Source organism: Kocuria rosea (assembly GCF_006094695.1).
GTDB classification, from domain to species: Bacteria; Actinomycetota; Actinomycetes; order Actinomycetales; family Micrococcaceae; genus Kocuria; species Kocuria rosea.
The window spans coordinates 846421-901357 of record NZ_CP035103.1 but is presented as its reverse complement, the minus strand read 5'-3'; the positions used below and the strand labels follow the sequence as shown (position 1 = coordinate 901357).

The window sequence follows — 54937 nt, the reverse complement described above, 5'->3', positions numbered from 1 at the left end:
CACGTTCCGCCGCACCGCCGACGGGTGGCGGATCGAGCGGCGCACCGTGGCGCCCCGCAACGACTCCGCCTCCGCGGCGCTCGCCGAGGGCGGCTACGCGCCGGCCCCGTACGCCTACGCGATGTTCGACGACGCCGTGCTCGCGGCCGCCGACCGGGCCCGCCGGTGAGCCCCGCACCGGGCGCGGGGTGGGACCGGGTGCCCGCCGCCGACGCGCTCGAGATCGGCACCGTCCTGAGCCGGTGCGCCCGGGTGGTGGACGCCCGCGCCTGGCCGGACCTGGACCGGGTGTTCACCGGGGACGCCGTCGTCGTCTCCCCGGGCGGGACCGCGCGCGGGCCCGCGGAGATCGTCGAGCGGACCCTGGCCGAGACCCGGGACCCCCACCTGGTCACCGACACGGTGCTGCGCCGGTTCACCCCGGACCGGGTGCGGGCCTGGAGCAAGTGGCTGGTGGTGTGCGCCGACGGGACCGCGCTGGGCGGGGACCAGCTGGACCTGTTCGTGCGCACCCCGGACGGCTGGCGGATCGCCGAGCGCCGCATCGCCGCCCTGGACGCGCCCGGACCCGGCACGACCGGGCCCGGCGCGACCGCACGCGTCCTGGGGACGGCCGACTTCCTGGCCTAGGAACCCTGCGCCGTTCCTGGTCAGGGGCCCTGCGGCGAGGGCGGCCGCCCGGGGTCCCGGTGCGCGGCGGCCGCCCCTCGTGCGGTGCGCTCAGGCGGTCACGGCTGCACCTCGAGCGCCTCGGTGATGAGCGTGTGGCCGTCGGAGAACTCGATGGTCTTCCCGATGGTCGAGGGGTCGTCCAGCACGGCCGCGACCACGAGCGCCACGTTGGCCCGCGAGGTCCGGTGCTCGCCGTCCCGCTCGCCCGCGGACACGTCGATCCTGCCGGTCGCCTCGTCCTCGGTGAGGGCGCCGGGGCCCACGATCGTCCAGTCGAGCGAGGAGGCGCGCAGGTGGTCGTCGGCGTCGGCCTTGGCCTGGGCGTAGGCGTGGAAGGGGTCGTCCTCGGGGACGCCGTGGTCCTGGCCGGCGCCGAAGTAGGAGACCATGACGAAGCGCTTGGCGCCGGCCATCACGGCCGCGTCCATCGCGCGGATCGCCGCGTCCCGGTCCACGGCGTAGGTGCGCTCGGGGCTGCCGCCGCCGGCGCCGGCGCTCCACACGACGGCGTCCTGGCCCTCGAGCAGGTCCGCGAGCTGGGCGACCGACAGCTGCTCCACGTCGGCCACCACGGGGGACGCGCCGGTGTTCTCGACGTCGTCCGTGTGGTCGGGGTTGCGGAAGATGCTCGTGACGTCGTTGCCGCCGGTCTTGAGCAGCTGGGCGAGAACGAGGGCGACCTTGCCGTGGCCGCCGATGATGGCTGTGCGGGACATGGATGTGCTCCTTGGGGTGGTGAGGGGACGTGGTGTTCTCCCCCGACGCTAGCCCCCTCCCGGCCGCAGGTACACGGCTCACGCGGAGGGCGAAACCGGGAATGCGCCCGGCCCCGGCGTCCGGCGCCGGCGTCCGGCGCCGCGGACGCCTCGGGTAGCCTCGACGGGACCCCTGTTCCCGACCGGAGGCTGCCCCGTGCTGATCTTCCAGCTCCTGCTGACCGCGATCGCCCTCGTCCTGCTGGTCGTCGCCCTGATCGACGGCGCATGGACGCTCGCGCTCATCGCCGCCATGATGCTGATGATCGCGGTGTCCGGCGTGTTCATCGCCTACCGCCGGGAGAAGCACCTGGGCCGGCGCTGAGCGCCCCCGCTCCTCCCCCGGGCCGCTGCGGGGCTACTCGGCGGCGTCCTCGATGCCGGTCACGGCGGTGAGGATGAACACCGAGTCCTCCAGGGCCACCACGGAGTGCCGCTCCGCGGGGATCACGTGCAGGTGTCCGGCCCCGAGCACCAGGTCCTCGCTCGAGGAGACCCGGATCCGCCCGTGCAGCACCTGCAGGCTCCCGGCGTAGGGGGCGTTGTGCTCCGCGAGCACCGCCCCCTCCTTGAGGGCCAGGAGGGTCTGGCGCAGCACCTTCTGGTGCAGGAGCTGCTCGGCGCTGCGCCCGTGCGGGGCGTGGCGTGCCTCGTTCAGGTGCTGCAGGGCGATCTCGTTCAGGTGCTGCATGGTTCTCCTCCTGGGTAGGTGATCCGGTCTCCGTCGACCACGGCGAAGTCCCGCAGCGTCGCGGGGGTCAGCTTGCCGGGGCCCATGATGTGCTGCACGTCGTGCCCGCGCACCAGCAGGGCCTCGGCCACGAGCGAGCGGTGGCAGCGCCACCAGACGGCCTCCGCGCACATGATCGCGACCACGCGGTCCTCGGCCAGGCGCTCGAGCCCGGCCAGCGCGGCCCGGAACTCGTCGGTCAGCATGTGGTCGGCGTAGCCGCGGAAGGACTCGTTGCGCCAGGCGGTGTTGACCGAGTCCTTCGAGGTGGGGCGCAGCCCGCCAAGGCCCTTGCAGTAGCTGTGCCCGATGCCGGCCTCCGCGAGCGTGCCCGGCAGCGCGTCGAGGTCGAACTGCGGGTTCTTCCGCGAGCGCGGCACCGTGCGGATGTCGACGAGCTGCTGCACCCCGGACTCCCGCAGCAGCGCCACGAACTCCTCGGCGGAGCGGGTGGAGTGGCCCACGGTGTAGACGGTGTGCGCGGTCATGTCCCCACCCTACTGACCGGGCACGGAGGCCTCCCCGTCCCGACACGGCCCGCTCCGCGGGAGCCGGCCCGGGCCGTCACGACCCGCCGGAGCCGGCCTCGGTCCAGCGGGCGGACCCGCCCGGGGTCCGGCGGCCGACGGCCGCCCGGGAGTTCCACGCCTCGTGGTCGGCCATGGTGAAGCGCCGGCCTGTCACGGCGGTCGGGACGATGCGGACGAACTGGTCCTTCATCCCCTCCTGCCACGGGAACAGGGGCAGCTGCAGGGCCTCCATCAGGGCGTGGCCCGGCCGGACGCTCTCGGCGCCGCCCTTGACGATCACGCTCCACGCCGTGGCGGTCGCCGGGTCGTGCCCGTCGATCTCGAGGGCCACCGCCAGGCCCCCGAGCGCGCCGCTCACCTTCGTGCCCAGGCCCGAGCGGAACACGATCGTCCCGCGGTCGACCACGTAGTTGATCGGGAAGATCTCCGGCGCCCCGTCCACCACGACGGCCAGCCGGGCGACGCCGTCCGCCCGCAGCCGGTCCCAGCAGTCCTCGGGGGCGAGCTCCTCCACGTCCTTGCGGTACCACTCCACCGTCGGCCCCTTCCGTGCTCCTCGGCCGCCCGGGGGTGCCCGGCCGCCACCTCCAACCTACGGTGCCGCCGCCGCCGGGGGAACAGGACCGGCCCGCGCTGCGGCGCCCGGTCCGGGACGTGGGAGAATCGGGGCCATGAGCGTGGTGATCGCGGGATGCGGAGACCTGGGCACGGAGATCGGGCTGCGGCTGGCCGGGCAGGGGCACGAGGTGCTGGGCCTGCGCCGCCGTGCGGAGCTGCTGCCGCCGCCCCTGACCGGGATCGCGGTGGACCTGAGCACCGAGGTGCCCGAGCTGCCGGGCGACGTCGAGCTGCTGGTCGTGGCCACCGCCGCGGACGGGCGGACGCCGGAGGCCTACCGGGCGGCCTACGTCGACGGCCTGCGCCACCTGTTCGACGGGCTGCGCGCCGCCGGGGCCCTGCCCCGGCGCGCCCTGCTGGTCTCCTCGACCGCCGTGTGCGGGGACGCCGACGGCGGGGAGGTCACCGAGGACACCCCGCCGGACCCCTCGACCCCGACCGCGCGGATCCTGCTGGAGGCCGAGGAGCTGTTCCACGAGCAGTTCCCGCACGGCACGGTCCTGCGGCTGTCCGGGATCTACGGGCCGGGCCGGACGCGGCTGATCGACAAGGTGCGCTCCGGGGACGGTGCCGCCGGGGCGGCCTGGACCAACCGCATCCACCGCGACGACGCGGCGGCGGCGGCCGTGCACCTGCTGACCATGGATGCGCAGCCGCTCACGCTGTACCTGGGCACGGACGACGAGCCCGTGCCCGAGCTCGAGGTCCTCGAGTTCCTGGCGCAGGAGCTCGGCGTCCCCCGGCCCGAGGACGTCCCGGAGGCGGACGCGCCGCACCGGGGCTCGAAGCGGCTGTCCAACCGGCGGCTGCGGGAGTCCGGCGTCGAGCTGCGCCACCCCACGTACCGGGAGGGCTACCGGGCGGTGCTCGCCGGGGAGGGCGTGCGCCACCCCTGACCGGCGCCGACCCGCAGGACGACGTCGCGCACCTCGTAGGCGGCGATCAGCTCGACCCACGAGACCCGCGGCGGGTGCGCGAACTCCAGGGGCAGCCGCAGCAGGCGCTGCAGGAAGACGTCGGTCTCCTGGATCGCGAGGAACCCGCCCGGGCACCGGTGGGCGCCGTCCCCGAAGGACATCGCCTCGGGCCGGATCCCGCGCGGCCGGGACCGTTCCGGGCACAGCTGCCGGGCGTCCTCCCCCAGGGCCTGCTCGTCGGTGTTCGCCTGGCGGACGTAGAGGTCGAGCAGCGCCCCGACGGGCACCTCGTGGCGCTCGTCCCCGTCCTCCAGGACCAGCTCCCGCGTGGTCCGGCGGTAGAGGTGGCCCACCACCGGTTCCAGGCGCAGGATCTCGTGCAGGATCCCGTGCCGGGCCGGCTCGTCGGCCGCGAGGTACTCCTCCCGCAGCCGGTCGTCCTCCAGCAGGTGCCAGGCGGCCACCGCGATGAACTCGCGGGTGGTGGCCATGCCGGCGGCCGCGTAGGTGAGGCACTCCACGAGGATCTCCCGGTCCGTGTAGTCCTCCGCGAGCAGGTGGGACACGACGTCCTCCTGCGGCTGCCGGCGCCGGGCCCGGATGGCCGGGCGCACGTCCCGGAGCTGGAAGGCGGTCATCGCCCACATCGGCCGCAGGGCCCCAGCGACGGCGCTCAGCCGAGCGGGGAGCCGGCGCCGTCGGGAACCGGCGGAGCCGGTCACGGGGCCGCTGAAGAAGCGCTCCAGGCGCCGGGACATCCCGTCGATGTCCGAGTTCGTCAGCCCCACCACCTGGGCGGCGACCTCCACGGAGTAGCGCAGCGTGATCGCGGACAGCTCGGCCCCGCCGTCCTGCCGGATCCGCTCGACCAGCTCGTCGGCGCGCTCCTCCATCAGGGCCCGGTAGCGGCGGCTCACCGCGGCCGGGGTGAAGAACCTCGCGGTGGCGGTGCGCTGGCGCCGGTGCTCCGGACCGTCCGCGTAGAGCACGGGCGGGTGGTCGCCGGTCAGGCCCTGCCGGGCGGTCTCCGCGCTGAAGCCGGCCTGGACCGTGCCGTCGGCCTCCCGCAGCACCTGGCGGACCATCGGCAGGGAGCGGACGTGCCAGACGCCGTCGAGCACCTCCACCCGCGGCACGCTGCGCTCGCCGGGCGGGGCGGTCCGGCGCCGGTCGCCGTGCGGGACGGGGCAGCGGGTCTCGGGGCGGGCGTCGTCGCTCATGGGCTCATGCTAGTCCCGCCTCCTGACGCCGGGGGGTCGCGTTCTACCGGGATCAGCCACTCGGTCCGACCGGACGCGACCCCCGGCGAGGCCCAGCGCAGAACGAGCCCCGTCGCGGCAGCCGGACCCGCGGCGCAGATCCTCGCCCAGGGGAGCGGTCCGCCCGTCAGCGCACCGGCTCCGCCACGAGGTCCGAGACCTCGAGCCGGTCCCCGGTGATGCCGTGCCGCTGCATCAGGTCTGCGGTCCGCTGCAGCCGCTCGGGGTCCAGCGCGCCCTGGAACACGGGCATCTCCACCTGCTCGGTGAGCTCGGCGCTCACCTGGGTGTAGCTCGGCACCAGCTCCACCAGCCGTTCCCGGTCGTCCTGCAGCTCCTCCCCGGAGGCGGTGATGGCGCGCTCGAAGGCGGCCACCGTCTCGGGGTTCTGCTCGGCGAACTCCTGCGTGGTGACCCAGCCGGCGACGGGCATCTCCTCCACCGGCCCGGAGAAGAGGTCGAAGATCTTCCGGTGCCCGGCCTGCTCGGCCATCGCCTGGAACGGCTCGACCTGCCAGACAGCGTCCACCTCGCCACGCTCCAGGGCGGCGCTCATGTCCGGGTACGGCATCTCGACCAGGTCGACCTCCCGGGGGTCGAGCCCGGCCTCCTCGAGGTGCTCGTAGAACGCGACGGTCCCGATGTTCTGCAGGTTGTTCACGGCCACGGTCTTCCCGGCGAGGTCGGCGGGTGCCTCCAGCCCGGAGTCCTCGGCGACGAACACGCCGTGGTCCGTGGCGCCGACGTCGTTGCCGGTCACCAGCCGGATGGGCAGCCCCTTCTCGGCGGCCAGGAGCGCGGAAGTGTAGTTGGTGTAGGTGATGTCGAAGTCCCCGGAGACCAGGGCAGGGATGCCCGCCGCGCCCCCCACGAGGAGTGGGCTCATAGGGGCACTTGGTCCGGGGACCATAGCCGGCACCGAGTGCCTGTCCCGACGGCTGGACTCAGCACCGGTTGTGGGCCGACTCGCCCACAGGTCTAACGACCCGGACCGGAGCTCGAGAAGTCGGTCCTCATACACTCTCAACTATCTGCTTTTGCACACACCTCGAGGAGCCGGACCGTGCCCGAAACCCTTCCGTCCGAAGCGATCCAGCGCGCCGCTCTGGCCATGGCTCGCACCCTCGGCCCCTGGGTCGCGGGCCACGCCCCTGAGCCGGGGGATCCGCAGTCGTGGGTTACTCAAATGCAGCGGGAGGACAAGCTCAACGGCCGTCCCTTCCGGAGGTACAGCCTCAGTGATCCGCGCTTCCTGCTGCGCCTCCTCATCCAGGAGTGGAAGCAGTTCGACCACCAGGTCACCCCCCTGCAGAGCAGCTACGCGCGCGAGCTGACACACTCCCTCAACGTCTGCGCCCACGAACCGCTGACGATCACGGCGGCGGACGCCGAGCGAGCCGTGGACACCATGCGTCTGCTGCTGGAGAGCCTCGGCCTCGCGGTACCCGCCGCGGCCGATGAGGTTGGTGGTTCCACCGCCGACAAGGCGCCCACGGATGCAGAAGAGCACGCGCCTGCCCGAGAGGCAGCGGATGAGGTCAGCGGTGCGGGCATCGAGGAGGAGTCCACGCAGGAGGCGCACAGGGGCGTCCCCGCGGACCGGGACGATCTGCCACCCGGCACGCGCGCGGCGTCCGTCGCAGCCGGGCCCCTGGCCGTCACAGTCCTGTTCCGCGAGGCCGTCAACTACGCCCTGGTCAACAATGGCGTCAGCCCATTGCTCGAGGTGCGTGTCCGCAACACCGATCCGGCCGCTCCGCACGTGCTGGAGCAGCTGGTCCTCGTCCTCGACGACTCTTCCGACGAGCTGATGGCCCCACGCCGCTTCGACCCCCTGACGGTCGGCCCGGGCGGCGAGGTCCTGCTCGACGGCACTGACGTCGCCTGGCCGCTGGATCACACCACCTTCGCCGCCCTCGACGAGGCGCGGTCCGTATCGCTGCGGATCAACGCCACGGTCGACGGCGCGGTGGCCACCGAAACCACGAACGTGCGACTGCTGGCCCGGGACGAGTGGTACGCCCGCTCGATCCCCGAACTGCTGGCGGCTTTCATCACCCCGAACGCGCCGGCGGTCCGGCAGATACTCGACCGCGCCGCCGATCTGCTGAAAGAGCGCACCGACGATCCCTCGCTGGACGGCTACCAGGGCGGGTCCGAACGAGCGGTGGAGATCGGCAGGGCGGTATACGACGCCCTCGCCTCCTTCGGAATCCGCTACACCGAACCCCCCGCGTCCTTCGAGTCCACGGGGCAGAAGATCCGCCCCGTGGATCGGATGCTCTCCGAGCGGTGGGGCACGTGTCTCGATCTGACCGTCGCCTACGCCGCGGCGCTGGAGCAAGCCGGTCTGAACCCTGTCGTCGTCCGGATCCCCGGCCACGCCTTCGCGGGGTTCCTCACGGCCGAAGCTCAGCTCCCGGAGCTGGCGCTCGCCGACCGCGGTCTTCTCCAGAACTTCGTCCGCGGCGGCCTCCTGCTGCCCGTCGAGACCACGGCCCTGGTCGAGGGCAAGGACATCGGCTTCGAGGACGCCAGTCAGGCCACCGCGCGGCACTGGGGTACCGACGGTGAAGTGCTGCACGTGCTCGACGTCGCCGCCGCGCACCGCCGCATCCGTCCGCTGCCGCGGGTGCGGGTGGAGGGCGGCACCATCGTCGTCGAGGTCGAGACGGCCCCCGCCGCACCCCTCCCGGGAACTGGCTCCGGACGCCGCTCGGCCGGCGGGACGGGCGCCGCCGTCGACCGCACCGTGTACCCCGCCCGAGTGGCTCGGTGGCGCTCCGCGCTGCTGGACCTGAGCATGCGCAACCCGCTGCTGAAGTTGAAGAAGACCGGCTCGGTGTCCCTCATCGTGCCCGAGCGGGCCCTCCCCGACTTCGAGGACACCCTCGCCAGCGGTGAACGGCTGCGGCTGCGCCCCGCCGACGACCTGTCCGAGATCGACAACGCCCAGGGCCGCCACTCCGCCGCACAGCTGCCGGAGGAGATGCTCGAGGCGGTGCTGCGCAACGAACTGGTCGTGCACACCGATCACATGGCCTCCCGGCACGAAGGGACGCTGGACGGACTGCGTCGCAAGGCCAAGGTCGCTCTGGAGGAGACCGGCGCCAACAACCTCTTCGTGACCATCGGCGCGCTGTCCTGGAAGGACCGGACGGGCAAAGAAGGCCTCGCCCCGCTCTTCCTCCTGCCCGTCACCCTCACCGGACGGAAGAACCAGCCGTTCCACGTCCAGGTCGAGGACGGCGCGGAGGCCCGACCCAACTACTGCCTCATCGAGAAGCTCAAGCAGGACTACGGCCTCGAAATCCCCGTGCTCGCCGAGCCTCCGGCCGACGACAGCGGCATGGACGTCGCCCACGTCTTCGAGGAGCTCCGTCGGACCCTGGCCCTGCGCAGCCTGCCGTTCACCGTGGAGCCGGACGTCCGGCTGGCAATGCTGCAGTTCTCGACGCTCGAGATGTGGCGGGACCTCTCGGAGAACTGGGAGTCCTTCCTCTCCAATTCCCTGGTCGGGCACCTCGTGAACACCCCCACGGAACCGTTCGACGACCCGGTCGAAGCTCCGGAGACCGGTGAGCCCGACGAGGCGCGCCGCTACCTGCCCGTCCCCACGGATGGCTCGCAGCTGAAGGCTGTCACGTGGGCCACGGCCGGCCGCACGTTCGTACTCGAGGGACCTCCGGGCACCGGCAAGTCGCAGACGATCACCAACATGATCGCGGACAGTCTCGCCGCAGGACGCAAGGTGCTGTTCGTCGCAGAGAAGCAGGCCGCGCTGCAGGTCGTGCGAGAGCGGCTCGAGAAGGTCGGCCTCGGGCCCCTGACCCTCGAGCTGCACGGGAGACAGCAGAGCATCAAAAGCGTCCGGAGCCAGCTCGTGGATTCGTGGGACGCCCGGGTCCGTACCCCGTCGTCGGCATTCGGCGTCCTCCGGGACCAGCACGCCGCCGCCGTTGCTGACCTCGCCCGTTATCCGCACGCTCTGCACCGGCCCACCCGCGGCCGCAGCGTCTGGGAGGCCCACCAGAACGTTCTCGCGCTCAGCGGAGCGTCAGTGGACACGGACGTGCCGGACGGCATCGTCGTCCCCGGCACGCTGGTGGCCGATCCCGAGCGGGCCGAGACAGTGTTCCGCACCGCGAGCGCCCTCGAGCAGCTGCTCCCCGACCTCGGGCACGCCCCCGACCTGGACGAGTGGTCGCTGGCCGGCCCGGAGGAGACATCGGACGACGAGCACGGCGGTCCGGTGCTGCAACCCGTCCAGCAGCTCCTGGGCGCGCTCCACGGCCTCGACGAGCGCGTTGCCGCGCTGCTCCGCACGACCGACGACGTCGACCACTGGCGGGCCCTTGCCACCTGGCTCCGGGACGTCGACGCCAACCGAGCGATGCCCCCGGCCCACTACCGTGAGGTGTTCACAGTGACGTGGCACCAGGAGCTGCGCCTGGCTCTCGACGACATCCGGAAAGTACTCGCCCAGCACGAGCCGCTCCTGCGCTCGCTGCACCCCGCCGCATTCACCGCCGACGTCGACACCCACCGGCAGGCTCTGGCCGAAGCGCAGAGCAAGCTCTTCGGGAAGCGGAAGGCCGTGCAGTCGGTCATCGATCGCCTGCGTCCCCTCGTCGTCTCGGCCGACACGAGCTGCCTCGACGACCCTTCCGCTTTCCTGGACGCCCTCCACGCCGTGCAGCACGCCGAGCAGGGCCTCCGATACCGCACCGGCGCCCTGCTGCCGGCGGGCCTCCAGTGGTCCCTGACCGCGCCCGACCCACTGGCGGTACCGGCCTCCGTCCTGGCCTTCGCCGAGGCGCTGGAGCCCGTCCTGGAGGCGTTCCCGGACCAGGACGATGCCCTCAGCGCGCTCCTCACCACGACGAGTGGGGCCACCACCGGCCGTGCCCCCGCTCGGATCGAGCTCGGCCCCACGACCGCCGCCTTCGTAGAGGCGTGGTCGTCGGCCGCTGGTTTCCTGGGCGCCACGGAAGCCTCCGTGACCCGGTGGCGAAAGGACTCCTCTGTCCTCGACCGACTCGCGGCGACGGCATCCGTGTGGCAGGACCAGGTCGACCGGCAGCGCGACCGACGGCTGCGGAGCTACCGCGCCGTGGAATCACTGCTCCAGGAGCTGGAGCACGCCGGCTTCGGCCGCCTGGCCCGTGACCTGCGGGCGGGAACGGCACCAGTCACCGGTCTCGCCGAGCGGCTCCAGCGCGCAGTGGCGCACGAAGTGCGGGCGGACACGCTCGAGGAGGCAAACTTGACCTCCTTCGACGCCGCCGCTCGCGACCGCCAAGTGGAGAGCTACCTCGACCTCTCCGGACAGGTGCGGCGCCGCCTGAGCTCGGACCTGCCGGCGCAGGTCCTCGCCGCCACCGGCATCAACCGCGAGAAGCTGACAAAGCAGCAGACGGAGTTCAACCGCCTCATCCATCAGAAGCGCGGCGGATCCATCCGGGAGATCATGGAGAAGACCGGGCCCGTCCTGCTGGACCTCACCCCCTGCCTGCTCATGAGCCCGCACTCGGTCTCCAAGTACCTGCCGGTCGGGTCCGTGGACTTCGACGTCGTCGTCTTCGACGAGGCCTCCCAGATTCGCGTGGCCGACGCCATCGGAGCCATGGGCCGCTCGAGGGCGGTCGTGGTGGTGGGCGACTCCCAGCAGATGCCGCCCAGCTCGATGTTCGCCGCCTCGACCGGCGACGACGACCTTGACGGCACCGAGGAGAACGGGCTCACCGTCGCGGACCAGGACTCCATCCTGACCGAGGCCGTCGACTCGAACGTCCAGAGCCTCGGCCTGACGTGGCACTACCGCAGCCAGGACGAGTCCCTCATCGCGTTCTCCAACCGTCGCTACTACCGCGGGGAGCTCTCCAGTTTCCCCGCTCCGCCCGAAGCCCGGCCCGGCCTGGGCGTCAGCTGGGAGCGCGTGGACGGCGAGTTCGACGGTGGAGCAGGCGGCACCCGCACCAATGAGGTCGAGGCACAGCGCATCGTCGAGGAGATCGTCCAGCTGCTACGCCAGGAGCCGGGCGCATCGATCGGGGTGGTCACGTTCAACACCCAGCAACGGGACCTGATCCTCGACAAGCTCGAGCAGTCCACGGTGCGCGTCGTGCAGAACGCGCTGGTGCGTGCCGAGGATCCGTTGTTCGTGAAGAACCTCGAGAACGTTCAGGGCGACGAGCGCGACGTCATCCTCTTCTCGCTCGCCTTCTCGCGGAACAAGGAGACCGGCACACTCCGGCTGAACTTCGGTCCGCTCACGGCCGCAGGCGGACAGCGGCGACTCAACGTGGCGATCACCCGCGCCCGCCGCGCCATCAGGATTTTCAGCTCCTTCGGCCCGGAGGACCTCGATCTCGCGCGCACCTCGTCCGAGGGCCTGCGGCACCTGCGGGAGTACCTGGTCTTCGCGCGTGAGCACGGGCACGACGACGTCCACCGCCCGACCGGCGAGTCCTGGGACCTGCACCGGCAGGACGTCGCGGCGGCCCTCCGTGCGACTGGCCTGGAGGTCGCCGAGGACATCGGCATGTCAAACTTCCGGGTGGACCTCGCCGCACGCGTGTCTCCCGGCCACGAGTGGGTCGGTCTCCTCCTCGACGGTCCGGCCTGGGCGCGGCGCACGATCGTCTCCGACCGGGACGCCCTCCCGACCCAGGTGCTGACCGGAGTCATGGGGTGGCGGCATCTGGAGAGGGTGTGGTTGCCTGCATGGATCCGCTCGCGCAGCACCGTGGTCCAGGAGATCGCGGACGCCGCGCAGCGAGCGGTCAGGCAGCCCCAAGATCCGACCGTGCAGGATGCTGCCGACGACGGACAGGAGATCGATGCCCCGCAGAACCCTGCGGAATCCGCCGCCGGGCATGGCGTCGGTCCGGATCGCGAGCTCGTCCCTGTCGGCGCACCGCACACCTCACCGCGTCCGGACGAGGACCACGTCCTGGTTGCCGGCAGCGTCGGGACAGCCGCGAGGCAGTCGCCGGCATCGGTTGATCCCCCCGAGATCGAAGAGGTAGTCCATGTCGATCCGAGCCCTTCCACGGGCACGGGCTCGGCGGAGAACATTTACCAACCCGCTCCTCACCGGATCGCCGGGGAGAGAGCCGTGCTCGACACCATCACGGCCTCTGCGAACAAGCAGCTGGTGCGGGAGCACCTCGAGGAGATCGTTGCGGCGGAGGGCCCGATCGAGGCACAGCGCCTGGCGCGTCTGCTCGCCAACCGCTTCGGACTGCAGCGGGTACAGGCCCAGCGGCAAGAGACCATCCTGGGATGCCTGCCGAAAAAGCGGCGCAACAAGACGATGCTCGGCACCTTCTACTGGCCGGAGGGCATGACACCGGACGACTACACCGGCTACCGCAGGACCCCTGCCGACGGCGAGAAGCGGCGCGTCACCGAGATCGCCCCACAGGAGATCGGCAACGCGCTGCTCGACGTGTTGCACTCCGACGGTCCGTCCGCGGCCGGCGACGTCATGCAGGCGCTCAACGACGTCTTCGGCTTCAACCGGACCGGCCGCGAGATCCGGGAGCGCTATCAGCAGGTGCTCGACCTGATGGAGCGCGACGGTCGGCTCGTGCGCCAGGACGAGGTCCTGTCGCTCCCCGGGGCGTAACCGGCCCCGGCGGGAAGCTCAGCTCCGCTCCGCCTGGTCGTTCTCGATCTGCGCGGTGGCGGGCAGCACCTGGGAGGACGAGGGCCCGTCCAGCACGACCAGCAGCACGCGCAGGTCGGCCCCGGAGAGGTAGGCGCCCACCAGGCGGTGGTTGGAGTCGAGGACCACGAGGAAGCCCTCGGTCCGGTAGGCCGGGACGGTGAGCTGGACCGGCCCCGACTCCTCCGCGAACTCCTGGCGCATGTGGTCGATCTTGCCCTGCCGGTCCTCCGGCCACTGCTTCGCGGCCGCCTCGGCGAGGGTCAGCGGCCGGTGCTGCGGGTGCGACCACTCGCCCGGGTTGCCCTCGGGGTCCACGTGCCACACCGTGTAGAGGTCGGCGAGCTCCTCCCGGGACGAGATCACGAGGTCCTCGATCCGGGAGTTCTCGTCGTCCACCGCACCCCAGTCGAGCCAGGCCCGGATGTCGTCGCCGAACAGGGTCTTGAAGTCCGAAACGTCCATGCCGTCATCTCAGCAGACTTGTGCGCTCACCGCCACAGTGACGCCGGTGCGGGCGCTCAGGAGCCCTCGGAGCTCCCCCGGGCCGGGCGCGCCGCCGCCTCGGGCCGGACGTTGAACGCCGAGGCGGAGCGGTCGGCGGGCTCGGTCGGGAACACCGTGTGCCCCTCCGCCCACTTGTGCCGCGCGTAGGAGTGCAGCCGGTCCGCGAACGGCCCGTCCCGCCACTCCAGGTAGGGCATGTCCTGGCTCGCGTCGAGCAGGAAGTAGCTGCTGAACGCCCGGATCACCTGCGGCGCGCCCGGGCCCGCCGCCGGCTCCTCCGCCGCGGCAGGATCCCCGAGCACCAGGAAGATCGGGGCTCCGGGCAGGCCGTCGTAGACCCGCACCTCCAGGCGTTCGGCCACCACGGGGTCGAGCTCGCCGAGGGCCCGGAGCTGGTGGACCAGCGTGTCGAAGCTGCGCCGCAGGTCCATGGGCGAGAGACCGTAGTGGTGGCGGATCTCGCGGAGCCGGGACGCGAGCGCGGGCGACTTCGGGTCGAGGACCAGCAGCCGGACGCGGACCCCGGCGTCGAGCGCCTTGTGGATCGCGTCCAGGTCGCCGGCCAGGGTCAGCGGGAAGGTGTCCATCCACCACAGCTCCTGGCCGGGGCGCACGCCCCGGAGCACGTCGACCGCGTCGAGCTCCTCGCGGACCCCCACGAGGCCGAGCCCGTCGTCGCGGGCCGCCGTCGGCGCGGGGACCGGGGGACGCTGCGCCTCGACGGGCCCCGAGCCGTGCCAGCGCGCCAGCCCGGCGTTCAGGAGCAGCCCCACACCGCCCACGGTGAGCAGGACGGCCCCGGCGTCGAGGAGCACCTCCGACCACGCCCGTCCGGCCACCAGGGCGACGACGACGAGCGCCGCGCCGAGGCCGGCCAGCACGACCGGCGCCGTGACCGGGCGCCGCTCCGGCACGGTGCGCGCGGCGGCGCGCCACCCGTCGCCCCCGGCCCGGTCCTGGGTGGCACTGCGGATCTCCAGCACGGGACTCCCCCTCCTCGAGCGGCTCTGCTCCCACCCTGGCACGGCTCCTGACCTGGGCGTTAGCACCCCGGGCACCGGGGCTTTTTGTGACAGCCGGTGCGCCGCGCCCGTCCGGCGCTCCGTCCCCACTTCTGCGGCACCGCACCCCACCATGCGTTTGCATACCTAAACTCGGAGTAGGGCGGGTGGGGGCCCGGCGTCACGACCGCTTCCCCGCCCCGGGGACCGCCCCCACGCCCAGCAGCTGACCGCACCGGCCGCGCTGCCCCCTCCTGCGGAAGGCACCTCTCTTGGCCACGACACTCCGGGACCGCCTCGGCGACCGTCACAACCGCCTCAACGCCCTCCGCCTGGGTCTGGCGTCCCTGGTGATCGTCGGGCACACCTGGCCGCTGACCGGCGCGGACGGCCCGAGCCTCGAGGTCCTGTCCGACGTGGCCGTCAACGGCTTCTTCGTGCTCAGCGGCTACCTCATCGCGGAGAGCAGGGTGCGGACCACACTGGTGCCCTACCTCTGGCGGCGGTTCCTGCGCATCTACCCGGCCTTCCTGGTGAGCCTGCTCGTGGTGGCCGCCGTCTTCGCGCCGCTCGCGGCCGCGCTCGAGGGCACGTCGCTCGACGTGGCCTCCGCCGCCGGCTTCGTGCTGAACAACGCCGACCTGAGGATCTCGCAGTGGGGCATCGACGGGACCCTGGTCCGGGTCCCGGCCCCGGACTCCTGGAACGGCTCGCTCTGGACGCTGTTCCACGAGGCCCTCGCCTACCTGCTGATCGGGCTCGTCCTCAGCCTCGCCGTCGCGGCGCGGCATGCCCGGTGGGTGCTGCCGGGGCTGTTCCTCGTCGTGCTCGTCCTGCGCCCCCTGGTCGAGGGCCCGCTGGAGGTCACGAGCCACCTCTGGCTCAACGGCGCCCGGCTGGTGGGCTACTTCCTGGCGGGCGCGGCGGTCTGGGCCTGGGCGGGGACGTGGCGGCCCACCTGGGTGCACGTCGCGGGGGCGGGCGTCGTCTACGCCGTGCTCACGGACCAGGGCTGGGCGGACCTGTACGGGCAGCTGCCGCTCGCCGTGCTGCTCCTCGGCCTCGGCGCCGCCCCGTCCCGGAACTGGACCACCCGCACCGACCTCTCCTACGGCGTCTACATCTACGCGTACCCGGTGCAGCAGCTCCTCGTGCTGCTCGGCACGGCGTCGTGGGGCGTCGCCGTCAACTCCCTGCTCGTCGTCCTGCTGACGCTGCCCCTGGCGCTGCTGTCGTGGACGCTTGTCGAGAAGCCCGCCCTGCGGGCCAAGGCGTGGCTCGACCCCCGCGACCGGCCCGACCGGCGGGTCCCCTCCGCCGGCGCGCAGAACCCCTCGCCCGCGGCCGTGGAGGGACGCCGTCCGGAGTGACCGCGCCGGCTCCCGCCGCCCCGCCGCCCGGCCGGCGCGCCCGGGACCCCCGGGCCGCCTTGTCCGGCACCGGGGCGGTGCCTACCGTGAGGAGCAGGCGGGCGCGACGCCGCCGGCCCCGACCCGTCAGGAGCACCCATGGACACCCCGGTGATCGAGGCCCGCGGGCTCGTCAAGACCTTCGGCCCCACCGCGGCCCTGGACGGCTTCGACCTCACCGTGGCGCCGGGGCAGGTCGCGGGCTTCCTCGGTCCCAACGGCTCGGGGAAGTCCACGGCGATCCGGGTGCTGCTGGGCCTGCTCCGGGCGGACGCGGGCACGGCCACCGTCCTCGGCCTGGACGCCTGGCGGGACGCCGTGCAGATCCACCGCCGCACCGCCTACGTCCCCGGGGACACGAACCTGTGGCCCAACCTGACCGGGGGCGAGATCGTGGACCTGCTCACCGGCATCCGCGGCGGACGGCGGCGGCGCCGGCGCCGCGACGAGCTCGTCGAGCGCTTCGAGCTCGACCCCACGAAGAAGGCCCGCAGCTACTCCAAGGGCAACCGGCAGAAAGTGGCCCTGGTCGCCGCCCTGAGCGCCGAGGCGGAGCTGTACGTCCTGGACGAGCCGACCTCCGGGCTGGACCCCCTCATGGAGGCCGTGTTCACGGACGAGGTGCGCCGGCTGAGCGGGCAGGGCAGCACGGTCCTGCTCTCGAGCCACATCCTGGCGGAGGTCGAGAAGCTCTGCGACACCGTGACCATCATCCGCGCCGGACGGGACGTGGAGAGCGGCACCCTCGCCCAGCTGCGCCACCTGACCCGCTCCGCCGTCACGGCCACGACCTCCGCCGGCCCCGGACGCCTCGGCGGGCTGCCGGGCGTGCACCACCTCGTGCACGAGGACGGGAGGCTGAGCTTCGACGTCGACGACGCCCGGGTCCCCGAGGTGCTCCGGGCGCTCGCGGACCTGGGCGTGCAGAACCTGACCGTCACCCCGCCCTCGCTCGAGGAGCTCTTCCTGCGCCACTACGGCGACCGCCCGGTCGAGCCCGCCGCCCCGGACGGGACCGGGCGCGGCGCCGGCCGGGACGTGCGGGCGCCCCGATGAGGACCGCCGAGCCGTGGGCCGCGACCGGCCGGCTGTTCCGGCTCAACCTGCGCCTGGACCGGGTCCGGATCCTCGTGTGGGTGCTCGCGCTCACCGGCACCGTGTCCGCGACGGTGCTCGCCCTCGAGGAGACGTTCCCGGACGGCGAGGCCCGCCGGGCCCGGGCGGCCCTGCTGGACAACCCGTCCGCCGTGATGATGACCGGCCCGGCCTTCGGCGCGGACGACTACACGCTGGGCGCCATGACGGTCAACGAGCTGAGCCTGTCGGTGCTCGTGGCGACGGCGATCATGAGCATCCTGCTCGCGAGCCGGCACGTGCGCGCCGAGGAGGAGTCCGGGCGGCTCGAGGTCGTCCGCGCGCTGCCGGTGGGCCGCTTCGCCCCGGCGGCGGCCGCCCTGGGTGCGGTCGCCGTGGCGGACGCGGCGGTCGGCGCCGGGATCACCGCCGGGCTCTTCGCGGCGGGCCTGGGCGGGGTCGACGCCGTGGCGTGGGGCGTGGCCACGGCGCTCACCGGCCTGGTCTTCGGAGCCGTGGCGGCCCTGACCGCCCAGCTCACCGAGCACGCACGGGCCGCCTCCGGCACGGCGATGGCCGTGCTCGGCGCGGCCTTCCTGGTGCGCGGGATCGGGGACGTCGTCGAGCCCACCGGCTCGTGGCTGTCCTGGTTCTCGCCGATCGCCTGGGCCCAGCAGACCCGGCTCTACGTGGACCTGCGCTGGTGGCCGCTGGCGCTCTCGGCGGCACTCACGGCGGCGCTGCTGGTGGCGGCCGTGCTGCTGGCCCAGCGGCGGGACCTGGGCGCCGGGCTGCGGCAGGCACGCCCCGGACCCGCGGCGGCCGGGGCGGGCCTGCTCTCCGCGACCGGGCTGGCGCGGCGGCTGCTGCGCGGCACGTTCCTGGGGTGGACCGCCGGGCTCGTCCTCTTCGGCCTGGCCTTCGGCTCGCTGGCCGACTCGCTGGAGGACAGCATCGCGGACATCCCGTCGATCACCGACTGGCTCGTGATGGACCTCGACGCCCTCACCGAGTCCTTCGCCGCCGCGACGCTGTCCTACCTCGCGCTCGGGGTGGTCGCGTTCGCCGTCTCGGGCGTGCTGCGCCTGCGCTCCGAGGAGGAGTCCGGCCGCACGGCCCTGCTCCTCTCGACGGGCCTCGACCGGGTGCGCTGGGTGCTCGGCTGGCTCGCCGTGGTCGTGGTGGAGGCCCTCCTGGCCCTGCTGCTGGCCGGGGCCGCGCTGGGCGCCGGGGTCACCGCCACCACCGGGGACCTGCGCTGGACCGGCGAGCTCGCCCTGGCGGCCCTGGCCTACGCCCCGGCCGTGCTCGTGGTGGCGGGGGTCGCCGCCGCCCTGGTGGGACTCGTCCCGCGGTTCGCCGCGCTGAGCTGGGCCGTGGTCGCGTACGTGGTCTTCGTCTCGTGGTTCGGCCTGCTGCTCGACCTGCCGGAGGCGGCGATGAACCTCTCCCCCGTGCAGCTGACGCCGCTCGTGCCCTCCGAGGACTGGGAGGCCGCTCCGCTGCTGGGTCTCGCCGCGCTGGCGCTCGCCCTCCTGGCCGCGGCCGCCGCCGGGTTCCGCCGCCGGGACCTCGTGGCCTGAGCCGCGGGGCCGGCACCGACGCGGGGGCGCTCCCGGACGGCCGTCGCCTCCGACGGCCGTCCGGGAGCGCCCCCGCGGTACCCGCGGAACCGGGCGGTTCCGCGGCGGACCGGTCGCCCGGCGGCGCTGATCAACCGGCGAAGAGCGTGAGAGCCTCCCGGTTGAAGGCCTCGAGGTCACCGGGGTTGCGGGAGGTGACGAGGCGTCCGTCGACGACGACCTCCTCGTCCACCCAGTCCGCCCCGGCGTTCTTCAGGTCCGTGGCCAGGGAGGTGTAGGACGTGAGCCGCTTGCCCTGCGCGAGCCCGGCCTCGATGAGGATCCACGGGGCGTGGCAGATGGCCGCGATCGGCTTGCCCGCGGCGTCGAACTCCTTGACCAGGCGCAGGGCGTCCTGGTCCGTGCGCACGGTGTCGGCGTTGAGGGTGCCCCCGGGCAGGACCAGCGCGTCGAAGTCCTCGGCCTTCGCCGCGGCGAGGGTACCGTCGACGTCGTAGCTGCCGGCGCGGTCCCAGTCCCCCTGCATCGCCGTGATGGTGCCCTGCTCCGGGGACAGGAGCACGGGGGTGCCGCCGGCCTCCTGGACGGCCTTCCACGGCTCGGTGAGCTCGGGCTCCTCGACGCCGTTCGTGGCGATGAACGCGATCTTCTTGCCGGTGATGTCGGTGGTCATGGACTGCCTCCTGGGTGCGGTGGATCTGTGGATGGGGTGGATCTGTCCGTTCGGTGGACCTGCGGCTCCGGTGGAGCCGCCGGTCCGGCGGAACCGTGCCGGGTCGCCGCGGCCGCTACTGCGACCGGAGACCGCCGAGGACGTCGAGCGCCGCCCGCAGCCGGACGCCGGCGTCGTCGGCGACCTCCTGCACGGCGGGGCTGCCGCTGAGCTGGACCATGGTCTGCGGGTCGATGGCCTCGACCGTGGAGGAGCCGGCGTCCGCGCCGCGGCGCACCACCACGTTGCAGGGCAGGAGCGCGCCGAGCTGGGGCTCCGCGGCCAGGGCCTTGCTGGCGAGCCCGGGGTTGCAGGCGCCGAGGATGACGTAGTCGCCCACGCCCTCGGCGGCCTCGGCGCCGAGCTTCTTCTCGAAGGTGGCGCGCACGTCGATCTCGGTGAGGATGCCGAAGCCCTGCTCGGCCAGGGCGGCCCGCGTCCGCTCGACCGCCTCCGCGTAGGGCAGCGGGACGACGACGGCGTTGGTGCAGCTCATGCTTGCGCTCCTTCTCGGTCCGGGCTCCTGCTCAGGACTCCACTGTTGGCACGCGGGGCCCGGAAAGGGAAGTGCGGGACGGCCGGGTTCTCGCTGGGCGATACCGGCGCCCGGACTCGATACCCCCGGGGGTAGTTGAATACCCCCTGGGGTATCTGCCATACTCGGAACGAACGCCGGGCGGAGCGCCCGGCACCCCTCCACGGCCTGACCACCCGCCCCGGCCGGCGGGAAGCAAAGGACACGCACCATGACCGTCACCCTCGTACTGACCCTCCTGCTGTCGGTGCTGATCGGGCTCTCGCTCGGTCTGCTCGGCGGCGGCGGATCCATCCTCACCGTCCCGATCCTCACCTACGTCGCCGGGCTGGACCCCAAGGAGGCCATCGCGGCCTCCCTGTTCGTCGTCGGGGTGACGTCGGCCGTCAGCGCCGTCAACCACGCCCGCAACCGGCGCGTGAAGTGGCGCACCGGGCTCGTCTTCGGCGCGGCCGGCATGGCCGGGGCCTTCCTGGGCGGCCTGGCCGGCGGCTACATCCCCGGCACCGTGCTGATGGTCGCCTTCGCCCTGATGATGGTCGCGACCTCCCTGGCCATGATCCGCGGCCGCAAGAACAGCACCGCGACACCCCACGACGGTGAGCTGCCGGTCGGCAAGGTCGTCGCCGAGGGCCTGGTCGTGGGCCTGGTCACCGGCCTGGTGGGGGCCGGCGGCGGGTTCCTCGTCGTCCCGGCCCTGGCCCTGCTGGGCGGGCTGTCCATGCCCGTGGCCGTGGGCACCTCCCTGGTGGTCATCGCGATGAAGTCCTTCGCCGGGCTCGCCGGCTACCTCACCACGGTCTCCCTGGACTGGGCCCTGGTGGGTGCGGTGACCGTCGCCGCGGTCGCCGGCTCGTTCGCCGGGGCGCGGCTGGCCGGGCGCATCCCCGAGGCCGCACTGCGCAAGGGCTTCGGCATCTTCGTCCTGGTCATGGGCGTCTTCGTCCTGGTCCAGGAGCTGCCCGGCGCGGCCGGGATCGCCGTCGGGATCACTGCCGCTGTCGCGGCCCTGGCCGCCACGGTCTGCTGGTTCGCGGTCCCGAGGTGCCCGCTGCGCACGCCCCTCACGGCCTGACCCTCGCCCTCTTCTTCCCACCGTTTCCGCACACCGTCCGCTACGACCGATTCCGAGATCACCGACCGAGAACCCCGACCAAGGAGGTCCCCATGGCCACCATCGACATCACCGAAGCCGACTTCGCCCCCACCATCGAGTCCAACGACATCGTCCTCGTGGACTTCTGGGCGAGCTGGTGCGGCCCCTGCCGCATGTTCGCCCCGACCTACGAGGCCGCCTCCGCCAAGCACCCGGACGTCGTCTTCGCCAAGGTCGACACCGAGGCCGAGCAGCGGCTCTCCGCCGCCGCCGGCATCAGCTCCATCCCCACCCTGATGGCCTTCCGCGAGGGCGTGCTCGTGTTCTCCCAGCCCGGCGCCCTGCCCGCGACCGGGCTCGAGCAGGTCATCACCGCGGTCAAGGGCCTCGACATGGCCGAGGTCCACGCCGAGCTCGCCCGGCAGCGGGCCGGGCAGGAGGCCGGGCAGCAGGCCTGAGCCGCGGCGCGGGTCCCCGGCACGTCGCTTCCGCCGTGGCCCCGCCCCTGGAACACTCCCGTAACAACCCGCCGATACCGTCACCACGCCCCACGGCGCGCCGCGGGGCACCACCAAGGAGGAACGCACCATGGACGTCACCCTCATCGACACCCCCCAGCTCGGGGACCGCAGCTACCTCGTGCACGACGGGCAGGTGGCGCTGGTCATCGACGCCCAGCGCGACATCGACCGCCTCGAGGCCGCCGTGGAGCAGGCCGGGGTGAAGGTCACCCACGTGGCCGAGACGCACATCCACAACGACTACCTGACCGGCGGCTGCCTCTACGCCCGGAAGCACGGCGCGGCCTACCTCGTCAACGCCGCCGACGACGTCTCCTTCGAGCGCACCCCGATCGCCGACGGGGAGACCGTCCGGGTCGGCGAGCTCACCGTCAAGGCCGTGGCCACCCCCGGCCACACCCACCACCACCTGTCCTTCGTGGTGGAGCACGGCGAGGAGCAGGCCGTGTTCTCCGGCGGCAGCGTCCTCTACGGCTCCGTGGGCCGCACCGACCTGCTGGGCCGCGAGCACATGGTGGGCCTGACCCACGACCAGTACGCCTCCGCCCGCCGCCTCGCGGCCGAGGCGCAGGAGAAGGCCGCCCTGTACCCGACCCACGGGTTCGGCTCCTTCTGCTCCTCCGGCCCCGCCACCGGCGCGGACGAGTCCACCCTCGGCGAGCAGATCAGGACGAACCACGTCTACACCGATCCGGACGAGGAGCACTTCGTCGCCGAGCTCATCAGCAACCTCACGGCGTACCCGAACTACTACGTGCACATGGGCCCGGCCAACGCCGCCGGCCCCACCGAGCCGGACCTGTCCGTGCCCGACTCCCTGGACCCCGAGGAGCTGCGGTCCCGCCTGGAGGCCGGCGAGTGGGTGGTGGACCTGCGCCACCGGGTGGCCTACTCCGCCGAGCACCTGAAGGGCACGATCAGCTTCGAGTACGGCGACGGCTCCAGCTTCACCGCGTTCCTGGGCTGGATCTTCCCCTACGACCGGCAGCTGACCCTCGTGGGGTCGCGTGCGGACGTCGAGAACGCGATCCGGGACCTGTCGCGGATCGGCATCGACTCCCCCGACGCGGCGCTGGGCGAGGACCCGGAGAAGCTCGCCCCCGGGGCGGCCCGCTCCTCCTACCCGCGCGTCGACTGGAAGGGCATGCTCGAGGGGCGACCCGAGGACGAGACCGTCCTGGACGTCCGCCGGGTGGACGAGTACGAGCAGTCGCACCTCCCGGGCGCGGTCAACATCCCGCTGCACGAGCTGCTGCCCCGGATGGACGAGGTGCCCGCGGGCCGGCTGTGGGTGCACTGCGGCTCCGGCTACCGCTCGGGCGTGGCTGCGTCACTGCTCGAGCGCGCGGGCAAGGACCCGGTGCACATCGACGCCCTGTTCGCCGAGGCCGAGGAGGCCGGCGTGCCGCTCGAGAACTGACGCCGCCGCGGGGGCCGGTGCGCGCCCCCGGCCCCCGCGGCCCCTCCCCGAAGCCCGCCCCAGCCCAGCGAAAGGCCCGCCGTGAGCACCTCCCGCACCGTCCCCCCGTCCGCCGCCGGACGGCGCAGCGTCACCGTCATCGGCGCCGCGGTCGTCCTCCTGCACGTCGCGGGCTGGGGCGCGCTGCTCGCCCTCGCCCTGGGCACCGACACCCCCCAGGGGGGAACGGGACTGTTCGTGGGACTCGCCCTCAGCGCCTACGCCCTGGGCGTCCGGCACGCCTTCGACGCCGACCACATCGCCGCGATCGACAACGCGACGCGCTCGCTGATGGCGCGGGGCCGGGCGTCCGCGGCCACCGGCTTCTGGTTCGCCCTGGGCCACTCCTCGGTGGTCCTCGTCTCCGTGCTGCTGCTGGCCCTCGGCCTGGAGGCCTTCGCCGGCGGCCTCGCGGACGAGGGCTCCGGGCTGCGGCAGGCCGCGGGGATCTGGGGCGGCACCGTCTCCGGGCTGTTCCTCGTCACCGCCGGGGTGCTCAACCTCGCCGTGCTGCTCCGGCTGCGCCGGGCCCGTCGCGCGGCGCGCACCGGCGCCCTGGACGCCGCCGACCTGGACGCCCACCTCGCCGACCGGGGCGTGCTGCACCGCGTGCTGCACCCCGTGACCCGCATGGTGGACCGCCCGGCCAGGATGTACCCCGTCGGCTTCCTCTTCGGCCTCGGCCTCGACACGGCGGCCTCCATCGGGCTGTTCGTCATGGCCGGCGGGCTCGCCCCCGAGCTGCCCTGGTACGCGGTGCTCGTGCTGCCCGTGCTCTTCACCGCGGGCATGACGATGTTCGACAGCGCCGACGGCATCCTGATGAACCGGGTCTACGGCTGGGCCTCGGTGGACGCCCGCCGCCGGCTGAACTACAACGTCACGGTGACCACCGTCTCCGTCGTCATCGCCTTCGTGATCGGCGGGACGAGTCTGCTGTCCGTGCTCGCCGAGCTCCTGCAGCCGACCGGCGGCGCGCTCGCCCTCGTCGCGGCGATCGACCTCAACTTCCTCGGCATGGCCGTGATCGTGTTCTTCGGCGTCGTCTGGCTGGGCTCGAAGGGCCTGGACCGGATCCGCCGCGACGGACGACCGGTCCCTGTGCGAGGCTGATCGTCATGGTCCGACTCCTCCTGCTCGCCGACACGCACGTCCCCAAGCGCGCCCGCGACCTGCCCGCCGCGGTGTGGCGGGCCGTCGACGACGCCGAGGTGGTGCTGCACGCGGGCGACTGGATCGACCTCGCGACCCTCGACCGGCTCGAGGAGCGGGCCGCGCGCCTCGTGGGGGTCTGGGGGAACAACGACGGCCCGGAGCTGCGCGAACGGCTGCCCGAGGTGGCCCGCGAGACGCTCGGGGGCGTGCGCTTCGGGATGGTCCACGAGACCGGTGCCGCCGCCGGGCGGGAGGCCCGGATGGACCGGGCGTTCCCCGGCCTCGACGTCCTGGTCTTCGGCCACAGCCACATCCCGTGGGACAGCACCACCCCGGCGGGCCTGCGGCTGCTCAACCCCGGCTCCCCCACGGACCGGCGGCGCCAGCCGCACTGCACCTATCTGACGGCGGTCGCCGACGGCGGGCGGCTCACCGACGTGGAGCTCGTCCGCCTCCCGCCGCGCTGACGCCCCGCGGCACCGGCGCCGCCGGGCCGAGCGCTCAGAGCAGGCCCCGCAGCTGGTAGTAGCGCCGGCCCACCACGGTCCCGTTGACCCGGACGGCGGCCCACACCAGCACGAGCAGCAGCGCCACCAGCACGGCCGGGACGGGCACGAAGAGCGCCCACACCACCAGCGCCATGCCCGGGACGGTCAGCAGGATCGGCCAGGCGTACTGCACCATCTCCACCGCCATGTAGTCCTGCATCTCCCGCAGGACCGGGTCCCGCGGGACGGCGCCGCGGCGCACCGAGGTCCGCAGCCCCTTGCTCGCCCGGGCGCGGGCGTCCATGAGGTCGTTGCGGGGCGCGTCGTCCGCCCGGGTGAGCGAGAGGATGATGCCGCTGACCAGCAGGGCCGCCCCGCCCACCACGAGTCCCCACTGCACCGGGCTGAGCAGCCCCCTCTCGCCCAGGAGGAGCGCGGCCGCGATGCCGCCCAGCAGCCCGACCACCAGGCTCGCCACGACGGCCAGCACGATCCGGCGGGCCCAGACCGCGTCGAGCTCCCCGAGCCGGGGGATCTGCACGTGCGGGTGGTCGGCCCCGCTGAGCCGGATCTCCTCGTCCATGGCGCACCGTCCTCTCGTCGCCCCGTGCTGCTGCGCGGGCCCCTCCATTGTCCCGCGGCCCGGGCGCGCTGGCACGTCCGCCCCCGGGACAGACAGAAACCCCGGCCCCGGTCAGGTGCCCGGGGCCGGGGCTGCCGACGGTCCTCAGGCGGCCTGGTAGGTCAGGCAGTCGGCCTCGTCGGCGCCGGCGCCGATCTTCACGTCGTGGGCCGTGCACATGAGGTGCTCGTTGTGCACGCACTCGCCGCGCTGGCAGGCACCGACCTCGGCGTGGACGGTGGGCAGGCCGCCGTCGGGGCCCAGCGAGATGAACGTGCCGCAGTGCGCGTGGCCGGAGGACCCGGTCACGGTGATCGCGTGGGCCGTGCACTCGTGGTCGTGGTTGAACGAGCACTGCCCCACGGTGCAGTCGGAGACGGGAACGAACTCGGTGGTGGCCATGACTTCTCCTCCGGGAGGATCTCCGGGCGGGAGCCTGCTGCCCCGGCCTGAACAAGCTCTTCCAGGATGCGCCTCACGAGGGGCGATGGATAGCGCATTTTTTCGTGCCCCAATGTCCGCGGGCCGGCCGACAGGGCCCCGCGGCGCCGCCCTTGACGGGGCACCGCCGGGGGGTATTCGCTGGACGCACGGCGGTGCCGCCCGGCGGCGCCGCGACGACCCCGAGGAGACCCCATGAGCGCCGGCGACCACTTCTACCTCGACAAGGCGGATCCCGGCAGCTGGCGGGCGCTCAACGGCCTGGCGCGCAAGGTCGCCGCCGCGGCCGAGGACGCCGGGCTGTCCCGGGCGCTCGTGGAGCTGCTCAACATCAGGGTCTCCCAGCTCAACGGGTGTGCCTACTGCCTCGACCTGCACACCGGCTACGCCGTGGAGGCCGGAGTGAGCGCGCAGAAGCTGGCGGTGCTCCCCGCCTGGCGCGAGACGGAGCTCTTCGACGACCTGGAGCGGGCCGCGCTGGCCATCGGGGAGTCCGTGGCCCTGCTGCCCGACGAGGAGACCCGGCTGGCGGAGCTGGCGGTGGCCCGGGCGGAGCTGACCGACGAGCAGTACTCGGCGCTGCAGTGGACGGCGGTGGCGATCAACGCCTTCAACCGGGTCTCCGTCCTCTCCCGCCACCGGGTCCGCCCCCGTGCGGCCGCGTCGGAGGGGCATCCCCCGGGAGAACGGGCCGCGGAGGAGCCGGCACCGGACGCCCCGCGCACCCCGTCGACCGTCGCGGGGGGCACGGCGTGACCAACCTGGACGTGGACCCGCAGGAGCTGCTGTGCTCCGAGGCCGTCGGGGCCGGCGCGCAGCTGCTGGCCCCGCGCGAGGTGCCCCTGGGCGGGCCCCGCGCGATGACCGTGCGCCGCACCCTGCCCCAGCGGCAGCGCAGTCTCATCGGGGCGTGGTGCTTCGTCGACCACTACGGCCCCGACCTGGTCTCGGAGTCCGGGGGCATGCGGGTGGCACGGCACCCGCACACCGGCCTGGCCACCGTGAGCCTGCTGTTCACCGGCGGGATCGCCCACCGGGACTCGGCCGGCTACGACGCGATCGTCCGGCCCGGTGAGGTCAACCTGATGGTCGCCGGACGGGGGATCTCCCACCAGGAGTTCTCCACCCCCGGCACCACGCTGCTGCACGGGGTCCAGCTCTGGTACGCCCTGCCGGAGGCGACCCGCCACATGGCACCCACCTTCGAGCACCACGCCCCCGAGCCGGTGGTCGGGGAGGGCACGGAGCTGCGCGTCTTCCTCGGCTCCCTGGCCGGCAGCACCTCCCCGGTGGACACCTTCACCCCGCCGCTGCTGGCCGCCGAGGCCACCCTGCGGCCCGGCGCCCGGCTGGAGCTGGAGCTGGACCCGGCCCTCGAGCACGGCGTGCTGCTCGACACCGGCGACCTGGCGCTCAACGGCGCCCCCGTGCCGGTGGACCACCTCGCCTACCTCCCGGTCGGGCAGGGTCCCGTGGTGCTGGAGGCCGGCCTGAGCCCGGTCCGGCTGCTGCTCATCGGCGGCGAGCCGCTGGGCGAGCAGATCGTGATGTGGTGGAACTTCGTCGGCCGCAGCCACGAGGAGGTCGTCGCCCACCGCGCCGCCTGGCAGTCGGAGATCGACGCCGAACCGGCCCCCGCGCCGGCCTCCGGCAGCTACGAGGACGGGGCGCCGTACCCGCGCTTCGGCCCCTACCCGGCGGAGCAGCCCGCCCCGCTGCCGGCGCCGCCGCTGCCCACCGTCCAGCTGCGGCCCCGCGGCTGAGCCCGTCCCCCAGGAGACCACCATGGACACCTCCGCCGTCACGGTGCGGAACAACCCCGGCCGGCAGCGCTACGAGCTCCTCGACGGGGAGACCGTCATCGGCTCGGCCCACTGGGTGCCCTTCGAGGGCCCCGGCGGGCCGCAGCGGATCTTCTACCACACCACCGTGGACGACGCCTACAGCGGGCAGGGCCTGGCCTCGAGACTGGCCCGGGAAGCCCTGGACGACACCGCCGGGGCCGGGCTGACGGTCGTCCCGGTGTGCCCCTACATCAAGAAGTGGCTGCACAGCCACCCCGACCACCAGCAGTACGCCGTGGCCGTGCGGCCCGAGCACCTCGCCGCCGTCCCGCGGCACGAGCAGCAGTGAGCCCGTCACCCGGGCCGGAGCCCGGGGGCGCCGGCCCGCGGCGGCCGGGACGGGAGCCCGGGCTCAGCCCCGCTGGGCCGCGATGAGATCGAGGAAGTGGGCGCGCATCCGGGCCCGGTCGGGCTCCACGCCGGTGATGAGCCGGAACGCGTCCACCGCCTGGCCGACCGCCATGTGGCCGCCGTCAAGCACCTGGCACCCCCGGGCCCGGGCCGCGGCGACGAGCTCGGTCTCCACCGGCAGGTAGACCACGTCGGCCACCCACTGCCGGGCCTCCAGCAGGCCGGGGTCCACGGGGGTGCCGGGGTGGTGGTGCATGCCCACCGGGGTGGCGTTGACCAGCCCGTCGGCCGCGCGCACCAGCTCCGGCAGCGTCTCGGCGGTGGCGGCCGCGACCTGCTGCCCGGGGAAGAGCTCGGCCATGGCGGCGGCCCGCTCGCCCGCCCGGGCGGGGTCCACGTCGAACAGGTGCAGGGTCTGCACGCCGGCGCTCAGCAGCGCGGAGGCCACGGCGGAGCCGGCGCCGCCGGTGCCGACCTGGACCACGCGGTCCTTGGCCGCGCCGGGGAGCACGGCCCGGAACCCCGCGGCGAAACCGGACACGTCGGTGTTGTGGCCGACGAACCGGCCGTCGCGGATCACCACCGTGTTGACGGCCCTCAGCGCGGCCGCCTCCGGGGCGACCTCGTCGAGGTGGTCCAGGACCAGCTGCTTGCACGGGTGCGTGATGTTGAAGGCGTTGAACCCGAGGTCCCGCCCGGCCCGCAGCAGCTCCCCCACGTCCTCGCCCGGGCGGCCGATCACCTCGAGGTCCACCGGACGGTACAGGTAGTGCAGCCCGTGGTTCCGCGCCTCGGTCTCGTGCATCGGCGGGGTGAGGCTGCGGGTGATCCCGTCGCCGATCAGGCCCACGAGGTAGGACTCGGAGGTGGTGCTCATGGTGGGCTCCTTGCGGGGTGCGGTCAGGACGCGGCCGCGCAGACCGCTCTCGGCGCGGCACCGGTGCCGGTGGCGCGGAGGGCATCGCGAGCCGTTGGGACGCCCATCACAGTACACCGGGAGGACGTGCAGGACCCGCTTTGCACTCACTGTGTGAACACGGATGCCACAGTGTGGAAGTGATTCCCACCGCGGGGACGCCGGGCCCGCGCCGGGGCACAATGGGCGGCGAGGCAAGTGCCACGGCCCCGCCGACGGGGCCCACGAACTGCGGAGGGTGACGTCATGAGCGTGCTGGGCGAACTGGGGGCGGCGCTGGCCGCCGGGACCGTGGAGATCGTGGACCTGACCACCCCCCTGGACCGGGACACCCCGATCCTGCGGCTGCCGGAACCGTTCGCCAACACGGTGGGCCTGTCCATGACCCCGGTGAGCGCCTACGACGAGGCCGGGCCCGGCTGGGCGTGGAACGACCTGACCCTGGGCGAGCACGCCGGCACGCACCTGGACGCGCCCGTGCACTGGATCACCGGCCGGGACGGGAGGTCGGTGGACCGGATCGAACCGGCGCGGCTCGTCGGGCCGGCCGCCGTCCTGGACCTCACCGCCGAGGCGGAGGCGGACGCGGACGCCCTGCTGGAGCCCGAGCACCTCGAGCGGTGGGAGGCCGAGCACGGGCGCTTCCCCGAGAACTGCTGGGTGCTCCTGCGCACCGGCTGGTCCGCCCGCGCGGACGACCCCGAGCGCTTCCTCAACGCCGACGCGGACGGCCTGCACGCCCCGGGGCCGTCGGTGGCCGCCGCCGAGTGGCTCGCCGCCCACCCGCACGTGAGCGGTTTCGGCGTGGAGACCGTCGGCATCGACGCGGGCATCGCCGGCGGCTTCGACCCGCCCTTCCCCGCCCACCACCACCTGCTGGGCCACGACAAGTACGGGCTGACCTCCCTGCGCCGCCTCGACCGGCTGCCGGTCCTCGGGGCGCAGCTCGTGGTCGCGCCCCTGCCGGTCGTGGGCGGCACGGGCAGCCCCGCCCGGGTGCTCGCCCTCGTCGAGCGGGCCGGGGCGTGACCGGCACGGTCGCCCAGCTCGTGGGCCGTGCGCTCGCGGAGCTGGGCGTGGGGCACGCGTTCGGCGTGGTGGGCAGCGGGAACTTCCACCTCACCAACGCGCTCATCGCGGCGGGCGTGCCCTTCACGGCCGCCCGGCACGAGAACGGCGCCGCGACCATGGCCGACGCCTGGGCCCGCACCAGCGGGCGCGTCGCCGTGGTCACCACGCACCAGGGCTGCGGGCTGACCAACGCGACCACCGGCATCGGCGAGGCCGCGAAGTCCCGCACCCCGCTGATCGTGCTCACCGCCGACACCCAGGCCGCGGCCGTGCACTCCAACTTCCGGATCGACCAGGACGCCCTCGCCCGGGCGGTGGGGGCGGTGGCCGAGCGGGTGCACTCCCCCGCGAGCGCCGCGGCCGACGTCGCCCGGGCCGTCCGGCGCGCCCGCAACGACCGCCGCACCGTGGTGCTCAGCGTCCCGCTCGACGTCCAGGCGTCCCCCGCCCCCGAGGGCGCCGTGGTGCCCGCGCTCCCGCCCGCGCCGCGCGTACGCCCGGACGAGGACACCGCCGAACGCCTGGCGGGGATGCTGGCCGCCGCGCGCCGGCCGGTGTTCGTGGCGGGACGCGGCGCCCGGGGGGCCCGCGCCGAGCTGACCGCCCTCGCCGAGCGCTCGGGGGCGCTGCTGGCGACGTCGGCGGTGGCCAAGGGCCTGTTCGCCGGCGAGGACTTCGACCTCGGCATCTCCGGGGGCTTCTCCTCCCCGGCGACCGCGGAGCTGATCGGGGCGGCCGACCTCGTGGTGGCGTGGGGCTGCGCCCTGACCATGTGGACCACCCGGCACGGGCGCCTCCTGGGCCCCGAGGCCGCGGTGGTGCAGGTGGACCTCGAGGAGTCCGCCCTGGGCGCGCACCGGCCGGTGGACCGGCCGCTGGACCTCGGGGTCGTGGGCGACTGCGCGCTCACCGCCCGGGACGTCCTCGCCGCGCTGGAGCACGACGTCCTGCGGACGGGCGGCACCGCAGGAGAGGGCGCCGCCGGGCCGGGAGCCGCCGCCCCGGCGTCGTCGTCCTGGCGCACGCCCGAGCTGGCCGCGCGGATCGCCCGGGAGGCCCGGTGGCGGGACGTCGCGTTCGAGGACCTTTCCACGGCGGAGCGGATCGACCCGCGGGTGCTGTCCCGCGAGCTGGACGCGATGCTGCCGGCCGAGCGGGTCGTGGCCGTCGACAGCGGCAACTTCATGGGCTACCCCAGCCAGTACCTCTCCGTGCCGGACGAGCGCGGGTTCTGCTTCACCCAGGCCTTCCAGTCCGTGGGCCTGGGCCTGGCCACGGCCATCGGCGCCGCGCTGGCGCAGCCGCACCGGCTGCCGGTGCTCGGCACGGGGGACGGCGGTTTCCTCATGGGGATCGCCGAGCTCGAGACCGCCGTCCGGCTGGGCCTGCCGCTGGTGTGCGTGGTCTACGACGACGCCGCGTACGGCGCGGAGGTGCACCACTTCGCCGGTGACGGGGACGCGCCCCTGGACACGGTGGTCTTCCCGGACGCCGACATCGCCGCGATCGGCCGGGGCTTCGGCGCCGACGGCGTGGTCGTGCGCTCCGCCGAGGACCTGGCCGCCGTGCGCACCTGGCTCGACGGGCCCCGGGACCGGCCCTTGGTGATCGACGCCAAGATCGCCTCCGACGGCGGGGCGTGGTGGCTGGCCGAGGCCTTCCGGGGCCACTGACCCGGCTCCCGCGCCACGAGGTCACCGCCGGCGGGACGGGCCCCGCCGGGACGGATCAGGCCCCGGACCGGCCGTCCTCCGCCGCGTCCCGCCGCAGCCGGGTGATCCGCACCCGCTCCACCCGGCTGCGGTCCACGGCCAGGACCTCGAGCCGGTAGCCGTCCACGTCGACGACGTCCGCCGGGCGCGCCACCCGCCCCAGCCGGTCCATCACGAACCCGCCGACCGTCTCGTAGTGGCCCTCGGGGATGACGAGCCCCGCCTCCACCGGGACCTCCTGGATGATCAGCCCGCCGTCCACGAGCACGGCCCCGCCCTCGCGCAGCACCGTGTCCTCGTGCTCCCGGACCCCGGCGTCGAACTCGTCGTAGATCTCGCCCACGAGCTCCTCCACGAGGTCCTCCAGGGTCACGATGCCCGCCGTCCCGCCGTACTCGTCGACCACCAGCGCGATGTGGTGCCCGTCCTTGCGCATGGCCTGCAGGGTGCGCAGCACGTGGTTGGTCTCCGGCAGGAAGGGGATGGGCCGCACCACGTCCCGCAGGGTCCGCGGAGGGGCCTCGATGACCCCGTCGCCGTCCTGGTCCGCGACCACGAGGTCGCGGATGTGCACGAAGCCCAGGACGTCGTCCACGCTCGTGCCGAGCACGGGGTAGCGGGAGTGCGGCAGGGCCAGGGCCGTGCGGTAGGCCTCCGTGACGGGCAGGGTGCCGTCCAGGAAGTGGACGTCGGGGCGCGGGCGCATGACCTCGGCGAGGCGGCGCTCGCCCGCCTCGAAGACGTCCGTGAGGATCGAGCGCGAGACGGCCCCGATGCCCCGGGTGTCCACGACCATCTCCCGGATCTCCTCCGCCGAGACCTCCTCGGTGACGGCGTGCGGGTCCCCGCCCACCAGCCGGACCACGAGGTTCGTGGACACGGACAGCAGCCAGATGACGGGGCGCATGAGCGTGGCGAAGACGCTCAGCGGAGGGGCCAGGATCTTCGTGAAGCCCACGGAGCGCTGCATGGCCAGGCGCTTGGGCACGAGCTCCCCGAGGACGAGGGAGAGGTACGCGATCACCAGGGTCATGCCGATCAGCGCGGAGGTCTCCGCGGCCGCGGTGGACAGACCGGCCCGCTCGAAGACGGGGGCCACGTCCGGGGCGAGCGTCGAGGCGCCGTAGGCCGAGGAGAAGAACCCCGCCACCGTCACGCCGATCTGCACCGCCGAGAGGAAGAGGTTGGGGTCCCGGACGAGGGCGGCGGTCCGGGCGCCCTTGCGGCCCGAGCGCTCGATCCGCTTGACCTGGCTCTCCCGCAGGCTCACGATCGCCATCTCGGTGCCCGCGAAGACGCCCCCGACGGCCACGAACAGCAGGACCAGGAGGATGTTCACGATCGTGCTGTTGTCCATGGCGACCACAGTACCGGCCGCCTCCGGGACGCCAGGAGATCACCTGCTCGTCACGTCGCGTTGACCGGTTCGTCTCCGCGCTCCGCTTCGGTGGAGGGGCACTGTCCCCCCAGGCACGAGGAGCACCGTCATGACCACCCGTTCCCCCCGCACCCTGCGCGGCGCCGCCGCGGCCCTGTCCGCCGTGGCCGTGCTCGGCTCGGCGCTGCCGGCCGCCGCCGCCCCCTCCGGCACCGAGGACCCGATCGTCGTCGGGCACCGCGGCGCCGCCGGCACCGCCCCCGAGAACACGGTCCCCGCGTTCAAGGACGCCCGCGCCGCCGACGTCGACTACCTGGAGATCGACGTCCAGCTCAGCGCCGACGGCGTGCCGTTCCTGTTCCACGACAGCACCCCCGCGCGCACCACGGACGTCGAGGAGGTCTTCCCCGGCCGCGAGGACGACCCGATCACGTCCTTCACGTGGGACGAGCTGCAGCAGCTCGACGCCGGCTCCTCCTTCGACGCGCAGTTCGCCGGGGAGCGGATCCCCCACCTCGACGACGCCGCGCGGATCGCCACCGTCAACACCGGCGTCTACATCGAGATCAAGTCCCCGCAGAACTCCCCCGGCATCGAGCAGGTCGTGGCCGACGCCCTGGCCGAGGACCGGGACTGGGCGAAGCTGCTCGCGGCGGACAAGGTCACCGTCATCGGCTTCGACGAGGCGTCCAACCGGACCTTCGCCGGGCTGGCCCCCGACGTGCCCCTGCAGCAGCTCACCGGCAGCGTCCCGGACGCCGCCACGATCGAGCGGTGGGCCGGTGTCGTGGACTCCGTGGGCACGAACTACCGCACCCTCGACGCCGGCGACGTCGCGCGCGTCGACGCCGCCGGCCTGGCCCTGGGCGTCTACACCGTCAACTCCCCGGAAGCGGTCCAGCACGTGGTGGACCTCGGCGTCGACATGATCACCGGCGACTTCCCCCTCCAGACGGCCCGCCACCTGGACGGGCGCGACCCCTTCCCCGCGAACAACGGGATCCGGATCGAGGACTCCGTCAACGACGTCCCCGGCGACGACCTCCAGCCCGGGACCGGCGAGCACGTGGTGCTCACCAACACGGGCCGGACCGCCGTGGACGTCAGCGGGTACGTGCTGCGCGACGCCGCGAACAACGTCCTCACCGTGGGCGAGGGCTACGAGCTGGCCCCGGGCGAGCGGCTGCGCGTGCACACCGGACCGGGCACCGGCACGGAGGACGCCCACTACAACGGCGGCACCTCCGCCGTGCTCAACAACGGCGGCGAGTCCGTCGCCCTGTGGACGGACAACGGCCGGCTGCTGGACGTCTTCGCCAACTGATCCGGGACGCCCCCGCGCCGAGCGGGCCCCGCCGGCGACCACCGGCGGGCCCGCCCGGGCTCACCAGAGGTGGCGGCACTGCCCGTTCTGGCAGGAGAACTCGGGGGCGCGCCCGTCGGGCAGCATCATCGACGGGGACGCCAGCTCGACGTCGCGCGCCAGGTCCCAGTCGTCGGGCATGATCTGCACGTAGACCAGCTCGAACCCGGTGGCGCCGCAGCGCGGGCACGGCGCGGTGGTGCCGCGCAGACCGTCGGACGGGGTGGTGCTCATGGCGGGCCTCCCGGGGAGAACGGCCCCGGGCGCTCCGGAGCCGGTGGGCCCAGTGTAGTGGGCGCACCGGCTCCGGACGCGGCCGCGGGCCGGCTCAGACCCTCGTGCCCGCCTCCCGCTTGGCGCGCTGGATCTCCTCGTAGACGTGCCCGCGCAGCTCGGTGAACCGCGGCAGGCCGCGGGTGGTGAGCTGGTCGCGGTCGTCGGGCAGGTCGATCGGGAGGTCCTCCTGGACCACGGTGGGCGAGCTCGAGAGGATGATGACGCGCTCGCCGAGGTAGACGGACTCGTCGATGTCGTGGGTCACGAACAGCACGGTCACGCCCATCCGGTGCCACACGTCCCGGATGAGGTCCTCGAGGTCGGCGCGGGTCTGGGCGTCCACCGCGGCGAAGGGCTCGTCCATCAGCAGGATCTTCGGCTGGTAGGCGACCGCCCGGGCGATGGCGACGCGCTGCTGCATGCCGCCGGAGAGCTGCCACGGGTACTTCTTGTCCGCGCCGCGCAGGTCCACGGCGGCGATCGCCTCCTCCACGAGCCGGTTCCGCTCGTCCCGGGCCAGCCTGGCGTTCTTCAGCGGCAGCTCCACGTTCTCGCGGACCGTCATCCAGGGGAACAGGCTGCGCCCGTACTCCTGGAAGACCACGGCCATGTCCTTGGGCGGACCGGTCACCTTCTCGCCGCCCAGGAGCACCTCGCCGGAGGTCGGCGCCATGAGCCCCGAGATGCACTTGAGCAGCGTGGTCTTGCCGGAGCCGGAGGGCCCCACGAGGCACGCCAGCTCGCCGCGGCCGAGGTCGAACGTGAGGTTGCGGACCGCCTCCACGTCGCCGTGGTCGCTCTGGTAGATCTTCTGCAGCCCGCGCACGGACAGCAGCACGTCCTTCCCGCCGGTGCGTCCCGCGCCGGCGTCCGAGACCCCGGTGGCGGTCGCGTCCGTGCCGGTCCGGGGTGCGGTCGCGCCGCCGTCCACTGCCGAGCTTCCTGATTCAGCCTGCATTCTCCACCTCTTTCAGGCCCCGGTACCAGGCGAGGACCTTGCGTTCAACACGTTGGAAGACGAACGCCAGCACCACCCCGATGAGACCCAGGACGGCGATGCCGCTCCACATCTCGGGGATGGCGAACGATCGCTGGAACTGCACGATGGTGAAGCCGAGCCCCGAGGACGAGGCGAACATCTCCGAGATCACCATCAGGATCAGCCCGATCGACAGGGCCTGCCGGATGCCGGCCATCATCTGGGGGCTGGCGGCGGGGATCACCAGGTGGACGATCCGCGACCACCCGTGGATCCCGTACGAGCGCGCCGTCTCGTTCATGACGGAGTCGACCGAGCGCACGCCCTCGATGGTGTTCAGCAGGACGGGCCACACGGACCCGAGCACGATCACCACCACCTTCATCTGGTCGTTGACGCCGATGAGCAGCATCAGCACGGGCACCAGCACCGGCGGCGGGATCGCCCGGAAGAACTCGAGCACGGGTTCCAGCAGGTTCCGCAGCCAGCGCACCGACCCGATGACGAGCCCGGCGACGACGCCGAGCAGGATGGACAGCGCCAGCCCGACCAGGAGCCGGCCGATGCTCGGCAGCACGTCGTCGAAGAACCGGTCGCCGAACCAGACGTCCACGAACGTCGTGGCGAACTCGCCCGGCTCCGGGACGTAGAAGTTGGTCGTCGTCAGGGTGTAGGCCCACCACAGCAGGACCAGCAGGACGGGCAGCGCGAGCGCGTAGCCCAGGGTCTTGACGAGTCTCACACCGCCACCTCTCCGCGGACGGACGAGTGCCAGGCCAGCGCCCGGCGCTCGAGCGCCCGCATCCCCAGGTTGATGAGCACGCCCAGCAGCCCGGCCGTGACGATGAACGCGTACATGGCCGTGACGGCGCCGCCGGACTGGGCCAGGGAGATCTCCCGGCCCAGCCCCGGCGTGCCGATCACGAGCTGGGCGGTGACCGCCAGGATCAGCGCCACGGCCGCCCCGAGCCGCAGCCCGGTGATCACGTAGGGCAGGGACGTGGGCCACGTGACGTACCGGACGCGGGCCAGCGTCCCGAGCCCGTAGCTCTTGGCCGTGTCCTGCGCCACGGTGTCCACGTCCCCGACCCCGTAGAGGACCTGGATGAGGATCTGCCAGAAGGACGCGTACACGACCAGCAGCAGAGTGGACTCGAGCTGCACGCCGAACAGCAGGACGGCCAGCGGGATGAGCGCGACCGACGGGATGGGCCGGAGGAACTCGATCGTGCTGTGGGTGGCCCGGCGCAGGAACGTGCTGCTGCCGATGACCAGCCCCAGGACGATCGCGGCGACCGCGGCGATCAGCAGCCCGAGGAACCAGGCCCGGACGGTCTGCCAGACCGCCAGCCAGAAGCCCGCCGAGCCGAGCTGCTCCCCGAGCTCCAGCAGGACCGCGCTGGCCGGGGGCAGGTACCGGGGGTCGACGATCCCCGTCAGGGGCAGCAGCTCCCAGGTGAGCAGGAACCCGAGGATCCCCAGCACCCCGAGAACCCCGGGCCCCCAGGCCCGTCCCGTGCGCTTTCGTGCCATGTCGTGCTCCCTCCCTCGGGTGCCGGGTCCGCGGACGGCTACGGCAGCAGCGCGTCGAGGTCGGGGGCCTGCTCGAGGGTCCCGTACTCCACGGCGGCGTCGCCCAGCTTCTGCAGCGCCTCGCGGTCGAACTCGGTGCGGAAGCGCGGCAGGGCCATCTCGGCGCGCAGCTCGTCGCTGATCTCCGTGTAGGTCCCGACGATCTCCCGGACCGCGTCCGGGTTCTCGTTCGCGTACTCGAGCGAGCGGTTCATGGCGTTCTGGAACTTCTCCACCAGCTCGGGGTCCTCCTCGAGCTTCTGGGCGGTCGTGAAGTAGCCGGCGATGTCGAGCTCCGGGTCGAACTCCACGAAGTTGTAGGACACCGCGCGGGCGCCCTCGTCGAGGACCTGGGTGAGGAACGGGTCGAGGATCCAGGCCGCGTCCACCTGGCCGCGGTCGAGCGCGGCCGGGGCGTCCGGGAAGCCGACCTCCACGAAGTCGATGCTCTGCGGGTCCCCGCCGGCCTGCTCGACGACGTGGCGGATCGTCGTGTCGCCGATGTTGTTGAGGTTGTTCACCGACACCGTCTTGCCGGCCAGGTCCTCGGGGCCCTGGATGTCCGAGTCGGCGGGCACCACCACGGCGCCGAAGTCCCGCTCGGTGTCGCCCGAGGTCGTGGTGCCGTTGGCGACGTACTCGAGGTCCAGCCCCTCGCCCTGGGCGACCATGACGGACAGGGTGTTGCCGAAGGCGAAGTCGAAGTCCCCGCTGACCACGCCCGGCACGGCGGCGGCGCCGCCGCTGGTGGTCTGGATGTCGAGGTCGATCCCCTCCTCCTCGAAGAAGCCCTGCTCCTCGCCCAGCCAGATGGCGGCGGTGTCGACGATGGGGATGACGCCGACGGTGACGGCCTGCATCTCCCCCTCGGCCTCCGTGCCGCCTCCGCCGTCGCCGCCGCCGCACGCGGCCAGCGCCAGTACGGATCCTGCTGCTCCCAAGCCGATGAGCGGTCGCCGCATCGTGCCTCCCCTGTGTCGTCCGGTGCCCGTTGTGATGGGGATCACTCTAGTGACGTAGCATTCACAAACCAGTGCATGTTGTCGATGGACCGATGTATGACATCTATGAGTCGCTGACCGAGGAGGGGTGCCGTGGAGCTGGACCTGAACCTGATGCGCGTGTTCTGCACGGTCTACGAGCAGGGCAGCGTCACGGGGGCCGCCGCCGAGCTGCACCTCACCCAGCCCACGGTGAGCCACGCTCTGAAGAACCTGCGCCGGCAGTGCAACGACCAGCTGTTCGTCCGGGAGGGCCGGGGCCTGAGCCCCACGCCGTTCGCGCGGAGCATCTTCCCGCAGGTCAAGGCGGGGATCGCCCAGGTGACCGCGGCCGTCTCCTCGGGCGGGCTGTTCGACCCGGAGACCGCCCGCGAGCGCTTCACCCTGGCGCTGACCGACCTCGGGGAGCTGGCGTTCCTGCCGTCCGTCATGGTGGCGCTGCGGGAGCAGGCACCCGGTGTGGAGCTGACCGTGCTGCCCCTGGACGTGGAGCGCGTCCCGGAGGACCTGCTCCGCAACCGGGTGGACGCCGCGATCTGCGCCCCGTACATCGGCGGGCCCGGCATCGTCCGCACCGTCGTCGGCACCGACGAGTACGTGGTGATCGCGGCCCGCGGCCACCCGCGGGTCCGGGAGCGGCTCACGCTCGAGCAGTTCGCGGAGGAGCCGCGGATCCGGCTCGCCCCGTCGATGGGCCACGACCTCGCCGAGGTCGCGGCGGAGCGGGCGGGCGCCCCGGGCAGCACGGCCCTGCGGCTGTCCCACTTCACGGGCCTGGTCTCCGTGGTGGAGCGCACCGACTGCCTCGCGGTGCTGCCGCGGTTCCTCGCCGAGACGCTCCAGGAGGCGGCCGGGATCCGGGTCTTCCCGCACCCGGTCGAGATGCCGGTCCTGCAGCTGGCCGCCTACACCCGCGAGACCGCCCACCAGCGCCCGGCGCAGCAGTGGTTCGCGCGGCTGGTCGTGGACACGCTGCGGGAGTCCGTCTCGCCGGACCCGTCGGCGCCGCTGCGGCCCGGGCCCTGGCATCGTCGCCGTCTATGAGGGGATAGAAAACATCGACTGGCCGTGCCCCCGGCCCCCTTCTACTCTCGCGGTGAGGCGGCACGCCGGTGCCGCGTCCCGATTGGAGCGCAGCGTGACCACCATCCGTGCCAGGACCCACCGCTGGATGCAGGCCCGGGGCCTCGACACCGTGTTCGGCAACCCGGGCTCCAACGAGCTGCCCTTCCTGCGGGACCTGCCCCCCGGCATCCGGTACGTCCTGGGGCTGCACGAGGGAGTGGTCGTGGGCATGGCCGACGGCTACGCGCAGGCCACGGGTCGGCCGGCGCTCGTGAACCTGCACTCGGCCTCCGGCACGGGCAACGCCATGGGCGCGCTGACCAACGCCGCCAGCTCGCACACCCCGCTCGTGGTCACGGCCGGCCAGCAGGTGCGCGCCACGATCGGCGCGGAGCCCATGCTCGCCAACGTGGCGGCCCCGGACCTGACCTCCCCGCTGACGAAGTGGGCGGGCGAGCCGCTGTCCGCGCAGGACGTCCCCCGCATGCTGGACCAGGCCCTGTGGGAGGCGTGCACCGGGTCCCGCGGCCCCACCTACGTCTCGGTCCCCTACGACGACTGGGACCGGGAGTCCGCCGACAACGACGACTACCTGCTGCCCCGGCGGGTGGTCGAGGGCCTGCACCCGGCCCCCGAGCACGTGCGGGAGATCGCCGGTCTGCTGGCCGGAGCCCGCCGGCCCGCGCTGGTGCTGGGCTCCGAGGTGGACGCCGTGGCGGCGAACGGGGTCAGCCGCGAGCTCGCCGAGCTGCTCGGCGCCGACGTGTGGGTGGCGCCCTCCCCCTACCGGCTCCCCTTCCCCAACCGGCACCCGCAGTTCCGCGGGGTCCTCCCCGCCTCGGAGCGGGGCGTGCACGCCGCCCTCGAGGAGAACGACGTGGTCCTGGTGCTCGGCGCCCCCGTCTTCCGCTACCACCAGTACGAGCCCGCCCGGTACCTGGCCGAGGGCACGCAGCTGCTGCACGTCACGGAGGACCCGGGCGAGGCCGCCCGGGCGCCGTTCGGGACCTCGTTCGTGGCCGGGCTCGCCGCGACGGCCGCGGCCCTGGTGGCCGCCCTGCACGAGCGGGACGGCGGGGCGCGCCCGGCCGCCCCGGTCGGGTGGACGGTGCCGCCGCCCGCCCGCGAGCCCGTGGACGGCGTCTTCCACCCGGGCGCCGTGTTCGAGGTGCTGCGCGAGACGGCGCCGGCGGACACCGCCTACGTGGTGGAGTCGACCTCCACCAACGGGGACTTCTGGAGGCACATGGACCTGCGGGAGCCCGGCTCCTACTTCTGGCCGGCCTCCGGCGGCCTGGGCTTCGGGCTGCCCGCGGCGGTCGGCGTGAAGCTGGCCCGGCCGGACCGTCCGGTCATCGGGGTGGTCGGCGACGGGTCGGCCAACTACGGGATCACCGCCCTGTGGAGCGCGGCGCAGTACCGGGTCCCGGTCGTGTTCGTGATCCTCAACAACGGCACCTACGGCGCGCTGCGCTGGTTCGCGGGCATGCTGGGCACGGGGGACGTGCCGGGGCTGGACGTGCCGGGCATCGACTTCCTGAGCCTCGCGCGGGGCTACGGGGTGCCCGCGCAGGCCGCGGGCACGGCCGCGGAGCTCGCCGACCTGGTGCGGCAGGGTCTCGCGGCCGAGGGCCCCACGCTCATCGAGGTCCGCACGGAGCTGACCACCCCCTGAGCGGCGCCGCGCGCCGGGGGCGGCTCAGCGGCAGGAGACCGTGAACACCCTGGCGTCGCCGGACAGCTCGACGGTGCCGGGGCCGCCCCGGTGCAGCAGCGACTCCCCGCCGGCCAGCTCCCACTCCCGGCCGGCGGCCCGCACCAGCACCCGGTCCCCGGTGCTCAGCAGGACCGTGGTGCCCCGCAGCCCGACGGGCACGGCCCGTCCCGGCACGAGCTCGTGGGCGGTCAGCGACAGCCGCTCGTCCCACAGGGGGTAGACGCGGCGGCCGTGCTCGTCGGCGGCGGGCTCGACGACCTCCGGGGCCGCCTGCTCGTCGGCCAGCACGGCGAGCAGCTCGGCCACGTCCACGTGCTTGCCCGTCAGCCCGGCGCGCAGGACGTTGTCCGAGGAGCTCATCACCTCGATCGCCGTCCCGGACAGGTACGCGTGGAGCTGCCCGGCCGGGGTGTGCAGGGACTGCCCCGGGGCGAGGCGGACGTGGTGCATGCACACCGCGACCAGCAGCCCGCGGTCGCCCGGGTGCCGGTCGTGCACGTAGCGGACCAGCGAGGCCACCGGGTCCTGCGGGCCCGCGGCGCGGGCCGCGTCGACGGTCGCCGCCACGGCGGCCGCGGCGGCGTCGTCGTCGAGCGTCAGCACGGCCGGCAGCACGGGGCGCCCGCCGGCGGCGGCGTCGCGCAGCCAGTCCAGCCCCAGGCGCGCGGCGGTGGCGCGCAGCCGGTCCGCCGGCTGCACCCCCGTGAGCAGCTCCACGTCGGTGAGGGCCACGACGGTCTCGGGCTTGGCGGAGCGGTCCTTGTAGTTGCGCCGCGGGTCGTCGAGCGGGATCCCCGCCCGCTGCTCGCGCTCGAAGCCCGCCTCGGCCTGCTCCGGCGAGGGGTGCACCTGGATGGACAGGGGGGCGTCGATGGCCAGGATCTTGAGCAGGAACGGCAGGCCCTCCAGCGGCTCGTCCCGGCCGTCCCGGACGACGACGGAGGGCGCGGAGGGGTGCGCGCCGACCCACAGCTCGGCCTCGGGTTCGGGGCTCGGCACGGGTCTGCCCTGGAGGCGGGCCAGCACCTCGCGGGAGCCCCACGCATAGTGCTGGACGGGATTGCGCATGCGGAGGATCTCGACCATGCTCGTCATCCAATCACAGGACCGCCCGCGCCCCGCGGCACCCGGGAGCGCCCGTGGCCTAAGATCACCCCTTGTGACTATCGATCTCTCAGCTTCGTTCAAGGCCTACGACGTGCGCGGCATCGTGGGCGAGTCCATCACCGCGGAGACGGTCCGGGCCACCGGCGCCGCGTTCGTGGACGTCCTGGGCCTCGCCGGCCTGACGGTCCTGGTGGGCGGCGACATGCGCCCCTCCTCGCCGGAGTTCGTGGACGCCTTCGCCGAGGGCGCGGTCCGCCGCGGCGCGGACGTCGTGAAGATCGGGCTGATCTCCACCGACGAGCTGTACTACGCGTCCGGGACGTTCGGCGCCGCCGGGGTGACCTTCACGGCGAGCCACAACCCCGCCGAGTACAACGGCATGAAGATGTCGAAGGCCGGGGCCGTCCCGGTCTCCTCCGAGACGGGCCTCTACGACATCCGCGACCTCGCCCAGCGCTACCTCGACGACGGAGCGGTCCCGGAGGCCCCCGTCCCCGGCACGGTCACCGAGCGGGACGTGCTGACCGGCTACGCGGAGTACCTGCGCTCCCTGGTGGACCTGTCCGGGACCCGCCCGCTCAAGGTGGTGGTCGACGCCGGCAACGGGATGGCGGGGCTGACCACTCCCGCGGTGCTGGGCGACGCCGTGCTGGAGCCGCTGCCGCTGGAGGTCGTGCCCCTGTACTTCGAGCTGGACGGCACGTTCCCCAACCACCCCGCCAACCCGCTCGAGCCGGAGAACCTCGTGGACCTCCAGCGGGCCGTGCGCGAGCACGGCGCGGACCTGGGCATCGCGTTCGACGGCGACGCCGACCGCTGCTTCGTGGTCGACGAGCAGGGCGGGGCCGTCTCGCCCTCGGCCGTCACCGCGCTCGTGGCCGAGCGGGAGATCGAGCGCGCCCGGGCGGAGGGCGTGGAGAACCCGGTGATCATCCACAACCTCATCACGTCCCGCGCCGTGCCCGAGCTGGTCACCGCCCGCGGCGGCCGCCCCGTGCGGACCCGGGTGGGCCACTCGTTCATCAAGGCCGTCATGGCCGAGGAGGGCGCCGTGTTCGGGGGCGAGCACTCCGCGCACTACTACTTCAAGGACTTCTTCAACGCGGACACCGGGATGCTCGCCGCGATGCACCTCCTGGCCGCGCTGGGCGAGCAGGACGGGCCGCTGAGCGAGCTGATGCACCAGTACGACCCGTACGCGGCCTCCGGTGAGATCAACTCCACGGTGGAGGACAAGGCCGGTGCCGTCCGGCGGGTCGTCGACGCCCTGGCCGGCCGGGACGTGAGCGTGGAGGAGCTGGACGGCACCACGCTCAGCTGCCCGGACGAGGGCTGGTGGTTCAACCTGCGCCCCTCCAACACCGAGCCGTTCCTGCGCCTCAACGTCGAGGCGAAGGACCCGGCGACGATGGAGCGGGTCCGGGACCGGGTGCTGGACATCGTGCGCGTCTGAGACCCCGGCACGCAACGGGGCCCCGCCGGACGAGCCGTCCGGCGGGGCCCCGTGCGCTGCGGGCGCTCAGACCGCGGCGGTCTCGCGCGCCTCGTCGTGGAGCATCCACTGGTCCGGGCCCAGGATCTCGTAGGCCACGCTGCGCCCCGGGACGCCCTGGGCGATCACGGCGGAGCGGACGGCCTGCATGAAGGGCAGCGGGCCGCACAGCACCACCTGGGCGTCGGCCGGGATCCGCACGGCGCCGAGGTCCATGAACCCGTCGTGGTCGCCGTCCCCCGGGGTCTCCATCCAGGTCTCCAGGCGGGCGTGGGGCAGCTCGGCGACCAGCATCTCGTGCAGCTCCCGCAGCGCCCAGTCCTCCGCCGAGCGGTCGGCGTGCAGGACGAGGACCTGCCGCTGCGACTCCTGGCGGACGAGCCGGTCCAGGAACGCCAGCATGGGGGTCACGCCGATGCCGGCGGAGGCCAGCACGAGCGGCCCCTCCCCCTCCGGGAGCACCACGTCCCCGTAGGGGTTGGAGACCCGCAGGACGTCGCCCACCTGCACGTCGTGGCAGAGCACCGGGGTGACCTCGCCGCGCTCGTCGAGTCGCACGGCGATCCGGCGGGTCCCCTCGGGCCCGGGCACCAGCGTGAACTGCCGCGGCTGGTCCACGCCGTCGGGCATCCGCACCTCGACGGTCACGTACTGGCCGGCCACCGCGGGGGTCATCGGGGTGCCGTCGGCGGGCTCGAGGGTGATCGCCGTGGTGGTGGTCCCGGTCTGCTCCTTGGCCGCGACCCGGAACGGGGCGAAGACCACGCTGTTCGCCTGGCCCGCGTAGAGGCCCTCCTCGATCTTGATCAGGGCGTCGGCCATCAGCCAGTACACCTCGTCCCAGGCGGCCACGACCTCGGGCGTCGCGGCGTCGCCGAGGTCCCGGGCGATCGCGCCGAAGAGGTGCTCGTGGACGATCGGGTAGTGCTGGGGCAGCACGCCCAGGGACGCGTGCTTGTGCGCCACGCGGGAGAGCAGCTCGTCCGGGTAGCCCTCGGGGTGGGTCAGCAGCCAGGAGGCGAACATCGCGATGGAGCCGGCGAGGGCCTGCGCCTGGGTCCCGTTCTTCTGGTTGGAGCGGCTGAACATGCCGTCCAGCAGATCGGGGCGCGCCTCGAACATGGACCGGTAGAACTCGGGGGTGATGAACGGGATGCGCTCGGCGACGACGCCGATGGTCTGCTCGATGACGGGACGGGACTGGTCGGACAGCACGGTTGCCTCCTGGGGAGCCGGTGGATGACTCCTCAAAAGTAGCATCTCAAATGCTTGATTACGTCATCGGCGGCGGCGCGCCCCCCGCGGTGGCCGCCGGCGGCTCGGGCGGGCGCAGCCCGATGGACACCAGCACCGGGCCCACCTGCCGCTCGCTCACGAGGTCCCGCACCCGCACGTCGTCGAGCGCGCCGTAGAAGGCCTCCCGCGCGTCCGCGAGGGCGCGGCGCAGCCGGCACCCGCGGTCCAGCGGGCAGTCGCCGCCGGCCGACTCGCACTCGACCATCGCGGAGCCCGCCTCCAGCTCGCGCAGGAGCGAGCCAACGGTGGCGTCCAGGCCGGCGGGGGTGATCGACACCCCGCCGGTGCGGCCGCGGCTCGAGGCCAGCAGCCCGAGCCCGCTCAGCCGGCCCACGGTCTTGGTCACGTGGTGGTAGGGGGCGCCCACGCCCTCGGCGATGGCGCGCGTGGTGAGCTTCTCCCCCTCGGGGACGGCTCCTGTCAGCAGCAGGACGCGCAGGGCGATGTCCGAGAACGCGGTCAGCCGCACGGCGGGGTCCTCCGGTCGCTCATGGCGGCTCCTTCCGAGACCTCGCGCGTCCCGGCCGGCCGCGGGAGCGCCCCCATTGTCCCACGCGGGCGGCGGACACGGACGAGGGGCCTCCCGGCACGGGAGACCCCTCGTCCGACCGCCGGCCCCGGGGCGCCGCAGCACCCCGGGACGGGGATCACGCCTGGTTCAGGCGGTCCTCCAGCCCGGCACGCTGCTCGAGGATGGGCTCGGGCACGTGGCCGAGCCGGTGGAACCACTCGTCGATGCTGGGCAGCTCGGCCCGCCACTCCTCGACATCGACCTTGAGGGCGGCCTCGAGCTCCTCGTCCGAGACGTCCAGGCCGGTGAGGTCGAGGTCCTCCTTGGTGGGCACGATGCCGATCGGGGTCTCCCGGCCGCCGGCCGTGCCCTCGAGGCGGTCGAAGATCCACTTGACCACGCGGGAGTTCTCGCCGAAGCCCGGCCAGGCGAAGCCGCCGCTCGGGGTGCGGCGGAACCAGTTGACGTAGAAGACCTTCGGCATGTCGTCCTCGCCGATGCGCTCGCCGACCTCGACCCAGTGCTCGAGGTAGTCGTTGGCGTTGTAGCCGATGAACGGGAGCATGGCCATGGGGTCGCGCCGGACGACGCCCACGGCGCCCTTCGCGGCGGCGGTGGTCTCCGAGGACAGCGTGGCGCCCTGGAACACCCCGTGCTCCCAGCCGAAGGACTGGGACACGAGCGGGATGGTGGTCTTGCGGCGGCCGCCGAAGACGATCGCGGACAGCGGCACGCCCTCCGGGTCGTCGTACTCGGGGGCGAGGATGTCGGCCTGCTTGATCGGGGTGCAGAAGCGCGAGTTCGGGTGCGCGGCGGGACGGCCGCTCTCCGGGGTCCAGTCACGGCCCTTCCAGTCGGTCAGGTGCTCGGGCGTCTCGTCCGTCATGCCCTCCCACCAGACGCCGCCGTCGTCGGTGAGCGCCACGTTGGTGAAGATCGTGTTGCCCCGGGCGATGGCGCGCATGGCGTTGGGGTTGGTGGGCCACCCCGTGCCCGGAGCCACGCCGAACAGACCGGCCTCCGGATTGGTCACCCGGGCCTGGCCGTCCTTGCCGAAGCGGATCCAGGAGATGTCGTCGCCGACCATCTCGGCCTTCCAGCCCTCGAGCGTGGGCTCGAGCATCGCGAAGTTGGTCTTGCCGCAGGCCGAGGGGAAGGCCGCGGAGATGAACCGGCTCCTGCCCTCGGGGTTCGTGACCTTGAGGATGAGCATGTGCTCGGCCAGCCAGCCCTCGTCGTGGGCGATGGCGGAGGCGATGCGCAGGGCGTAGCACTTCTTGCCGAGCAGGGCGTTGCCCCCGTACCCGGAGCCGAAGGACCAGACGGCCCGGTCCTCGGGGAAGTGCACGATGTACTTGGCGGGGTTGCAGGGCCAGGGCACGTCCTGCTCGCCCGGGGCCAGCGGGGCGCCCAGCGAGTGCAGGCACTCGACGAAGAAGCCGTTCTGCTCGGTCATCTTCTCCAGCACCGGGGTGCCGATGGTCGCCATGATGCGCATGGAGCACACCACGTAGGCGGAGTCGGTGATCTCCACGCCGTAGCTCGGCCGCGAGGCCTCCAGGTGGCCCATGACGAAGGGGATGACGTACATCGTGCGCCCGCGCATGGCGCCGCGGAACTTCTTGCGCAGGGAGCTGCGCATCACCTCCGGGTCCTCCCAGTTGTTGGTGGGGCCCGCCCCCTTCTCGGTCTTGGTGCAGATGAAGGTGCGCTCCTCGACCCGGGCGACGTCGTCCGGGTCCGAGAACGCGGCGAAGGAGTTGGGGAACTTCTCCTCGTCCAGGCGGACGAAGGTGCCGGCGTCCACGAGCTCGTCGGTGAGCTGCGTCCACTCGGCCTCCGAGCCGTCGACCCAGTGGATGCGGTCCGGCTGGGTCAGCTCCGCCATCTCCCGCACCCACGAGAGGAGGTGCGCATGGGTGGTGGGCGCGCTGTCCAGCGCGTCCTTCACAGCCTCGTTCAGCCCGGTGGTCTCCGTCGTTGCAGTGGGGTTGTCAGCCATTGACATGTCTCCTCGTTGAGGCCGTCCGCCGACCGCCCGGGGCTCTCGTGGTGGTGCTCGTCGTCGAACACTCGACCCGGTGTCACCGGGCCCACAGTGAGCGGCGTGGAGGTGGGCGGCCGGTCTCTACTGTGATGTGGGTCCATCGTATCGCCCCGGCCCCGGCCGCCCCAGCAGGGTTACGCGCGCCGCGGCCCGTCGCGCCGGGTGCCGGGCGGGGCGCCCCCGGATTTTGCGCAGCCGGGGGCCGCATGTAGAGTGATGTCCGGTTTGAACGGCGGTGACGCCGGGACGCCGATGCGCCTGTAGCTCAACGGATAGAGCATCTGACTACGGATCAGAAGGTTGGGGGTTCGAATCCCTTCGGGCGCACCATCCACGAAAGAGCCCCTCACCGGCGGAGACGCCGGTGAGGGGCTTCTTCGTACCCGGCCGCTGCGGCCCGGGCCGCGGACGGCTCAGGCCGGGGCCGCGGCGAGCGCCCGGACGTCTCCCCCGGCGCGCCCCACGAGGCCGCGGGTCACCACGGTGTCGAGCCCCGGGAGGGCGGCCAGACGCAGCGCCAGGCGCCGCGCCTGGCGGCGGGCGCGGGAGGACGGCAGGAACCACTGCGCCCCGCCGCGGGCGACGCGCTGCTTCTCCGCCACGACCGGCCGCCAGACCCGCTCCCAGCCCGTCAGCGCCTCCTCGACCGATCCGGCGCGGTCGAGCCGCTCGGCGAGCAGCCACGCCCCGGCGATCCCCAGCGAGGCGCCCTGGCCGCCCAGCAGGGACACCGCCTGGCCCGAGTCCCCGAGCAGCACGACCCGGCCGCTGCTCCACCACGGCAGCTCGATCTGCACCACCTGGTCGTAGTAGAGCCGGTCCCCGCCGGGACAGGCCTCCAGGACGCGGGGCACGATCCAGCCCAGCGAGCCGTGGACGGCACGCAGGGTGCCCCGGGGGTCGGCCGGCAGGGACGGTGCGGCGGCCCGGTGCACGGCGAACACCGCCAGGCGCCCGTCGCGCAGCCCGTAGAATCCCATCGCCCGGTCGACGCTGTCCGTGAGGCAGAAGCGGTCGCCGACCTGCCGGCACGCCTCCGGGTCGTCGACCACGAACGCCGCCGTGTGCAGGCCCAGCCAGCGGCGGAAGCGCTCCTCGGGCCCGAACGCGGAGCGCCGCACCGCCGAGTGCACCCCGTCCGCGCCGACCACCAGGTCGGCGTCGAGCACCGTGCCGTCGTCGAGCACCGCGCCCGCCCCGCCGGGCCGCTGCCGGACCCCGACGACGCGCCGGCCGTAGCGGAGCTCCGCGACGCCCCGGGCGTGCTCGCGCAGGACCCGCTCGAGGTCGGGGCGCATCACGCTGACCAGGTGCCCGTCGAGGGCGTGGGCGAACCGGGCGAACGGCAGCCCGGCCCGGTCGCGGCCGCGGTCGTCCACGTAGCTGAGCCGCTCGACCCGGTAGCCGAGCTCCAGGACCGCCGGCAGCACGCCCATCTCCTCGGCGGCGTCCCAGCCGGGGCCGAAGAAGTCCATCATGTAGCCCTGCTCCCGCAGGCGCGGCGCCCGTTCCAGGACCACCACCTCCCAGCCCCGCCGGCCCAGGCACCCGGCCAGGGCCAGTCCCGCGATGCCCGCCCCGCAGACGACCGCGCGCACGGCCGGCGCCGCTCAGTACCGGTCGCCGACGGCTGCCACGCCGTCCAGCAGGGTCAGGTCCTCGGCCGTCAGGCGCAGGTCCGCGGCCGCGGCGTCCTCCCGCAGGTGGCCGGGGTCGGTGGTGCCGGGGATCGGCAGCACGTGCTCGCCGCGCACCGTGGTCCAGGCGATCGCGACCGCCGCGGGCGAGGTCCCGTGCCGGCCGGCGACCTCGCGGAGGGGCGCCAGCACGGCGTCCTCGTTGGCGGCCATGGCCTCCGGCGTGAACCGGGGGTTGCGCGAGCGGAAGTCGGAGCCGGAGAACTCCCGGCCCGCGAGGGCGCCGGAGAGGTAGCCGCGGCCCAGCGGGGAGAAGGGGACGAACACCGCCCCGTGCTCGGCGCACCACCCGATGACGTCCCCGGAGGGGTCCCCGTCGGCGGTGGGGCCAGACCCCTCGGGGTTGCGGGTCCACAGGGAGTACTCCGACTGGACGGCCGCGACCGGGTGGATGGCGTGCGCCCGCTCGGCCTGCTCCGTGCTGACCTCGGAGAGCCCCAGGTGGCGCACCTTGCCCGCGGTCACGAGCTCGCCCATCGCGCCCCAGGTGTCCTCGAGGGGCACGTCGGGGTCCACGCGGTGCAGGTAGTAGAGGTCCACCGCGTCGGTGCGCAGCCGGCGCAGGCTGTCCTCGATCGAGCGGCGCACCTCGTCCGGGTGCCCGCAGCGCTCCGTCCGGGGCGGCTCCAGGGAGGCCGCGCGCAGCCCGGTCTTGGAGCAGAGGAACACCTCGTCCCGGCGCGGGGCGAGGGCGGCGTCGACGAGCTCCTCGTTGGCTCCCCCGCCGTAGAGCACCGCCGTGTCCACCACGTTCATGCCGAGGTCCACCGCGAGCCCGAGCACCTCGTGCTTGCGCCGCTCGGTCAGCCCGTGCCGGTCGTAGACCCAGCTCAGGCCCATGGCCCCGAACCCGATCGCGCCCACGCGGTCCCCGGACGGGGTGAATTCGATCTGTCGCATCCAGTGCTCCTTCGTCGGTCCGGCCGCCGCGCCGGCGCCCGGAGGACCGCCGGTCAGCGGTCTCCCGCGGACGGTCGCGGCACCGTGAAGTCCACCAGGCGGGCGTCGGCGCCGTCCAGTCCGGCCCAGGTGCCGGGAACCTCCAGGACCGCCAGCCCGGAGGTGGGGCAGCCGTCGGCGAGGGCCATGACGGCGTCGTAGTCGGAGTCCGGTGTGGCCAGGCGGAGGGCGGCGTCGCGCAGACCGGGCAGGTGGCCGATGAGCAGCAGGGACTCCACGGTGTCCGGCACGTGGTTGAGTACCGCGATGATCCGGCTGTCCTGGGCCGCGTAGAGGGACTCGTCGAGCCGGGCGGTCGGGGCGAGGTCGCCGAGCTCGCTGCACACCCACGTGCAGGTCTGGCGTGCGCGCAGGGCGCTCGAGCACAGGATCATGTCCGGCACGTGCCCGTTCGCCAGCAGCCAGCGCCCCGCGGCGGCGGCGTCCGCGGCCCCGCCGCGGTCCAGGGGGCGGTCGTGGTCGGCCACGCCCCACGGGTGCTCGGCCTCCGCGTGGCGCATGAGGACGAGCTTCTTCCGGTCGTGGCGGGTCATCGATTCATGATGCCACGCGTCCGCCGGGCACGGAGCGACCCCGGCTCCTCCGCGTCGCGGGACGGAACCGGGGCCTGCACGGATCGGGGACGCGGATCAGATGGAGTACTCGGGGGCCGCCCACACGACGACCTCGGGGTGCTCGTAGAAGCGGTAGCCCTGCCCGCGGACGGTGCGCACGGTGTTCGCGAGCCGGCCGAGCTTGGAGCGCAGGCGCCGGATGTGCACGTCGATGGTCCGCTCGTTGGGCACCTCCTCGGAGTCGCGCCACAGGCTGTGCAGCAGCTCGTGGCGGCCCACGGTCCGGCTGCCGTTCTCCACGAGGTAGTTCAGCAGCTCGAACTCCTTGAACGTGAGGTTCAGGAGGCCGCCGTCGAGGAAGACCTCCCGGCGGGAGAGGTCGATGAGCACCCCGGTGGACTGGCTGGTCTTCGTCTCGGGCGCCGGCGCGGGCGCGGCGGGCGCCGTGGGCCGCACGGCCCCCGAGGTGGGGTCGCCCAGGGCGTTGCGCACGACCTCGAGGTCGGTGCCGGCGGTGTTGGCGGGAGCCAGCGCCACGGCGGCGTAGGAGTCGGCCTGCGGGACCAGCTGCTGGGCGTACGCCCGGATGCTCTGGACCATCTTGACCAGCGAGGTGCCGCTGGCCGCCGCGGTCTCCTCGTCGAGACCCACGTAGATCACGAACCCGCGCGCCTCGTTCTCCTGCACCTGCGGACGCGGCGCCGTGTCCCGCTGCAGGCGGGTGGGGAGCGGGGTCTCGCCCGGCGCGGCCGACATGGGGCCGATCGTGCTCCGGAGGCTGCGGTAGTCGGCGGGGGCGGTCTGCCCCCGCTCGGGGGCCGCGGCCGGACCGCGGACAGCACGGGCCTCGCTCGTGCGGTTGCGCTGGGAAATGTGCACGTATCCCGGTGTGCCTGGCATCTGGTGCCCCTCGTCTTTCCGTCGTGCGGCGGACGAGGTTCCGTCCGCCTGAGTCGATCCGCCCCTCGGAACGGCCCCGCCGCTCCCAGCTCCCGAACCGGCCCGCTCCGTGGTGGTCGGGGAGGGTCCCCGCGAAGCTGGCAAATTCCTGACAGTGGCGTTGCTCTCATGGTCCACCAGCCCCCTGGATCCCGCAAGTAATATTCGAGGCGTTATCTCACGATGCGAGATTCGAACGACGGCTGTCCAAGTGCTCCGCCAAAATGAACCTCCTTCACCTTGCGGCTGTGATGCCGTTTTCCGTCCGACCCCCGGGATATCAGACCTCTGGGACCATCCGGGGGCTTTTCCGCCCCTCAAGCAGGTCCCGATCCTGTTGTCAAGACGGCTTCGTCGGTGAACTCTTCGTCTCACGATGTGAACACGTGGCCGGAGGTCGAAAAAAGGCCCGCCGAGGACGTCGGCGGGCCTTTTCAGCGCGTGGTCTGCGGTGTCACGGGACGGCGGTCAGTCGACCACGCCGTAGAGCCGGTCCCCGGCGTCCCCGAGGCCCGGGACGATGTAGGCGTTCTCGTCGAGCCGTTCGTCCCTCGCAGCCAGGACGATGTTGACCTCGGAGTCCCCCAGCTCCTCCTCGAGGGCGGCCAGGCCCTCGGGGGCGGCCAGGAGGCAGACGCACGTGATCTGCTCGGCCCCGCGGCGGTAGAGGAACTTGATCGCCTCCCGCAGCGTCCCGCCCGTGGCCAGCATCGGGTCGAGGACGAAGACCTGGCGGCCGGTGAGGTCGTCGGGCAGCCGCTCGGCGTAGGTGATGATGTCGAGGGTGTCCTCGTTGCGGGCCATGCCGAGGAAGCCCACCTCGGCCGTGGGGATCAGCCGGGTCATGCCCTCGAGCATGCCCAGGCCCGCACGGAGGATCGGCACGACCAGCGGCCGTGGCTTCGACAGCCCCACGCCCGTGGTGCGCGTGACCGGCGTGTCGATCTCCACCGGTTCCACGCGGACGCCCCGGGTGGCCTCGTACGCGAGCAGCGTCACGAGCTCCTCGACGAGCAGGCGGAACACCGGGGACGTGGTGTTCTTGTCCCGGAGCACGGTCAGTTTGTGTGCCACCAATGGGTGGTCGAGAACGGTCACTCGCATGGACCAAAATTACCATCGGGCCACGGGGGCGCCCCGCCCCCTCGCCGGACCCCGCCCGGCCCGGCGACCCGCCCAGGAGGAGAACCGCATGGCACTGCCCCCGCGCACCCGCTCCGAGGCCCGGGCGGAGGAGTGGATGCGGCTGGCCCTCGCCGAGGCCCGGGCGGCGCTCAGGACGCAGGACGTGCCGATCGGCGCCGTCGTGGTCGGCCCGGACGGGACGGTGGTCGGCCGGGGCCGCAACCGCCGGGAGGCCAACGGCGACCCCACCGCCCACGCCGAGATCCTGGCGCTGCGCGACGCCGCCCGCGCCCTGGGCTCGTGGCGGCTGGACGGCTGCACGCTGGTGGTGACCCTCGAGCCCTGCGCGATGTGCGCGGGCGGGATCGTCCTGGCCCGCGTGCCCCGCGTGGTCCTGGGCGCGTGGGACGACAAGGCCGGGGCGGCCGGCTCCGTCCTCGACGTGCTCCGGGAGCGGCGGCTCAACCACTGGGTGGAGGTGACCGGCGGCGTGCTGGCCGAGGAGTGCTCCCGGCTGCTCCTCGACTTCTTCGCGGAGCACCGGCGCGGCGGGGACGACAGCGCCGGGCCCGCCGCTCCCGGTCCCGCCGGCCCCGCGGGTTTTGGCGGTTGAGCTCGCCAGCCGGTACAGTACTGCGAGCTGGTGACGTGTCCGAGCGGCCGAAGGTGCATCACTCGAAATGATGTTTGGTGTAAGAGCCAACGAGGGTTCAAATCCCTCCGTCACCGCCAGTCGGGAAGGCCCCGGGTCCTGAGGGATCCGGGGCCTTCCGCATGCCCGCCCGCCGGTCCCGCCCCGTCCGGCGCCCCCGGAGGACGTGGACGGCCCCGGCCCGGGGCGGCCGGCGGCGGGGAGCGCGGGCCGCCGTTGGATACCGTGGTGGCGATCACCACGCCCGCCGTGCGGCGGGCCCGGACGGAAACGGAAGAGGGGCAGCATGACGACGTCGGCGCAGGCAGTCGGACACCTGGGAGCGGACGGGGAGGAGTACCCGGACGCGTACTTCGTGCGGCTGTACCGCACCCAGTTCCGCTCGACGCTGCACTCGCAGGGCGCCTGGAGCGAGGCCGAGCAGCACATGGGCGCCGCCTCCGGGCTGCTCGCCCACGCCGTGGAGGCCGACCACCCCCGCGCGGACCTCCTGCCCGTGCGCTTCTCCTACGACATCCTCGGCTTCATCCCCGGCGGCGAGGTCGAGGTGACCACGCGCGTGGTCCGCCCGGGCCGCACCATCGAGCTGGTCGAGGCCACCATGAGCCACGCCGGGCGCTCCTGCATCCGGCTGAGCGTGTGGCGGCTGCTCCGGGGCGAGACCGCCGACACCGCCGGCACGCACCGGGAGGCCCTGCCGCCGGTGGGCGACGCCCTGCCCGCCACGATGACCGGGCGGTGGCCGGGCGGCTACATCGCCTCCCTCGAGGGCCGCACCGTGCGCGAGCACCGGCCCGGCCGGGCGGCCATGTGGCTGCGCGCGCCGCACGCCGTCGTCGCCGGGGAGGAGTCCTCCACCACGGCGCGGTTCCTGGCGGCCGTGGACGCCGCCAACGGCATCGCCGTGCGGGTGGGCCCCGACGAGATGGTCTTCCCCAACGTGGACCTGAGCGTGCACCTGGTCCGGGAGCCGGTCTCCCCGTGGGTGGGCCTCGACACGCACGTCACCTTCGGCGACACCGGCGTGGGCCTCACCGAGTCCGCGCTGCACGACGAGGCCGGCTACCTGGGCCAGGTCGCCCAGTCCCTGACGATCCGGCCGCTCCCGGTCTCCGGCTGAGCCGAGCCGGACGGGCCGGGCGCGGGCCCCGGCCCGTCGGTGGGCGCCGCCGCGCGACCGTACAATGGGGCGGGATTTCCGACGTCGAGACCAGGGGCGACCGCGCCCCGAGGAGGACACCCAGTGAGCAGCATCAACATCACCGTGATCGACCGCGAGGGCAACCGCACCGAGGGCGTCGAGTGGAAGGACTACGAGAGCCTCATGGAGGCCCTCACCCGCCACAAGTACCCGATCCTCGCGACCTGCGGCGGCAACGCGTCCTGCTCCACCTGCCACTCCTACCTCGACCAGACCTCCTTCTCGAAGGCCAACGAGATCAACGACGAGGAGGAGGACCTCCTCGACATGCTCGACGACACCCGCCACGACACCTCCCGGCTCAGCTGCCAGGTCGAGTGGGCGGAGGAGCTCGACGGCGCCGAGGTCACCATCG

The 54937-nt window shown here is 73.5% G+C and carries 53 protein-coding genes and 2 tRNA genes (2 of these 55 running past the window's edge); 27 read left to right on the top strand and 28 right to left on the bottom strand.

What is annotated here, in order from left to right:
* Positions 1 to 169: the 3' portion of a nuclear transport factor 2 family protein gene (locus tag EQG70_RS04160; RefSeq protein WP_167508853.1), read on the top strand. It extends 371 nt beyond the left edge of the window; 169 of the gene's 540 nt are visible here — the last part of the coding sequence; its start codon lies off the left edge, out of view; its stop codon occupies positions 167 to 169.
* Positions 166 to 630 (top strand): nuclear transport factor 2 family protein, encoded by a 465-nt coding sequence (locus tag EQG70_RS04155; protein WP_167508852.1) that lies wholly within the window; start codon positions 166 to 168, stop codon positions 628 to 630. The genes EQG70_RS04160 and EQG70_RS04155 overlap by 4 nt, the downstream gene beginning before the upstream one ends.
* A gap of 98 nt (positions 631 to 728) precedes the next feature.
* Here the strand turns inward: EQG70_RS04155 and EQG70_RS04150 are convergent, their stop codons facing one another.
* Positions 729 to 1388: an SDR family oxidoreductase gene (locus EQG70_RS04150; RefSeq protein ID WP_017833476.1), complete on the bottom strand. Its 660-nt coding sequence runs from the start codon at positions 1386 to 1388 to the stop codon at positions 729 to 731.
* 196 nt (positions 1389 to 1584) lie between these two features.
* Here EQG70_RS04150 and EQG70_RS18080 point away from each other — a divergent pair, with 196 nt between their 5' ends.
* The gene (locus EQG70_RS18080; protein ID WP_017833475.1) at positions 1585 to 1752 is read left to right on the top strand and encodes a hypothetical protein; all 168 of its coding nucleotides are present in this window, start codon (positions 1585 to 1587) and stop codon (positions 1750 to 1752) included.
* 33 nt (positions 1753 to 1785) lie between these two features.
* Here EQG70_RS18080 and EQG70_RS04145 read toward each other — a convergent pair whose 3' ends face one another.
* The 3 genes from EQG70_RS04145 to EQG70_RS04135 form a co-directional block, all read right to left on the bottom strand.
* Positions 1786 to 2118: a cupin domain-containing protein gene (locus tag EQG70_RS04145; RefSeq protein ID WP_017833474.1), complete on the bottom strand. Its 333-nt coding sequence runs from the start codon at positions 2116 to 2118 to the stop codon at positions 1786 to 1788.
* Complete coding sequence (locus EQG70_RS04140; RefSeq protein WP_017833473.1) at positions 2106 to 2645, bottom strand: DUF488 domain-containing protein; 540 nt, start codon at positions 2643 to 2645, stop codon at positions 2106 to 2108. The genes EQG70_RS04145 and EQG70_RS04140 overlap by 13 nt, the downstream gene beginning before the upstream one ends.
* Positions 2646 to 2721: 76 nt before the next feature.
* Positions 2722 to 3222, bottom strand: coding sequence for a pyridoxamine 5'-phosphate oxidase family protein (locus EQG70_RS04135; RefSeq protein ID WP_017833472.1), 501 nt, complete (start codon positions 3220 to 3222; stop codon positions 2722 to 2724).
* Between the two features lie 136 nt (positions 3223 to 3358).
* Between EQG70_RS04135 and EQG70_RS04130 the strand changes: the two genes are divergently transcribed.
* A complete protein-coding gene (locus tag EQG70_RS04130; RefSeq protein WP_109268486.1) occupies positions 3359 to 4201 on the top strand; it encodes an SDR family oxidoreductase in 843 nt (280 codons plus the stop codon).
* Here EQG70_RS04130 and EQG70_RS04125 read toward each other — a convergent pair.
* Complete coding sequence (locus EQG70_RS04125; protein WP_109268487.1) at positions 4159 to 5442, bottom strand: cytochrome P450; 1284 nt, start codon at positions 5440 to 5442, stop codon at positions 4159 to 4161. The two genes, EQG70_RS04130 and EQG70_RS04125, sit on opposite strands and share 43 nt — an antisense overlap.
* 166 nt (positions 5443 to 5608) lie before the next feature.
* The gene (locus EQG70_RS04120) at positions 5609 to 6367 is read right to left on the bottom strand and encodes an ABC transporter substrate-binding protein (RefSeq protein WP_232035253.1); all 759 of its coding nucleotides are present in this window, start codon (positions 6365 to 6367) and stop codon (positions 5609 to 5611) included.
* 177 nt (positions 6368 to 6544) lie between these two features.
* Here EQG70_RS04120 and EQG70_RS04115 point away from each other — a divergent pair, with 177 nt between their 5' ends.
* On the top strand, positions 6545 to 13114 hold the full coding sequence (locus tag EQG70_RS04115) for a DUF3320 domain-containing protein (protein ID WP_126346946.1): 6570 nt from the start codon (positions 6545 to 6547) through the stop codon (positions 13112 to 13114).
* 18 nt (positions 13115 to 13132) lie between these two features.
* Here EQG70_RS04115 and EQG70_RS04110 read toward each other — a convergent pair whose 3' ends face one another.
* Positions 13133 to 13618, bottom strand: coding sequence for a hypothetical protein (locus tag EQG70_RS04110; protein WP_035928124.1), 486 nt, complete (start codon positions 13616 to 13618; stop codon positions 13133 to 13135).
* 56 nt (positions 13619 to 13674) lie between these two features.
* Entirely contained in the window at positions 13675 to 14643 is a 969-nt protein-coding gene (locus tag EQG70_RS04105; protein ID WP_109268490.1) for a DUF5919 domain-containing protein, read from the bottom strand.
* Between the two features lie 290 nt (positions 14644 to 14933).
* On the opposite strand from EQG70_RS04105, the gene EQG70_RS04100 reads away from it, so the two are divergent.
* The 3 genes from EQG70_RS04100 (at position 14934) to EQG70_RS04090 (ending at position 18727) form a co-directional block, all read left to right on the top strand.
* Positions 14934 to 16031 (top strand): acyltransferase family protein, encoded by a 1098-nt coding sequence (locus EQG70_RS04100; RefSeq protein ID WP_017833467.1) that lies wholly within the window; start codon positions 14934 to 14936, stop codon positions 16029 to 16031.
* A gap of 138 nt (positions 16032 to 16169) precedes the next feature.
* Positions 16170 to 17126, top strand: coding sequence for an ABC transporter ATP-binding protein (locus EQG70_RS04095; protein WP_035930511.1), 957 nt, complete (start codon positions 16170 to 16172; stop codon positions 17124 to 17126).
* Positions 17123 to 18727: an ABC transporter permease gene (locus EQG70_RS04090; RefSeq protein WP_035930515.1), complete on the top strand. Its 1605-nt coding sequence runs from the start codon at positions 17123 to 17125 to the stop codon at positions 18725 to 18727. The genes EQG70_RS04095 and EQG70_RS04090 overlap by 4 nt, the downstream gene beginning before the upstream one ends.
* Positions 18728 to 18857: 130 nt before the next feature.
* Here EQG70_RS04090 and EQG70_RS04085 read toward each other — a convergent pair whose 3' ends face one another.
* The gene (locus EQG70_RS04085; RefSeq protein ID WP_109242934.1) at positions 18858 to 19400 is read right to left on the bottom strand and encodes a type 1 glutamine amidotransferase domain-containing protein; all 543 of its coding nucleotides are present in this window, start codon (positions 19398 to 19400) and stop codon (positions 18858 to 18860) included.
* Between the two features lie 115 nt (positions 19401 to 19515).
* Complete coding sequence (locus tag EQG70_RS04080; protein WP_109268491.1) at positions 19516 to 19935, bottom strand: DUF302 domain-containing protein; 420 nt, start codon at positions 19933 to 19935, stop codon at positions 19516 to 19518.
* Between the two features lie 250 nt (positions 19936 to 20185).
* Here EQG70_RS04080 and EQG70_RS04075 point away from each other — a divergent pair, with 250 nt between their 5' ends.
* From EQG70_RS04075 to EQG70_RS04055, 5 genes are all read left to right on the top strand, one after another.
* Entirely contained in the window at positions 20186 to 21049 is an 864-nt protein-coding gene (locus EQG70_RS04075; protein ID WP_095651250.1) for a sulfite exporter TauE/SafE family protein, read from the top strand.
* Positions 21050 to 21141: 92 nt separating this feature from the next.
* Entirely contained in the window at positions 21142 to 21528 is a 387-nt protein-coding gene (gene trxA / locus EQG70_RS04070) for a thioredoxin (RefSeq protein ID WP_035930527.1), read from the top strand.
* 130 nt (positions 21529 to 21658) lie between these two features.
* Positions 21659 to 23011: an MBL fold metallo-hydrolase gene (locus tag EQG70_RS04065; protein WP_109221719.1), complete on the top strand. Its 1353-nt coding sequence runs from the start codon at positions 21659 to 21661 to the stop codon at positions 23009 to 23011.
* Between the two features lie 81 nt (positions 23012 to 23092).
* Complete coding sequence (locus tag EQG70_RS04060) at positions 23093 to 24163, top strand: HoxN/HupN/NixA family nickel/cobalt transporter (protein WP_109268492.1); 1071 nt, start codon at positions 23093 to 23095, stop codon at positions 24161 to 24163.
* 5 nt (positions 24164 to 24168) lie between these two features.
* Positions 24169 to 24672, top strand: a complete 504-nt coding sequence (locus EQG70_RS04055; protein WP_017833459.1) for a metallophosphoesterase family protein — start codon at positions 24169 to 24171, stop codon at positions 24670 to 24672.
* 34 nt (positions 24673 to 24706) lie between these two features.
* Here EQG70_RS04055 and EQG70_RS04050 read toward each other — a convergent pair whose 3' ends face one another.
* Positions 24707 to 25276 carry a hypothetical protein gene (locus EQG70_RS04050; RefSeq protein WP_017833458.1) on the bottom strand — a complete coding sequence of 190 codons (570 nt, stop codon included), beginning with the start codon at positions 25274 to 25276 and terminating at the stop codon, positions 24707 to 24709.
* Positions 25277 to 25420: 144 nt separating this feature from the next.
* Positions 25421 to 25717, bottom strand: a complete 297-nt coding sequence (locus EQG70_RS04045; protein WP_017833457.1) for a DUF1540 domain-containing protein — start codon at positions 25715 to 25717, stop codon at positions 25421 to 25423.
* Between the two features lie 234 nt (positions 25718 to 25951).
* Here EQG70_RS04045 and EQG70_RS04040 point away from each other — a divergent pair, with 234 nt between their 5' ends.
* Genes EQG70_RS04040 through EQG70_RS04030 form a run of 3 tightly spaced genes read left to right on the top strand, consistent with a single transcriptional unit; the run spans position 25952 to position 27889 of the window.
* Positions 25952 to 26512, top strand: coding sequence for a carboxymuconolactone decarboxylase family protein (locus EQG70_RS04040; RefSeq protein WP_035927688.1), 561 nt, complete (start codon positions 25952 to 25954; stop codon positions 26510 to 26512).
* On the top strand, positions 26509 to 27519 hold the full coding sequence (locus EQG70_RS04035; protein WP_109242938.1) for a pirin family protein: 1011 nt from the start codon (positions 26509 to 26511) through the stop codon (positions 27517 to 27519). Before EQG70_RS04040 ends, EQG70_RS04035 begins: the two co-directional genes overlap by 4 nt.
* Before the next feature lie 22 nt (positions 27520 to 27541).
* Positions 27542 to 27889, top strand: a complete 348-nt coding sequence (locus EQG70_RS04030) for a GNAT family N-acetyltransferase (RefSeq protein WP_095651254.1) — start codon at positions 27542 to 27544, stop codon at positions 27887 to 27889.
* A 63-nt stretch (positions 27890 to 27952) separates the two neighbouring features.
* On the opposite strand, the gene EQG70_RS04025 is transcribed toward EQG70_RS04030, so the two are convergent.
* The gene (locus EQG70_RS04025; RefSeq protein WP_017833453.1) at positions 27953 to 28828 is read right to left on the bottom strand and encodes a shikimate dehydrogenase; all 876 of its coding nucleotides are present in this window, start codon (positions 28826 to 28828) and stop codon (positions 27953 to 27955) included.
* Between the two features lie 285 nt (positions 28829 to 29113).
* Between EQG70_RS04025 and EQG70_RS04020 the strand changes: the two genes are divergently transcribed.
* Both EQG70_RS04020 and EQG70_RS04015 read left to right on the top strand, forming a co-directional pair.
* On the top strand, positions 29114 to 29896 hold the full coding sequence (locus tag EQG70_RS04020; protein WP_095651255.1) for a cyclase family protein: 783 nt from the start codon (positions 29114 to 29116) through the stop codon (positions 29894 to 29896).
* Complete coding sequence (locus tag EQG70_RS04015) at positions 29893 to 31611, top strand: thiamine pyrophosphate-binding protein (RefSeq protein WP_095651256.1); 1719 nt, start codon at positions 29893 to 29895, stop codon at positions 31609 to 31611. Before EQG70_RS04020 ends, EQG70_RS04015 begins: the two co-directional genes overlap by 4 nt.
* Positions 31612 to 31666: 55 nt before the next feature.
* Here the strand turns inward: EQG70_RS04015 and EQG70_RS04010 are convergent, their stop codons facing one another.
* Complete coding sequence (locus tag EQG70_RS04010; RefSeq protein ID WP_031283023.1) at positions 31667 to 33007, bottom strand: hemolysin family protein; 1341 nt, start codon at positions 33005 to 33007, stop codon at positions 31667 to 31669.
* 130 nt (positions 33008 to 33137) lie between these two features.
* Here EQG70_RS04010 and EQG70_RS04005 point away from each other — a divergent pair, with 130 nt between their 5' ends.
* Complete coding sequence (locus tag EQG70_RS04005; protein WP_109268493.1) at positions 33138 to 34352, top strand: glycerophosphodiester phosphodiesterase family protein; 1215 nt, start codon at positions 33138 to 33140, stop codon at positions 34350 to 34352.
* Between the two features lie 60 nt (positions 34353 to 34412).
* On the opposite strand, the gene EQG70_RS04000 is transcribed toward EQG70_RS04005, so the two are convergent.
* The 5 genes from EQG70_RS04000 to EQG70_RS03980 all read right to left on the bottom strand — a co-directional run bounded on the left by EQG70_RS04000 (position 34413) and on the right by EQG70_RS03980 (position 38180).
* On the bottom strand, positions 34413 to 34625 hold the full coding sequence (locus EQG70_RS04000; protein WP_017833937.1) for a hypothetical protein: 213 nt from the start codon (positions 34623 to 34625) through the stop codon (positions 34413 to 34415).
* A gap of 94 nt (positions 34626 to 34719) precedes the next feature.
* Positions 34720 to 35625, bottom strand: coding sequence for an ABC transporter ATP-binding protein (locus tag EQG70_RS03995; RefSeq protein ID WP_244296652.1), 906 nt, complete (start codon positions 35623 to 35625; stop codon positions 34720 to 34722).
* Entirely contained in the window at positions 35615 to 36388 is a 774-nt protein-coding gene (locus EQG70_RS03990) for an ABC transporter permease (RefSeq protein ID WP_109268494.1), read from the bottom strand. The genes EQG70_RS03995 and EQG70_RS03990 overlap by 11 nt, the downstream gene beginning before the upstream one ends.
* Complete coding sequence (locus tag EQG70_RS03985; protein WP_051063790.1) at positions 36385 to 37179, bottom strand: ABC transporter permease; 795 nt, start codon at positions 37177 to 37179, stop codon at positions 36385 to 36387. Before EQG70_RS03985 ends, EQG70_RS03990 begins: the two co-directional genes overlap by 4 nt.
* 38 nt (positions 37180 to 37217) lie before the next feature.
* Positions 37218 to 38180, bottom strand: coding sequence for an ABC transporter substrate-binding protein (locus EQG70_RS03980; protein ID WP_035927715.1), 963 nt, complete (start codon positions 38178 to 38180; stop codon positions 37218 to 37220).
* A gap of 132 nt (positions 38181 to 38312) precedes the next feature.
* Between EQG70_RS03980 and EQG70_RS03975 the strand changes: the two genes are divergently transcribed.
* Together EQG70_RS03975 and mdlC are read left to right on the top strand one after the other, a co-directional pair.
* Positions 38313 to 39263, top strand: a complete 951-nt coding sequence (locus EQG70_RS03975; protein ID WP_017833932.1) for a LysR family transcriptional regulator — start codon at positions 38313 to 38315, stop codon at positions 39261 to 39263.
* Positions 39264 to 39357: 94 nt separating this feature from the next.
* Positions 39358 to 40959 (top strand): benzoylformate decarboxylase, encoded by a 1602-nt coding sequence (gene mdlC, locus EQG70_RS03970; RefSeq protein WP_031283236.1) that lies wholly within the window; start codon positions 39358 to 39360, stop codon positions 40957 to 40959.
* A gap of 24 nt (positions 40960 to 40983) precedes the next feature.
* Here the strand turns inward: mdlC and manA are convergent, their stop codons facing one another.
* Entirely contained in the window at positions 40984 to 42087 is a 1104-nt protein-coding gene (manA, locus tag EQG70_RS03965) for a mannose-6-phosphate isomerase, class I (protein ID WP_241975610.1), read from the bottom strand.
* A gap of 73 nt (positions 42088 to 42160) precedes the next feature.
* On the opposite strand from manA, the gene EQG70_RS03960 reads away from it, so the two are divergent.
* The gene (locus EQG70_RS03960; protein ID WP_035927725.1) at positions 42161 to 43561 is read left to right on the top strand and encodes a phosphomannomutase/phosphoglucomutase; all 1401 of its coding nucleotides are present in this window, start codon (positions 42161 to 42163) and stop codon (positions 43559 to 43561) included.
* A 66-nt stretch (positions 43562 to 43627) separates the two neighbouring features.
* On the opposite strand, the gene EQG70_RS03955 is transcribed toward EQG70_RS03960, so the two are convergent.
* The 3 genes from EQG70_RS03955 to EQG70_RS03945 form a co-directional block, all read right to left on the bottom strand.
* On the bottom strand, positions 43628 to 44815 hold the full coding sequence (locus tag EQG70_RS03955) for a globin domain-containing protein (protein WP_017833928.1): 1188 nt from the start codon (positions 44813 to 44815) through the stop codon (positions 43628 to 43630).
* Positions 44816 to 44873: 58 nt separating this feature from the next.
* Positions 44874 to 45365, bottom strand: a complete 492-nt coding sequence (locus EQG70_RS03950) for an RrF2 family transcriptional regulator (RefSeq protein ID WP_017833927.1) — start codon at positions 45363 to 45365, stop codon at positions 44874 to 44876.
* A 178-nt stretch (positions 45366 to 45543) separates the two neighbouring features.
* Entirely contained in the window at positions 45544 to 47409 is a 1866-nt protein-coding gene (locus tag EQG70_RS03945; protein ID WP_017833926.1) for a phosphoenolpyruvate carboxykinase (GTP), read from the bottom strand.
* Between the two features lie 299 nt (positions 47410 to 47708).
* On the opposite strand from EQG70_RS03945, the gene EQG70_RS03940 reads away from it, so the two are divergent.
* Positions 47709 to 47784 (top strand) — tRNA-Arg (locus tag EQG70_RS03940).
* Positions 47785 to 47867: 83 nt separating this feature from the next.
* On the opposite strand, the gene EQG70_RS03935 is transcribed toward EQG70_RS03940, so the two are convergent.
* The 5 genes from EQG70_RS03935 to upp all read right to left on the bottom strand — a co-directional run bounded on the left by EQG70_RS03935 (position 47868) and on the right by upp (position 52708).
* On the bottom strand, positions 47868 to 49052 hold the full coding sequence (locus EQG70_RS03935) for an FAD-dependent monooxygenase (protein WP_109268495.1): 1185 nt from the start codon (positions 49050 to 49052) through the stop codon (positions 47868 to 47870).
* A gap of 12 nt (positions 49053 to 49064) precedes the next feature.
* Positions 49065 to 50051 (bottom strand): aldo/keto reductase, encoded by a 987-nt coding sequence (locus EQG70_RS03930; RefSeq protein WP_109268496.1) that lies wholly within the window; start codon positions 50049 to 50051, stop codon positions 49065 to 49067.
* A gap of 53 nt (positions 50052 to 50104) precedes the next feature.
* On the bottom strand, positions 50105 to 50644 hold the full coding sequence (locus tag EQG70_RS03925; protein WP_017833923.1) for a SixA phosphatase family protein: 540 nt from the start codon (positions 50642 to 50644) through the stop codon (positions 50105 to 50107).
* Between the two features lie 96 nt (positions 50645 to 50740).
* On the bottom strand, positions 50741 to 51565 hold the full coding sequence (locus tag EQG70_RS03920) for a winged helix-turn-helix domain-containing protein (protein WP_035927744.1): 825 nt from the start codon (positions 51563 to 51565) through the stop codon (positions 50741 to 50743).
* Between the two features lie 507 nt (positions 51566 to 52072).
* A complete protein-coding gene (gene upp, locus EQG70_RS03915) occupies positions 52073 to 52708 on the bottom strand; it encodes a uracil phosphoribosyltransferase (protein WP_031283230.1) in 636 nt (211 codons plus the stop codon).
* Positions 52709 to 52796: 88 nt separating this feature from the next.
* Here upp and tadA point away from each other — a divergent pair, with 88 nt between their 5' ends.
* The 4 genes from tadA to EQG70_RS03895 form a co-directional block, all read left to right on the top strand.
* Entirely contained in the window at positions 52797 to 53342 is a 546-nt protein-coding gene (tadA, locus tag EQG70_RS03910; protein ID WP_109268497.1) for a tRNA adenosine(34) deaminase TadA, read from the top strand.
* Positions 53343 to 53371: 29 nt separating this feature from the next.
* Positions 53372 to 53461 (top strand) — tRNA-Ser (locus tag EQG70_RS03905).
* Positions 53462 to 53667: 206 nt separating this feature from the next.
* Entirely contained in the window at positions 53668 to 54501 is an 834-nt protein-coding gene (locus EQG70_RS03900) for a thioesterase family protein (RefSeq protein ID WP_109268498.1), read from the top strand.
* A gap of 123 nt (positions 54502 to 54624) precedes the next feature.
* Positions 54625 to 54937 carry the 5' portion of a 2Fe-2S iron-sulfur cluster-binding protein gene (locus EQG70_RS03895; protein WP_017833918.1) on the top strand. It continues 14 nt past the right edge of the window, so only the first 313 of its 327 coding nucleotides appear in the window; the start codon lies at positions 54625 to 54627; its stop codon lies beyond the right edge, outside the window.

What these genes read in the sequence shown, in the direction of transcription:
- EQG70_RS04090 (WP_035930515.1), top strand. Translation starts at nt 17,123, where the DNA reads ATGAGGACCGCCGAGCCGTGGGCCGCGACCGGCCGGCTGTTCCGGCTC.
- EQG70_RS03920 (WP_035927744.1), bottom strand. Translation starts at nt 51,565, where the DNA reads ATGCCAGGCACACCGGGATACGTGCACATTTCCCAGCGCAACCGCACG.
- manA (WP_241975610.1), bottom strand. Translation starts at nt 42,087, where the DNA reads ATGGTCGAGATCCTCCGCATGCGCAATCCCGTCCAGCACTATGCGTGG.
- EQG70_RS04030 (WP_095651254.1), top strand. Translation starts at nt 27,542, where the DNA reads ATGGACACCTCCGCCGTCACGGTGCGGAACAACCCCGGCCGGCAGCGC.
- EQG70_RS04055 (WP_017833459.1), top strand. Translation starts at nt 24,169, where the DNA reads ATGGTCCGACTCCTCCTGCTCGCCGACACGCACGTCCCCAAGCGCGCC.
- EQG70_RS04075 (WP_095651250.1), top strand. Translation starts at nt 20,186, where the DNA reads ATGACCGTCACCCTCGTACTGACCCTCCTGCTGTCGGTGCTGATCGGG.
- EQG70_RS04065 (WP_109221719.1), top strand. Translation starts at nt 21,659, where the DNA reads ATGGACGTCACCCTCATCGACACCCCCCAGCTCGGGGACCGCAGCTAC.
- EQG70_RS04050 (WP_017833458.1), bottom strand. Translation starts at nt 25,276, where the DNA reads ATGGACGAGGAGATCCGGCTCAGCGGGGCCGACCACCCGCACGTGCAG.
- EQG70_RS04005 (WP_109268493.1), top strand. Translation starts at nt 33,138, where the DNA reads ATGACCACCCGTTCCCCCCGCACCCTGCGCGGCGCCGCCGCGGCCCTG.
- EQG70_RS04020 (WP_095651255.1), top strand. Translation starts at nt 29,114, where the DNA reads ATGAGCGTGCTGGGCGAACTGGGGGCGGCGCTGGCCGCCGGGACCGTG.
- EQG70_RS04025 (WP_017833453.1), bottom strand. Translation starts at nt 28,828, where the DNA reads ATGAGCACCACCTCCGAGTCCTACCTCGTGGGCCTGATCGGCGACGGG.
- EQG70_RS04120 (WP_232035253.1), bottom strand. Translation starts at nt 6,367, where the DNA reads ATGAGCCCACTCCTCGTGGGGGGCGCGGCGGGCATCCCTGCCCTGGTC.
- EQG70_RS04125 (WP_109268487.1), bottom strand. Translation starts at nt 5,442, where the DNA reads ATGAGCGACGACGCCCGCCCCGAGACCCGCTGCCCCGTCCCGCACGGC.
- EQG70_RS04145 (WP_017833474.1), bottom strand. Translation starts at nt 2,118, where the DNA reads ATGCAGCACCTGAACGAGATCGCCCTGCAGCACCTGAACGAGGCACGC.
- EQG70_RS03985 (WP_051063790.1), bottom strand. Translation starts at nt 37,179, where the DNA reads ATGGCACGAAAGCGCACGGGACGGGCCTGGGGGCCCGGGGTTCTCGGG.
- EQG70_RS04040 (WP_035927688.1), top strand. Translation starts at nt 25,952, where the DNA reads ATGAGCGCCGGCGACCACTTCTACCTCGACAAGGCGGATCCCGGCAGC.
- EQG70_RS03980 (WP_035927715.1), bottom strand. Translation starts at nt 38,180, where the DNA reads ATGCGGCGACCGCTCATCGGCTTGGGAGCAGCAGGATCCGTACTGGCG.
- EQG70_RS04000 (WP_017833937.1), bottom strand. Translation starts at nt 34,625, where the DNA reads ATGAGCACCACCCCGTCCGACGGTCTGCGCGGCACCACCGCGCCGTGC.
- EQG70_RS03995 (WP_244296652.1), bottom strand. Translation starts at nt 35,625, where the DNA reads ATGCAGGCTGAATCAGGAAGCTCGGCAGTGGACGGCGGCGCGACCGCA.
- EQG70_RS04010 (WP_031283023.1), bottom strand. Translation starts at nt 33,007, where the DNA reads ATGGACAACAGCACGATCGTGAACATCCTCCTGGTCCTGCTGTTCGTG.
- EQG70_RS03930 (WP_109268496.1), bottom strand. Translation starts at nt 50,051, where the DNA reads ATGCGACAGATCGAATTCACCCCGTCCGGGGACCGCGTGGGCGCGATC.
- trxA (WP_035930527.1), top strand. Translation starts at nt 21,142, where the DNA reads ATGGCCACCATCGACATCACCGAAGCCGACTTCGCCCCCACCATCGAG.
- EQG70_RS04085 (WP_109242934.1), bottom strand. Translation starts at nt 19,400, where the DNA reads ATGACCACCGACATCACCGGCAAGAAGATCGCGTTCATCGCCACGAAC.
- EQG70_RS04110 (WP_035928124.1), bottom strand. Translation starts at nt 13,618, where the DNA reads ATGGACGTTTCGGACTTCAAGACCCTGTTCGGCGACGACATCCGGGCC.
- EQG70_RS04140 (WP_017833473.1), bottom strand. Translation starts at nt 2,645, where the DNA reads ATGACCGCGCACACCGTCTACACCGTGGGCCACTCCACCCGCTCCGCC.
- upp (WP_031283230.1), bottom strand. Translation starts at nt 52,708, where the DNA reads ATGCGAGTGACCGTTCTCGACCACCCATTGGTGGCACACAAACTGACC.
- EQG70_RS04095 (WP_035930511.1), top strand. Translation starts at nt 16,170, where the DNA reads ATGGACACCCCGGTGATCGAGGCCCGCGGGCTCGTCAAGACCTTCGGC.
- EQG70_RS03900 (WP_109268498.1), top strand. Translation starts at nt 53,668, where the DNA reads ATGACGACGTCGGCGCAGGCAGTCGGACACCTGGGAGCGGACGGGGAG.
- EQG70_RS04045 (WP_017833457.1), bottom strand. Translation starts at nt 25,717, where the DNA reads ATGGCCACCACCGAGTTCGTTCCCGTCTCCGACTGCACCGTGGGGCAG.
- EQG70_RS04130 (WP_109268486.1), top strand. Translation starts at nt 3,359, where the DNA reads ATGAGCGTGGTGATCGCGGGATGCGGAGACCTGGGCACGGAGATCGGG.
- EQG70_RS04150 (WP_017833476.1), bottom strand. Translation starts at nt 1,388, where the DNA reads ATGTCCCGCACAGCCATCATCGGCGGCCACGGCAAGGTCGCCCTCGTT.
- EQG70_RS03945 (WP_017833926.1), bottom strand. Translation starts at nt 47,409, where the DNA reads ATGGCTGACAACCCCACTGCAACGACGGAGACCACCGGGCTGAACGAG.
- tadA (WP_109268497.1), top strand. Translation starts at nt 52,797, where the DNA reads ATGGCACTGCCCCCGCGCACCCGCTCCGAGGCCCGGGCGGAGGAGTGG.
- EQG70_RS04080 (WP_109268491.1), bottom strand. Translation starts at nt 19,935, where the DNA reads ATGAGCTGCACCAACGCCGTCGTCGTCCCGCTGCCCTACGCGGAGGCG.
- EQG70_RS03925 (WP_017833923.1), bottom strand. Translation starts at nt 50,644, where the DNA reads ATGACCCGCCACGACCGGAAGAAGCTCGTCCTCATGCGCCACGCGGAG.